At 62.4% G+C, this 55,998-nt stretch carries 67 protein-coding genes (1 of these 67 only partly in view); 9 read left to right on the top strand and 58 right to left on the bottom strand.

The annotated features are described in order from the left end of the window. The 9 genes from ACFWJB_RS26145 to ACFWJB_RS26105 all read left to right on the top strand — a co-directional run. Window positions 1-2,585: the 3' portion of a phage tail tape measure protein gene (locus ACFWJB_RS26145; RefSeq protein ID WP_386925199.1), read on the top strand. 3,829 nt of this gene lie to the left of the window's left edge; the window shows 2,585 of its 6,414 coding nt (coding positions 3,830-6,414); its start codon lies off the left edge, out of view; its stop codon occupies window positions 2,583-2,585. A 3-nt stretch (window positions 2,586-2,588) separates the two neighbouring features. Then, window positions 2,589-5,681 (top strand): Ig-like domain-containing protein, encoded by a 3,093-nt coding sequence (locus tag ACFWJB_RS26140; RefSeq protein WP_383146386.1) that lies wholly within the window; start codon window positions 2,589-2,591, stop codon window positions 5,679-5,681. 61 nt (window positions 5,682-5,742) lie between these two features. Further along, entirely contained in the window at window positions 5,743-7,530 is a 1,788-nt protein-coding gene (locus ACFWJB_RS26135) for a LamG-like jellyroll fold domain-containing protein (protein WP_386925197.1), read from the top strand. Then, window positions 7,527-8,273 (top strand): hypothetical protein, encoded by a 747-nt coding sequence (locus tag ACFWJB_RS26130; protein WP_383146389.1) that lies wholly within the window; start codon window positions 7,527-7,529, stop codon window positions 8,271-8,273. The genes ACFWJB_RS26135 and ACFWJB_RS26130 overlap by 4 nt, the downstream gene beginning before the upstream one ends. 81 nt (window positions 8,274-8,354) lie before the next feature. Next, window positions 8,355-8,639 (top strand): hypothetical protein, encoded by a 285-nt coding sequence (locus ACFWJB_RS26125; protein WP_383146391.1) that lies wholly within the window; start codon window positions 8,355-8,357, stop codon window positions 8,637-8,639. A gap of 1 nt (window position 8,640) precedes the next feature. After that, complete coding sequence (locus ACFWJB_RS26120) at window positions 8,641-9,492, top strand: N-acetylmuramoyl-L-alanine amidase (RefSeq protein WP_386925194.1); 852 nt, start codon at window positions 8,641-8,643, stop codon at window positions 9,490-9,492. 10 nt (window positions 9,493-9,502) lie between these two features. Next, a complete protein-coding gene (locus tag ACFWJB_RS26115) occupies window positions 9,503-9,952 on the top strand; it encodes a hypothetical protein (protein WP_383146395.1) in 450 nt (149 codons plus the stop codon). Between the two features lie 41 nt (window positions 9,953-9,993). After that, entirely contained in the window at window positions 9,994-11,475 is a 1,482-nt protein-coding gene (locus ACFWJB_RS26110) for a hypothetical protein (RefSeq protein WP_386925192.1), read from the top strand. 283 nt (window positions 11,476-11,758) lie between these two features. Then, the gene (locus tag ACFWJB_RS26105) at window positions 11,759-12,112 is read left to right on the top strand and encodes a hypothetical protein (RefSeq protein WP_386925190.1); all 354 of its coding nucleotides are present in this window, start codon (window positions 11,759-11,761) and stop codon (window positions 12,110-12,112) included. Window positions 12,113-13,036: 924 nt separating this feature from the next. Here ACFWJB_RS26105 and ACFWJB_RS26100 read toward each other — a convergent pair. The 58 genes from ACFWJB_RS26100 to ACFWJB_RS25815 form a co-directional block, all read right to left on the bottom strand. Continuing rightward, a complete protein-coding gene (locus ACFWJB_RS26100; protein WP_383146437.1) occupies window positions 13,037-13,333 on the bottom strand; it encodes a hypothetical protein in 297 nt (98 codons plus the stop codon). A 16-nt stretch (window positions 13,334-13,349) separates the two neighbouring features. Continuing rightward, the gene (locus ACFWJB_RS26095) at window positions 13,350-13,883 is read right to left on the bottom strand and encodes a hypothetical protein (RefSeq protein ID WP_383146434.1); all 534 of its coding nucleotides are present in this window, start codon (window positions 13,881-13,883) and stop codon (window positions 13,350-13,352) included. Between the two features lie 28 nt (window positions 13,884-13,911). Beyond that, a complete protein-coding gene (locus ACFWJB_RS26090; RefSeq protein ID WP_386925188.1) occupies window positions 13,912-14,082 on the bottom strand; it encodes a hypothetical protein in 171 nt (56 codons plus the stop codon). A 1-nt stretch (window position 14,083) separates the two neighbouring features. Beyond that, window positions 14,084-14,398 (bottom strand): hypothetical protein, encoded by a 315-nt coding sequence (locus tag ACFWJB_RS26085; protein ID WP_386925186.1) that lies wholly within the window; start codon window positions 14,396-14,398, stop codon window positions 14,084-14,086. Continuing rightward, window positions 14,398-14,589, bottom strand: coding sequence for a hypothetical protein (locus tag ACFWJB_RS26080; RefSeq protein ID WP_383146427.1), 192 nt, complete (start codon window positions 14,587-14,589; stop codon window positions 14,398-14,400). The genes ACFWJB_RS26085 and ACFWJB_RS26080 overlap by 1 nt, the downstream gene beginning before the upstream one ends. A gap of 512 nt (window positions 14,590-15,101) precedes the next feature. After that, window positions 15,102-15,473, bottom strand: coding sequence for a hypothetical protein (locus ACFWJB_RS26075; protein WP_383146426.1), 372 nt, complete (start codon window positions 15,471-15,473; stop codon window positions 15,102-15,104). After that, window positions 15,466-15,810 carry a hypothetical protein gene (locus ACFWJB_RS26070; RefSeq protein ID WP_383146425.1) on the bottom strand — a complete coding sequence of 115 codons (345 nt, stop codon included), beginning with the start codon at window positions 15,808-15,810 and terminating at the stop codon, window positions 15,466-15,468. Before ACFWJB_RS26070 ends, ACFWJB_RS26075 begins: the two co-directional genes overlap by 8 nt. 582 nt (window positions 15,811-16,392) lie before the next feature. Next, the gene (locus ACFWJB_RS26065; RefSeq protein ID WP_383146419.1) at window positions 16,393-17,595 is read right to left on the bottom strand and encodes a PD-(D/E)XK nuclease family protein; all 1,203 of its coding nucleotides are present in this window, start codon (window positions 17,593-17,595) and stop codon (window positions 16,393-16,395) included. Between the two features lie 17 nt (window positions 17,596-17,612). Next, window positions 17,613-17,819 carry a WhiB family transcriptional regulator gene (locus ACFWJB_RS26060; RefSeq protein WP_383146416.1) on the bottom strand — a complete coding sequence of 69 codons (207 nt, stop codon included), beginning with the start codon at window positions 17,817-17,819 and terminating at the stop codon, window positions 17,613-17,615. A gap of 17 nt (window positions 17,820-17,836) precedes the next feature. Next, complete coding sequence (locus ACFWJB_RS26055) at window positions 17,837-18,181, bottom strand: hypothetical protein (RefSeq protein WP_383146413.1); 345 nt, start codon at window positions 18,179-18,181, stop codon at window positions 17,837-17,839. 154 nt (window positions 18,182-18,335) lie between these two features. Next, on the bottom strand, window positions 18,336-19,115 hold the full coding sequence (locus ACFWJB_RS26050) for a DNA-methyltransferase (protein ID WP_383146410.1): 780 nt from the start codon (window positions 19,113-19,115) through the stop codon (window positions 18,336-18,338). Beyond that, a complete protein-coding gene (locus tag ACFWJB_RS26045; RefSeq protein WP_386925182.1) occupies window positions 19,112-19,705 on the bottom strand; it encodes a hypothetical protein in 594 nt (197 codons plus the stop codon). The genes ACFWJB_RS26050 and ACFWJB_RS26045 overlap by 4 nt, the downstream gene beginning before the upstream one ends. After that, a complete protein-coding gene (locus ACFWJB_RS26040; RefSeq protein ID WP_383146699.1) occupies window positions 19,702-19,998 on the bottom strand; it encodes a hypothetical protein in 297 nt (98 codons plus the stop codon). The genes ACFWJB_RS26045 and ACFWJB_RS26040 overlap by 4 nt, the downstream gene beginning before the upstream one ends. Window positions 19,999-20,018: 20 nt before the next feature. Further along, on the bottom strand, window positions 20,019-20,201 hold the full coding sequence (locus ACFWJB_RS26035) for a hypothetical protein (RefSeq protein ID WP_383146696.1): 183 nt from the start codon (window positions 20,199-20,201) through the stop codon (window positions 20,019-20,021). After that, the gene (locus tag ACFWJB_RS26030; RefSeq protein ID WP_386925179.1) at window positions 20,185-20,730 is read right to left on the bottom strand and encodes a RusA family crossover junction endodeoxyribonuclease; all 546 of its coding nucleotides are present in this window, start codon (window positions 20,728-20,730) and stop codon (window positions 20,185-20,187) included. The genes ACFWJB_RS26035 and ACFWJB_RS26030 overlap by 17 nt, the downstream gene beginning before the upstream one ends. A gap of 32 nt (window positions 20,731-20,762) precedes the next feature. Beyond that, entirely contained in the window at window positions 20,763-20,888 is a 126-nt protein-coding gene (locus ACFWJB_RS26025; RefSeq protein ID WP_383146690.1) for a hypothetical protein, read from the bottom strand. A 190-nt stretch (window positions 20,889-21,078) separates the two neighbouring features. Further along, window positions 21,079-22,170, bottom strand: a complete 1,092-nt coding sequence (locus ACFWJB_RS26020) for a DNA polymerase III subunit beta (protein WP_386925177.1) — start codon at window positions 22,168-22,170, stop codon at window positions 21,079-21,081. 64 nt (window positions 22,171-22,234) lie between these two features. After that, window positions 22,235-22,867: a hypothetical protein gene (locus tag ACFWJB_RS26015; RefSeq protein ID WP_386925175.1), complete on the bottom strand. Its 633-nt coding sequence runs from the start codon at window positions 22,865-22,867 to the stop codon at window positions 22,235-22,237. A 222-nt stretch (window positions 22,868-23,089) separates the two neighbouring features. Next, on the bottom strand, window positions 23,090-23,389 hold the full coding sequence (locus ACFWJB_RS26010) for a hypothetical protein (protein WP_386925173.1): 300 nt from the start codon (window positions 23,387-23,389) through the stop codon (window positions 23,090-23,092). 186 nt (window positions 23,390-23,575) lie between these two features. Beyond that, window positions 23,576-25,102, bottom strand: coding sequence for a DEAD/DEAH box helicase (locus tag ACFWJB_RS26005; protein ID WP_386925171.1), 1,527 nt, complete (start codon window positions 25,100-25,102; stop codon window positions 23,576-23,578). Window positions 25,103-25,192: 90 nt separating this feature from the next. Continuing rightward, complete coding sequence (locus ACFWJB_RS26000) at window positions 25,193-25,657, bottom strand: SLOG family protein (RefSeq protein ID WP_383146656.1); 465 nt, start codon at window positions 25,655-25,657, stop codon at window positions 25,193-25,195. Then, window positions 25,657-26,106: a hypothetical protein gene (locus ACFWJB_RS25995; protein WP_386925169.1), complete on the bottom strand. Its 450-nt coding sequence runs from the start codon at window positions 26,104-26,106 to the stop codon at window positions 25,657-25,659. Before ACFWJB_RS25995 ends, ACFWJB_RS26000 begins: the two co-directional genes overlap by 1 nt. Window positions 26,107-26,120: 14 nt before the next feature. Then, the gene (locus ACFWJB_RS25990) at window positions 26,121-26,645 is read right to left on the bottom strand and encodes a hypothetical protein (RefSeq protein ID WP_386925167.1); all 525 of its coding nucleotides are present in this window, start codon (window positions 26,643-26,645) and stop codon (window positions 26,121-26,123) included. A gap of 124 nt (window positions 26,646-26,769) precedes the next feature. Further along, window positions 26,770-28,020: a hypothetical protein gene (locus ACFWJB_RS25985; protein WP_386925165.1), complete on the bottom strand. Its 1,251-nt coding sequence runs from the start codon at window positions 28,018-28,020 to the stop codon at window positions 26,770-26,772. 262 nt (window positions 28,021-28,282) lie between these two features. Then, window positions 28,283-28,603, bottom strand: a complete 321-nt coding sequence (locus tag ACFWJB_RS25980) for a hypothetical protein (RefSeq protein ID WP_383146708.1) — start codon at window positions 28,601-28,603, stop codon at window positions 28,283-28,285. A gap of 148 nt (window positions 28,604-28,751) precedes the next feature. After that, window positions 28,752-29,021 (bottom strand): hypothetical protein, encoded by a 270-nt coding sequence (locus tag ACFWJB_RS25975; RefSeq protein ID WP_386925163.1) that lies wholly within the window; start codon window positions 29,019-29,021, stop codon window positions 28,752-28,754. 38 nt (window positions 29,022-29,059) lie between these two features. Further along, window positions 29,060-29,902, bottom strand: coding sequence for a hypothetical protein (locus ACFWJB_RS25970; RefSeq protein ID WP_383146617.1), 843 nt, complete (start codon window positions 29,900-29,902; stop codon window positions 29,060-29,062). A gap of 9 nt (window positions 29,903-29,911) precedes the next feature. Continuing rightward, the gene (locus ACFWJB_RS25965) at window positions 29,912-30,748 is read right to left on the bottom strand and encodes a tyrosine-type recombinase/integrase (RefSeq protein ID WP_383146615.1); all 837 of its coding nucleotides are present in this window, start codon (window positions 30,746-30,748) and stop codon (window positions 29,912-29,914) included. Between the two features lie 1,093 nt (window positions 30,749-31,841). Further along, window positions 31,842-32,624, bottom strand: coding sequence for a hypothetical protein (locus ACFWJB_RS25960; protein WP_386925160.1), 783 nt, complete (start codon window positions 32,622-32,624; stop codon window positions 31,842-31,844). Window positions 32,625-32,705: 81 nt separating this feature from the next. Continuing rightward, window positions 32,706-33,170 carry a hypothetical protein gene (locus tag ACFWJB_RS25955; protein ID WP_386925158.1) on the bottom strand — a complete coding sequence of 155 codons (465 nt, stop codon included), beginning with the start codon at window positions 33,168-33,170 and terminating at the stop codon, window positions 32,706-32,708. A 221-nt stretch (window positions 33,171-33,391) separates the two neighbouring features. After that, window positions 33,392-36,145 carry a hypothetical protein gene (locus ACFWJB_RS25950; RefSeq protein WP_386925156.1) on the bottom strand — a complete coding sequence of 918 codons (2,754 nt, stop codon included), beginning with the start codon at window positions 36,143-36,145 and terminating at the stop codon, window positions 33,392-33,394. A gap of 79 nt (window positions 36,146-36,224) precedes the next feature. Further along, window positions 36,225-36,440 carry a hypothetical protein gene (locus ACFWJB_RS25945; RefSeq protein ID WP_383146450.1) on the bottom strand — a complete coding sequence of 72 codons (216 nt, stop codon included), beginning with the start codon at window positions 36,438-36,440 and terminating at the stop codon, window positions 36,225-36,227. 48 nt (window positions 36,441-36,488) lie between these two features. Beyond that, window positions 36,489-36,863, bottom strand: coding sequence for an HNH endonuclease (locus ACFWJB_RS25940; RefSeq protein ID WP_383146447.1), 375 nt, complete (start codon window positions 36,861-36,863; stop codon window positions 36,489-36,491). A 96-nt stretch (window positions 36,864-36,959) separates the two neighbouring features. Further along, entirely contained in the window at window positions 36,960-37,277 is a 318-nt protein-coding gene (locus ACFWJB_RS25935) for a GNAT family N-acetyltransferase (protein WP_383146444.1), read from the bottom strand. Continuing rightward, window positions 37,277-38,782 carry an AAA family ATPase gene (locus tag ACFWJB_RS25930; protein WP_383146442.1) on the bottom strand — a complete coding sequence of 502 codons (1,506 nt, stop codon included), beginning with the start codon at window positions 38,780-38,782 and terminating at the stop codon, window positions 37,277-37,279. Before ACFWJB_RS25930 ends, ACFWJB_RS25935 begins: the two co-directional genes overlap by 1 nt. Window positions 38,783-38,957: 175 nt before the next feature. Continuing rightward, the gene (locus ACFWJB_RS25925) at window positions 38,958-39,374 is read right to left on the bottom strand and encodes a hypothetical protein (RefSeq protein WP_386925153.1); all 417 of its coding nucleotides are present in this window, start codon (window positions 39,372-39,374) and stop codon (window positions 38,958-38,960) included. Then, window positions 39,371-39,811, bottom strand: a complete 441-nt coding sequence (locus ACFWJB_RS25920; RefSeq protein WP_386925151.1) for a hypothetical protein — start codon at window positions 39,809-39,811, stop codon at window positions 39,371-39,373. Before ACFWJB_RS25920 ends, ACFWJB_RS25925 begins: the two co-directional genes overlap by 4 nt. Then, on the bottom strand, window positions 39,808-40,323 hold the full coding sequence (locus ACFWJB_RS25915) for a hypothetical protein (RefSeq protein ID WP_383146648.1): 516 nt from the start codon (window positions 40,321-40,323) through the stop codon (window positions 39,808-39,810). The genes ACFWJB_RS25920 and ACFWJB_RS25915 overlap by 4 nt, the downstream gene beginning before the upstream one ends. Then, on the bottom strand, window positions 40,307-40,807 hold the full coding sequence (locus ACFWJB_RS25910) for a DUF6011 domain-containing protein (protein ID WP_383146645.1): 501 nt from the start codon (window positions 40,805-40,807) through the stop codon (window positions 40,307-40,309). Before ACFWJB_RS25910 ends, ACFWJB_RS25915 begins: the two co-directional genes overlap by 17 nt. 144 nt (window positions 40,808-40,951) lie before the next feature. Beyond that, window positions 40,952-41,362 carry a hypothetical protein gene (locus tag ACFWJB_RS25905; protein WP_383146644.1) on the bottom strand — a complete coding sequence of 137 codons (411 nt, stop codon included), beginning with the start codon at window positions 41,360-41,362 and terminating at the stop codon, window positions 40,952-40,954. 592 nt (window positions 41,363-41,954) lie between these two features. Continuing rightward, the gene (locus tag ACFWJB_RS25900; RefSeq protein WP_383146468.1) at window positions 41,955-43,079 is read right to left on the bottom strand and encodes a hypothetical protein; all 1,125 of its coding nucleotides are present in this window, start codon (window positions 43,077-43,079) and stop codon (window positions 41,955-41,957) included. Window positions 43,080-43,599: 520 nt separating this feature from the next. Further along, window positions 43,600-44,145: a hypothetical protein gene (locus ACFWJB_RS25895; RefSeq protein WP_386925148.1), complete on the bottom strand. Its 546-nt coding sequence runs from the start codon at window positions 44,143-44,145 to the stop codon at window positions 43,600-43,602. Window positions 44,146-44,315: 170 nt separating this feature from the next. Continuing rightward, window positions 44,316-45,251, bottom strand: coding sequence for a hypothetical protein (locus tag ACFWJB_RS25890; RefSeq protein ID WP_386925146.1), 936 nt, complete (start codon window positions 45,249-45,251; stop codon window positions 44,316-44,318). Between the two features lie 403 nt (window positions 45,252-45,654). Beyond that, on the bottom strand, window positions 45,655-46,206 hold the full coding sequence (locus ACFWJB_RS25885; protein ID WP_383146475.1) for a hypothetical protein: 552 nt from the start codon (window positions 46,204-46,206) through the stop codon (window positions 45,655-45,657). Further along, the gene (locus ACFWJB_RS25880; RefSeq protein WP_383146478.1) at window positions 46,172-46,543 is read right to left on the bottom strand and encodes a hypothetical protein; all 372 of its coding nucleotides are present in this window, start codon (window positions 46,541-46,543) and stop codon (window positions 46,172-46,174) included. Before ACFWJB_RS25880 ends, ACFWJB_RS25885 begins: the two co-directional genes overlap by 35 nt. An 88-nt stretch (window positions 46,544-46,631) precedes the next feature. Continuing rightward, a complete protein-coding gene (locus ACFWJB_RS25875; protein ID WP_383146481.1) occupies window positions 46,632-47,108 on the bottom strand; it encodes a hypothetical protein in 477 nt (158 codons plus the stop codon). Continuing rightward, window positions 47,105-47,362, bottom strand: a complete 258-nt coding sequence (locus ACFWJB_RS25870; protein WP_383146484.1) for a hypothetical protein — start codon at window positions 47,360-47,362, stop codon at window positions 47,105-47,107. The genes ACFWJB_RS25875 and ACFWJB_RS25870 overlap by 4 nt, the downstream gene beginning before the upstream one ends. 374 nt (window positions 47,363-47,736) lie before the next feature. After that, the gene (locus ACFWJB_RS25865; RefSeq protein ID WP_386925143.1) at window positions 47,737-48,432 is read right to left on the bottom strand and encodes a hypothetical protein; all 696 of its coding nucleotides are present in this window, start codon (window positions 48,430-48,432) and stop codon (window positions 47,737-47,739) included. A gap of 4 nt (window positions 48,433-48,436) precedes the next feature. Next, on the bottom strand, window positions 48,437-49,498 hold the full coding sequence (locus ACFWJB_RS25860) for a hypothetical protein (protein ID WP_383146549.1): 1,062 nt from the start codon (window positions 49,496-49,498) through the stop codon (window positions 48,437-48,439). A gap of 87 nt (window positions 49,499-49,585) precedes the next feature. After that, window positions 49,586-49,864: a hypothetical protein gene (locus tag ACFWJB_RS25855; RefSeq protein ID WP_383146546.1), complete on the bottom strand. Its 279-nt coding sequence runs from the start codon at window positions 49,862-49,864 to the stop codon at window positions 49,586-49,588. A gap of 108 nt (window positions 49,865-49,972) precedes the next feature. Next, window positions 49,973-50,401, bottom strand: coding sequence for a hypothetical protein (locus ACFWJB_RS25850; RefSeq protein ID WP_383146543.1), 429 nt, complete (start codon window positions 50,399-50,401; stop codon window positions 49,973-49,975). Next, window positions 50,401-50,889, bottom strand: coding sequence for a hypothetical protein (locus tag ACFWJB_RS25845; protein WP_386925140.1), 489 nt, complete (start codon window positions 50,887-50,889; stop codon window positions 50,401-50,403). The genes ACFWJB_RS25850 and ACFWJB_RS25845 overlap by 1 nt, the downstream gene beginning before the upstream one ends. Further along, window positions 50,882-51,283: a hypothetical protein gene (locus ACFWJB_RS25840; RefSeq protein WP_383146537.1), complete on the bottom strand. Its 402-nt coding sequence runs from the start codon at window positions 51,281-51,283 to the stop codon at window positions 50,882-50,884. Before ACFWJB_RS25840 ends, ACFWJB_RS25845 begins: the two co-directional genes overlap by 8 nt. 140 nt (window positions 51,284-51,423) lie before the next feature. Then, on the bottom strand, window positions 51,424-51,849 hold the full coding sequence (locus ACFWJB_RS25835; RefSeq protein ID WP_383146534.1) for a hypothetical protein: 426 nt from the start codon (window positions 51,847-51,849) through the stop codon (window positions 51,424-51,426). A gap of 129 nt (window positions 51,850-51,978) precedes the next feature. After that, the gene (locus ACFWJB_RS25830; protein ID WP_383146531.1) at window positions 51,979-52,119 is read right to left on the bottom strand and encodes a hypothetical protein; all 141 of its coding nucleotides are present in this window, start codon (window positions 52,117-52,119) and stop codon (window positions 51,979-51,981) included. Continuing rightward, window positions 52,119-52,496, bottom strand: coding sequence for a hypothetical protein (locus ACFWJB_RS25825; protein ID WP_383146530.1), 378 nt, complete (start codon window positions 52,494-52,496; stop codon window positions 52,119-52,121). Before ACFWJB_RS25825 ends, ACFWJB_RS25830 begins: the two co-directional genes overlap by 1 nt. Before the next feature lie 2 nt (window positions 52,497-52,498). Then, entirely contained in the window at window positions 52,499-53,563 is a 1,065-nt protein-coding gene (locus tag ACFWJB_RS25820) for a hypothetical protein (RefSeq protein WP_386925137.1), read from the bottom strand. A 153-nt stretch (window positions 53,564-53,716) separates the two neighbouring features. Next, entirely contained in the window at window positions 53,717-54,460 is a 744-nt protein-coding gene (locus ACFWJB_RS25815) for a hypothetical protein (RefSeq protein WP_386925135.1), read from the bottom strand. Between the last annotated feature and the right edge of the window lie 1,538 nt (window positions 54,461-55,998).

The raw sequence follows: 55,998 nt of genomic DNA, 5'->3' as shown, positions 1-55,998 counted from the left end.
ACGACAGCTTGCAGAAGATGTCGAGTGCGGCCGACGACGCGATCCAGCGCGCCAAGGATGCTGCAGATAAGAAAAAGAAGAAGAAGGCAAAGAAGGGCGACGCCCTCTCCCCCGGAGCGCAGAACTTCAAGGACGCAGCAGGCGGCAACTTCCCTGACGTCGGCGGCACCGATCAGATCGGTCGCGAGGGCGGCCTGGGTGACCAGTCTAGTCAGATCGATGCCTTCACGAAGGACCTGGCTAAGCAGTCGTCCGACATGTTCGCGGGCCTCAATCCGCTCGGCCCGCTCAAGAAGTGGTGGGATCGCGCCTGGAGCTGGCTGAAGAAGTACATCGGCCCACTGTTCACTGGCCTGGGCGACTTCCTTGGTGCAGCGTTCGACAACATCCCGAACCCGTTTAAGGGCATGAGCAAGTGGGGTGGCGGCGCAAAGAGCGCATTCGGCGGGATCGCAGACCTCGCGAAGAATATGCTGGACACGGTCGTTGACGTCTTCACGACAATCTGGGGCTGGATTCAGGCCTTCTGGGACTTCGCACAGCCGATCTTCGAGATGGTCTGGGATGCGCTTGTCGACGGTCTCAAGAAGATGTGGGCCAAGATCTGGCCCGAGATCCAGAAGTTTGGCGAACTGCTGGGTCCGATCGGTGAAGCATTCAGTAACCTGTGGACCATCCTCAAGCCGATCATCGCGATCATCGCAGTCGAGGTAGCGGCGGCCTTCACGCTACTCATGGACATCATCGCCCATGTGCTGGGTCCGGTCTTGGAGATGATCGGCAGCGTCATCGGTGGTGTGATTCGAGTCCTGCGTGGCATCATCGAGTTTATTGTCGGCGTGTTCACCCTCGACTGGAAGATGGTCTGGACTGGCATTAAGGACATCTTCGGCGGCGCATGGGATGTCATCAAGGGTATCGTCAAGGGTGCCTGGGGTGTCGTCCTGGGCGTCCTCAAGGGTGCTATTGACTGGCTCGGTAAGGTCTTCGCCCTCATCTGGGACAAGGCAGTTAAGCCTGCCTGGAATGCAACGTGGGGATGGATCACCAAGACCGCAACCAACTGGGGCAACAACACCAAGAACTTCTTCGGCGGCATCAAGGACTGGATCGGTAGCAAGTTCGCGGCAGCCTTCGACGGCGTCAGCAAGTGGTGGAGTAGCACCTGGTCCACCATCTCGAAGCACGCAAGCAGCTACTGGGCATCCATCACCAAGCCGTTCAAGGATGCGTACAACTGGATCAGCAGTAAGCTGACCGGCATCTTTAGTACCGTCAGCAGCCACTGGCAGAGCGCATGGAAGGGCCTGGTTAACTGGTTCAAGGATGCCGCAGGTTGGATCGTAAAGCCGCTCAAGGATGGCATCAATGGTGCCATCGGTGCAGTCAACAAGCTGATCAGCGGACTTAACAAGGTTGCGGACATCCTGCCCGGCCTCGACTGGCACATCGAGGCTATCCCGAAGCTGGCCACCGGCGGCGGGATGCCGACCAAGCGAGTCGGTAGTGGCTTCCGTACGACCGGCGCTCGCGCCATCGTTGGCGAGGGTAATCCGAATCACCCTGAGTATGTCATCCCGACAGACCCACAGTACAAGCACCGCGCTTCGGCACTGTTCGCGATGCTCGCACGCGACCTGGGGTACGCCAAGAACGTCATCAACGGCAGCCCTGGAGCGTTCGCTGCGGGCGGCAGCCTGCCGATGCTTGCGGGAGGCGGCATCCTCGGTAAGATCAAGGACAAGCTGGGCGACGCTAGTAAGTTCTTCCTGGATCTCAACGGTGACATCATGTCGCACATCGCAAGTGGTGCGGCCACGTACATCATGAAGCCGTTCTCTCACCTCGCGGACGGGATGATCAACAAGATCGGGTGGAAGTTCGCCAGGGGCGCGATGAAGGGCTTCAAGGGTAAGGTGATGGATTGGATCGGCCTCGCGGATGATGCAGTTCGCCAGAAGGCCGACGAGGGCGGCTCGGCGAGTGTGCCGTCGGGTAAGATCAAAGACTGGATCATGAAGGCGCTCGGGATTATCCACAAGCCCGGCAGTCTGTCCAAGGGTATCTATAACATCATCATGCACGAGTCTGGCGGAAACCCGAAGGCGATCAACCTGTGGGACAGCAACGCCAAGGCCGGTCACCCGTCCAAGGGCCTCATGCAGACGATTGACTCGACGTTCAATCACTACTCGATCGCGGGACACCGAGACATCTGGAACCCGATCGACAACATCATCGCCGGTACTCGATACGCCATCTCGCGTTACGGCGAGGGATGGCTGAAGCGGGGCGGCAACAAGGACAAGAACGGCAACTACATCGGTTACGAGATCGGCGGCGTTTTGGGTCGCGTTCCGAACCTCGCCGAGGGTGCTTACATTCGCCGGAAGGTCGGCGGTACGCTCGTCCGCGTTGGCGAGGGCCGGACCGACGAAGCTGTCGTGCCGCTGCCGAACGGCATGGATGGCTTGGGCGGGAAGAAGGAGTACCACTTCCACGGAGACCTGGTATTCCCGAACATCTCGACCGGCGAAGACGCTCAGCGGTTCCTGGAGAACCTGGAAGACTTGGCGGCAGGATAAGGCATGGTTGCGCGAACCATTATCGGAAATTCGAAGTTCCTCACTCGGTTCACCGGCCAGAACGCATCGATCATCAAGAGGCCGGTCCACGACCTTCCCGACGGACGCTGCCTTGTCCTGTACGTGGACGAGAACGACGCGGCCTCGAACTACGGCACCAAGAACAACCAGCCGGTCATCAGGCTGTACATGGGTGACGTAGGTCGAACCGTCTGGACGCAGGTGGCAAGTTATACGCTGCCTGCGGGCCTGTTCCCGACCGGCGCGGCGGCCCTGCACTGCGGCTCTACAGTACTCAACGACGGCGGTCTCTTCTTTGCCTGGCGTGGCAACACGACCGGGACAAACAAGTACGGCCTGTACGGGGTCTTTTTCAACAGGCTGACCTCGACCACCTGGGCGAACCCGACCAGCTACGAGACCATCTTCATTCCACAGAGCCGCTACCCGTACCGCCTCGACCTGGACGTAACGAAGTCCAACCAGGTCGTCGTCGGCTGGATGTACAGTGCTGTTGACTCGACATCCAGTCCGATGGGCTTCGATATCTTCGTGCGTCTAGGCACGAACAACTATAAGGCTCTGACCGGCGGGTACGGCCTGGGAAGTACAGGCAACATTCACCCGCTGACCGGCTCCGAAGACTTCACGCTCGCGGTCGACCAAAGCTCTGACACGAACACGACGCGACTCATGTTCATGACTGCGGTCGTGTCTAGCAAGAAGGATTACGGAGATACCATCGGGTATCGCACGTTCCGCAACTCGGATGGCGTGACCCTCCAGGCCGGTTACGTAAAGACTGGCTTCAATGCTGGCCGAGGCGGAGGGCGTCGCAACGGCTGGATGTGGTCGACTGGTCCTGGCGAGTTCACCATCGTGGGCGGTATGGGCACAACGGCTCTAGAAGCCTACGTTGTGCGGTACAAGACCACGTCTGCGCTGACGGCGGCGGCCACGTTCTCGAACACCATCCCGGTGACGTATAACCCGCGCAAGCCGACCATGAACCGAGACGGCTCGCTTTACCTGGATGTCTCGGCCGCCTATGCCAACGGCAACTTCTCCGTGATCTATCACGACACCTCGGCATTCCGCGACCTGTACGGAAACATCAGGAGTGGCAACAAGGTCTGGTGGGACCAGGGCGTCTATGCCTGGGCGAACGGCGGCAAGTGGGTTGACTTGACCACCTCGTACGCGGATGCGCCAGCCGCAGCCGTCTACGGTGGATCTCGATACCCGAACGTCGATGGCGTGAGTGCTAGCACTCTGCTCATCTACTTCTCGCGCACCAAGCTGACGACAACAGATGCTGTCGCCGCGTACCACATCAACTGGACGCACCGGGCACCCAATAGCACTGTTCCGGGTGCTGGCTCCATCGTCAACAGTGGCACGCCAGTGCTTGGCGTGTACGCAGACATCGACCAGCCGACACCTCGGACGCCCGTCGTTATCCGCTGGCAGATCGCTAAGGACTCCGGGTTTACGCAGTCCCTCAAGGACTACTACTCGCGTTACTGGTATAGCGTTTCTGGTACAGACGTCGATGGCACGTACGTCTACTTGTCCGAGCCACTCCCCCAGGAGCTGGCCCTGTCTACCGGCACCTGGTACATCCGAGCTGCGCAAATTGACGGTTTCCAGCGACTGGGACTGTGGACCTCTCCGGCGCAATTCACCGTGTCCCACGCCCCATGGGCGAGCGGATTGTCGCCGTCTGGTGGTTCGATCTTCGCGTACGGCGCGGGTAACGTAACCTTCACATGGAGGTTCAACGACCCGTACACTGCCGACCATCAGAGCGCCTACCGCGTACTGGTGGAGACGAACGACGAAGCGCCGACGGTTGTGGTCGACACTGGCAAGATCACTGGCGCGGACAGCTATGCGACTGTCGCCATCCCGGACACGGCCAAGAACACCGAACTGCGCTGGTCGGTGCAGCTCTGGGACATGGACGACAATCCTGGCAACCTGAGCGCGTACGAACTTATCACAGTTGCAGATCCCCCGACCATCACGCCTGTCGACCCGGTGGACGGCGGAGTAGTCGACAACGCCAGGCCAAACATCCAGTGGCAGTTTGCCAGCGCACTGGACGCGACACAGGTAGCTTACCGCGTCTACTTCCTGAGCGATGGAGTCATGGTTCATGACTCCAATTGGATCAACAGTGACACCCAGTCGTACCAGGCGCCTGACATCATCCTGAAGAACGAGACATCGTACAGTATGGTGATCTCGGTCCGGGATAGTGCTGGCCTGGAGAACCAGGTGTCGGTCTCCTTCACCACCCAGTGGGATCTGCCTGCCGATCCAGACATCAACAGCCTGATCATCGATACGACGTTCTACGACAAGCTCGGCGCGGGCTACGTTAAGGTCACCTGGGCCAACCAGGCGACGGACCCGGACTTCCTGTCGTGGCGTTTGTATCGCAGGTACAACCTGGCCAACTCGGCGAAGGACGGCGACAAGGGTTTGGACTGGGAACTCATGCACGAGGAGTTCTCAGTGTCACCTCCCGACGGCGGCGACACGTACGAGTATCTCGACTACTCGGCTCCATCGGGTTACGAGGTTCACTACATGCTGACCCAGACCGCCGTGCGCTTCGGGTCCATCGTGGAGTCGAACAGGCCGGACTTGACCGACCCGGGCAAGATCGTCAATCTGTACTCGTCACACTACTGGCTGATCCTGCCGGACGCCGACGGCGACGTGGAAGACGTAATTCGGATCGAGCACGCCACCTCGGATTCGTACACGGATGAGTACGAGGAAGAGGTCATGACGCTCATTGGCCGAGGACGCCATGTCGAGAAGGGTGACCGGCTCGGCTACAGCGGCTCGCTCAATATGGAGCTGCGCTTCATCGAAGGTGTCTACAACACCGACGATCCGCGCCGCCAGAAGATCGACCTGGAACGCTTCGCGGCGATGCGCACCAACGTCTGGATCAGGTCCCCGTTTGGTGACCTATTCATGGCGTCGACTGGTGATATGCAGTTCGACCGCATTGCTGGTGTTGGTCAGAGCGAGTTTACGAACGTGACGTTGCCGTACAGGGAGGTGTATGTCAATGGCTAATACTCCCTCCCAAGATGTCATCGAGGCGATGATGGCTCCGGTCACTAAGGTGACCCGGAGTATGCAGATCTTCGAGGCCGATGGCGTAACTCCGTGGCGGCCTGACGACACGCCGGACACACTGCTTGACGGCACGGTCACGGTGGACTCTACTCGAGCCGAGCGACGGTCCTTTGACCTGACGATTGACAACTCGTCCGGCCTGTACACACGCGACCCGAACAAGGGGTTCTGGTACGACAAGGTTATCAAGCTGCGTCGGGGTGTGGAGTATGAGGCAACTCCACGGTATTCAGACTTCGTGCAGGCTCAGCGACCGGCTCTCTACTACCGTTTGGATGCGTCCACGACGGCGCTAGACCTCTCTAGCTACGGGGTCCACGCTACCCGGCACGGGTGGCCTGTCACGGTGCAGCCCCTCACCCGCAGCCCGGACGCCATAGGGAGTGTTCGGTTCGCAGACGACGGTACTTTTATGTCGTCTGGTCCGCTTCCGAGTAACCATCCAGCGGTGACGTCCGGCATCTTTACGATGGAGGCATGGGTTCGCCCCATCGGGTATGGGGGGCCTTGGGGAGGCGTCGTCTTCGGCCGCGATGGTATGGATGTGAGAATCCAGATCGCTGCCGACAGGAAGCTGCAGGCACTGATCAGAGACGCCAATGGAGACCTCGTCGTGTGTACGACGAGCTGGCAGGCCGTGGCGGGCAGTATCTACCACCTGGCCGCGACCTCAGATGGTGCGTATCTGCGTCTGTACGTCAACGGCCACCTGGAGGACACAAAGACATGGTCTGGATTGTACGTCTCGTCTACAAGCGGATTCTCGCTTGGTGGCGACGCGTCCAGTCCTAACTTTCAGGCGCGTGCTGACATTGACGAGGTTGCGTACTACGGTCGAGTACTCAGCGAGAACGAGCTGGCACAGCATTACACCCTGGGCCGGGGTCGCGAGAAGGTCACGCTCAAGTGGGACACGCAGATCGGCGAATTCCTTATCGACAAGATCGACGAGGGTCGGTTCCCGCGCCAGACGAAGGTAACCGGGCGCGACTTCGCCAAGAAGTGCCTCACGGCCAAGCTGCCGGTCGCAATGACCTTCGACAAGGACACGCCGATCGAGACTCTGATCCGCTCGATGGCTGCCAATGCGGGCATCAGGAAGTTCCTGCTGCCGACAACAGGCGTCGTCGTTGGCGAGGGTGCCGACTTCGACCAGGGTACCGAGCGCTGGAACGTCATGAGCAAGATCTGCGAGACCAGCGCATACGAGCTGTTCTTCAACGCGGACGGCTACCTCGTCATGCGCAAGCAGCTCGACCCGACCACGTCGCCCATCTCGCTGACGCTGCAGACCGGACAGCTCGGAAACCTGGTCGACTGGAGTAAGTCCACCACGGACACCGAGGTTTACAACCGCGTCATCTGTATGAGCGAGTCCAGTGACTCCACGGTGCTGCCGTTCTATGGCGAGGCCAGTAATACGGATGCAACCTCACCGACGAGCATTCAGCGCCTAGGCGAGCGCACCTGGATCTACACCAGCTCGTTCTTTACGAGCAACGCACAGTGTGCCGAAACGGCGCAACAGTTCCTGAGCGTGAAGGGCCTGGAAAGCTACGAGGTATCTTTTGAGCACCTCGTCTTCCCGTGGCTCGAAGCTGGCGAGATCCTGGAGTTCCTCGACCCGGACGCTGCGGCGTACGACCCGACGAGGTTTCTGTTGAGCACGTTCTCGATTCCGCTGAAGCTGGGTTCGATGAGTAGCTCGGCCAAGCGCATCATCATCGTATCCGACCTGGCCGGTGTTACCTTGGCCGAGGCGGTAGAGGAGGCGGCTTCCACATGACGCTCGATCGGTACGATTCCGCACTGAAGATGCGCGACATCATCCGTCGACTCTCACGTCAGGTCGTCAACACCGAGCGGCCCCCGGACAAGATCGGTCGCGTTGTCGACGTGGACCGAGGCGGCGGCACAGCCAAGGTGGTCTTTGCCGGTGACGAGGCCAACCCCGTCCGCGTTGCAGTCTTCCCCGGTATGCAGCCGCCGAAGACTGACCGCATCAACGGAGACGGCATGGGCTCCATCGTGCGAGTGTCCGGCCCGGTAGGCGGACGCTTCATCTCCGAGGTGCGCAGCGAGGCCGCGTACAGCAACAACCCGAAGCTGTTCAACCCGGCCTTCATGGCTGGCGGTGACGCCAATGACTCGCTGGTGAGCGAGGTTGCCGTACAGGTCGACGCACCTGCGGCAAGCAGTAGTGTCGACGTAGCAACGCTTACGGTGCCGAATCGCGCCGCCAACATCTCGATCAGTTGCGAGCTAGTAGGCTCAGGCGACTCCTTTGTGCAGACCGGCCGGATCATCTTCGACTGGTCTGCAGCTCAGGCCACAGTATTGACCGGCACTGTGGACGCCAGCTCGTCTACTGGCATGAACCTCACCTTCACCTACACAGTCAACGCGGATCAGGTCACTGTCACACTGACTCGCGGTACCGGCACGCGCACCTTCACGACGGCGAACGTCATGATGAGGTGCTTCGGGACCAACATCAGTATGAATGCTGAACCGGATAGCGGTGCGTGATGCACCCCGGCTCAATGGTTGATTGACCAAAGAGCCTCGGTCTACTATCCGCTCCGTATCCCCTGAAGGGAGTGAAGCCCAATGGCCACAGGTAGCACTCGCGAAGGCTGGGTGACTCGAATCACGAAGCTCGAGCCTCTCGTCACGCGCGGAACGATCGTGGCAGTGCTCGGCGTCGTCGGGATGATCCTGAACATCCAGTTCGCTGACGGCACGGTCGAGAACGTGATCAACATCATCCTGGCCGCCTTCGGCTTGCTGACTGCCGTGGTGTCGAGGGGCGCAGTCACCCCGAACACTAAGGTCATCAGCTACGACCCCGACCCGGCGCTGACCACGCCCAAGACGATCTACGGCGAGGAGTGACGTGAGTCTCAAGTTCGTCAGCAGGTCTGCTTGGGGGGCGAAGCCCTCCAAGTATGCCCTCACATACATATCCAGCACCAAGGGCGTCAAGATCCACTACGAGGGCTCGGTCGTCGGTGACCTGACCAGCCACTCCAAGTGTGACGACCACATGCGCGCGATTCAGGCTAGCCACCTGGCCAACGCCAAGGAGAACTACTCCGACATCGCGTACAACCTGGTCGTCTGCCCGCACGGGTACGTCTACGAGGGCCGAGGCGCGCACCGCAAGACCGGCGCGAACGGCAATCAGACCCTGAACATCGCGCACTACGCTGTCTGTGCGATGCTGTTCAAGGAGACGCCGACCGACGAGATGCTCAGCGGTCTGCGTGACGCGATCGAGTACCTGCAGAGCAAGGGCGACGCGGGCACCGAGATCCGAGGTCACAGGGACGGCTACGCGACGGAGTGCCCCGGTGAAAAGCTTTACGCCTGGGTCAAGAAGGGTGCGCCGCGACCGGCTGGCAGCACCAGCGGCGGCGGAACCACGAACACTTCCACCAACCCGCCTTCCACGACTCCATCTTCGGGCGCTCGTGGCTCGCTGGGTACGTGGCCCGGCGAGTCCGTGGTTGCCGTCGGCAAGAGCAACTCCCACGTGCTCAAGCTCCAGAAGCGGCTGCGGAACGCGCTTGGGGCATCCAAGGCCAAGCAGCTGAACCCGAACGGCGCGACCGGCTACTACGGCAGCGAGACCAAGGCCATGGTCACCTACGCCCTGCGCAACCACCCCGAGACGTGGAGCAAGGGCGCGACCAAGCACGACGGTCGGGTCGGCAAGCTGAGCTGGACCACCATCGACAAGCTCTAGGAGCTTCCGCATGACCCTCCCCATGAACCTCGTGCCGTTCTACGAACTGACGGCATATCGACCTTCCGATGGTGCGTCGTGCACCATCGACTTCCAGCTCGGCGGCGAGCTGATGCCGGACTCTCAGGGGTTCGCGAAGAAGATCCAAGACCTGATCAACACGGAGCTGGGCGAGGACGCCATCTCGACCCTCACCTACTACAACACCGTGGTGCAGACCGTGCGCCAGGTCGACAACAACCCGCCGGTGCCTGACCCGGTGCCCGAGGAGCCTCCGACGGACCCCGGCTCGGGCGACCAGGCGACTCCCGAGGACCCGGTGCCTGTACCGGACCCGACTCCCGAGCACCCGGTGGACCCGACGCCGACTGACCCGGCGACGGACACCTCGACGGACACGGACCCAGCGACGGACACGACGACCGAGCCGCCTGCGACGGACACCAGCACCACCCAGTAGCTAGGAGATGAGCGGTGCCGCTGCCTGATAACGTAACCCTCGTGACCGTCGAGGGCACGTATGTGGACTTTGCGGGCAACCCCAAGGTCGGTAAGGTTTCGTTCTCCAGGAGCGGCACCGTCGTCGACCCAGCAGCCAAGGTCATCATCACTGCAGGGACAGTCGAGGCGGAGCTGAAGAACGGCAAGTTCTCTATCCAGCTTCCCGCCACCGACGACCCCGACATCTCGCCGAACGGTGAGATGTATACGGTTACGGAGCAGCTTCAGAACGGCGGCGGTCGGCCGCCGTTCAAGCTGTCTCTACCGAGTTCGCTCACGCAGCCGGTAGACCTGACCACGGTTGATCTCGGTCAGCCGTCCGGGACGCCCATCACGAACTATGTGACGCTAGAGGCTCTCAATGCCGAAGCGGGGTTCCGGGCGTCCGGCGATCAAGCGATTCTCAACTCCAAGGGGCAGCCGAACGGCATCGTTCCGCTCGGGGCGGATCAGAAGATCGCGGTCCTGTACCTGCCTGACCAGTCTGGCACTTACGTGCCGGTCGTCCAGAAGGGCGCTGCAAATGGCGTCGCGACTCTGGACGCCAACGGCCGCATTCCGGCTGCACAGTACGATGCCGCCGTGGTCGTGCTGATCTCGACCAAGGGCGCGGCGAATGGCGTAGCCAGTCTCGACGCGTCAGCGCAAATCCCGCAGGCGCAAATCCCGACTGCCCGAGTGGGTGCAAGCGCTGCGGTACTGTTCGGCGCACAGGTCACAGGCGACACGCAGCAGCGCTTCCAGATTAACTCGGCTGGCACACTGCTGTTCGGCTCTGGGTCGGCCGCGCCGGACGTGCAGCTTCTGCGCGTCTCGTCGTCTATGCTGCGCACAATGGGCGGCATGGAGAGTCAGCAGGTCGGCGCGGGCCAGGTAGCGTTTGCTGCCAACCTGGTCAACGAAGGCTTCGACCGGTTCCGCATCTACCCCACTGGCACGATGGAGTGGGGTCCAGGCAACGCAGCGCGAGACGTCAACCTGTATCGAGGCGGCGCGGACCTTCTCAAGACGCAGGACAACTTCGAAGCGGCAAACTTCCCGTCCGGCGCATGGACGGACTGGACACCCACATGGACGACCTCGGGCACTACTGTACCGAGCTACGGCAACGCCACCATCAAGTGCAGGTACACCCAGATCGGCAAGACTGTGTTTGCTAACGTGTCGATTATCTTCGGCTCAACGACGAACTTCGGCACGGCTGGAAACGTCGACAACTGGCGGTTCAGTTTGCCAGTCCCTGCCGCCGCCATCACGGACGCGGCAGGTGTCATTGAGATTAACGGCTCGTCGGTCCTGAAGCGCATCACCTGTCGCGCCCGCTTGACTGCCACCACCTGGTGGGAGAATGAGATCATGTCCGGCGAGCCTGACGCCGTAGCGTTGACGAGTGCACAGGCGGGCATCGTGGACACCACGACTCCGTGGGCCTGGGCGAGCGGTCACTCGGTAAAGGGCTTCCTGATTTACGAGGCGGCGTGACACATGAATGGTCTCGCGAGGGAGGTGGCGATGCGTCGACCACGTCAAGGTTGGAAGGAGACCCTAGTGGGTGATCGCGCAAGAACTGCGGTCATCCTCGTGATTACTGCAGTGTGGGCTCTGAACTTCGGCGCGACGGTATTTGTCTCGACGTACAAAGCTCCTCCAGAAATCAACTCCATCTTCATGGGTACGGTCGGTGCTCTCTTGGCGACGGCACCCATCGGGAACCGGCGACGCGAAGAGCGAAGCGAGGAAAGTCGTTCCGCGACCCGGCGCGGCGATGAGTCAGGAGATCAAAGTGAGTAGGACGGCACAGAAGGTCTTCGGCGCGATCATCGCGATCATGGCCGTTGCGACCTTGGTGACTGGATTGTACTCGATCCACAACCAGGAACGCATCACGCGCTGCCAGGCCGACATCAACCACCAGTTCATCGTCCAGCTCCGGGCCCGAAACGAGATCTCGACGTCTGACCGAGAGTCGCTGGCTAGGACAATCCAGGGCTTCCTCCAGCCCGGCACGCGCGAGAGCCGGAAGAAGCTTCTTGAGGACTACCTCAAGACCAAGGAGGAGAACGATGCCAAGCGACAGAAGCACCCGCTCCCAGCACTCCCGAGCGATGCATCCTGCTAGGCCAGTTGTCAAGATTGCCGACCGCGCGTTCGTTCGCGTGGTTGGCGTAATCTTTGTGCTCGTGGCCCTGGCCACCTGGGTTCAAGTGCGGGATTGGCAAGAGTCATCTGCGACGCAGGGTGACCAGATCACCGCCTTGACGCAGGCGCTGATCGCAGAACAGCGCAACATCAAAAACGCTGGCGAAACGCCTGTCGCTCCCCCGCCGAGTCAGATCGTCAAAAACCCCGAAGTCGTAACCGGGAAGGATGGCGTCGATGGGCTACCAGGCCTCCCCGGCCGAGACGGCAAGGACGGCCGGGACGGAAAGAATGGCCGAGATGGCGCTAACGCAAGTCCTGGTCCATCTGGCGCGCCGGGCTCTCCGGGGGCCGTGGGCCCATCGGGGCCGCCCGGTCAAGAGGGAGCGCCCGGCGTCAACGGAGCCACCGTCACGGGTCCGTCCGGCCCGGAAGGGCAGCGTGGGGAGAAGGGGGACACCGGCGATCGGGGGGCGCAAGGTCCGCCTCCGTCGGGATGGACTTTCACCTACGGCGGCGTCACCTACAAGTGCAAGCCTGACGTCGAAGGCGGCACCAGCTATAACTGTGAGCCAGAGCAGAGCCCTGGTCCGAGTCCGAGCGCGCCGGACACATCATCGACGCTTCCGTTGAGTGTGCTCCAGGTGGCGCTACCGGGAGCCACCTTGCCTGTCTTGGCGCGACGGCGACAGAGGTTGTGCCCTGTTACGAAATTGTGACACACTACTCTCCGTGCACAAAACCCGGATGTGCACGAAGGGTGATGATGCATAGACAGGGGCCTAGGGGAAGGTCTAGAATTGGCCATGTTGCAAGGCTTCTGCTAATGGGGCGGCAGAAACCACGTGCCCCCGTGCGAGCTTGACCTTGAGTCGCTCGCACGGGGGCATTGTGGTGTCTGGAGTCAGTTCACCTTGTAGTCGGACCGCAAGTTGCCCGGCGTCATCGGTGCGACGTACCTCTCGGAGATCAGTCGCTCGTAGATGACGTTGGCGGCATGTCGAGAAATGCTGTACTCCGCCATGAGGCGCGGCTTCGAGATGAACCTTTGGCCCTTCTTGAAGCCCTCGTCTCCCGCCTCGATCTTCCCCTTTAGGGCCTCGAACAGATCGTTCGCGTCTCGCAGGGCCTGAGTTGCCCTGCGGCCCCCCGGAAAGCGTCCGTTATAGCCGCTGTCCCGGTATGCCCCTTGCTCGTGCATCTTCCCCCCCTCTCGGTTATCCGGCCCCGCCGGTACGCAGGAATGCCGGGAGCCAGGCCCGCTTCGGCTTGCGGGGCTCCGTCGCCTTCTTGTGCGCATACAGAAGGAATGCGAACTGGGCCAGTACGATGCACCCGCCCATGAAGTTCGTGTTGCCCAGCTTGAAGTCATGCGCCTCTTGGCCAGCCCGACTGGGGTCAGAGACCACATGAGTGACAGCCTGACCGATCATCAAGACAAGCACGATGTCGCAGGCGATTGCGATGTTGGCCCAGCCCTTACGGACCTCCAAAACGCGCCAGCCGGTGGACCGGTACTTGAGGTCTTCGGCTTCAAGTTCCATCGGCGTCTTGCCGTTGTGGATGATTCCCGTAACCGCCACGATCCCGAGCATTCCGCCAAAGATCAGCACCAGGTACAGCCACTGATGCCACATCTGGAATGCCATGACCGCGAGGCCGAAAGGTGCCGGGATCGAGTGGAGTGGCCTGCACCAGCGGTGCGGGCACATCCGGGTGGGCTTATAAGGCGGTTTCTTTTCGTCGGTCACTTTCGTGTCCCCCCTTGCGCTGTGTTGGTCACTCGTCGGGCTCGGAGACGGTGATGTGAATGGAGCCGCCATTGAGGCCGGAGTAGCTCACGCTGGCGATGTCGAGGATGTCGCCCTCGTGGTTGACCACCTGCACCGGCAGGTCATCGTTGCGGGACTGGGCATCCTGCACCTTTTCAACGAGTTCATCTCCGCGCATACTACTTCTCCTTCTTGAGGGGCAGGTCGGCGCCAATCCTCGCCGCCCCGCGATTGTCGGACCTGTGGATGGTGAGGCTGCCGACCGGCAGGTCGATGATTGCGACGCCGCCAGTGCTAGTAATCTCGTTCGCCTCCTTGACCGTGTCGTTCGAGAGGAAGTAGTCCATCTCGCCGATGGCCCAGAGAATGGCCTGCCTAAAGCTCGGGAACGTCTCGCAGGTGGCGTAGTTCTTCTTGCCCTCCTGGACCTGCTCCAGAAAGATGAAGTACTGGCCGTCGTTGGCCCTGATGATCTGCTCTTCGTCGGTTGCCATTACCCCTCATAGTTCTTTGGTTCCACGCAGATCCGAACCTCGCCGCCATGCTGCGTAGAGGCGATGACCTGAGAAACGTCGTACTCGTTGCCGTCCATGTCGACAACGCGGACCGGACGGTCGGCGCGAGTCTCGAACCCCGTCGCCTCCCGAAGCTGCTCCAGTACCGTCTCCGCGCTCAGAGTTGCCACGATTCAGCATCCTTTCCGCAATCATGCCGACTATGTAGCCAGCAAGGCACATTGCTACTGCCGTACCCAGTCCGGACCAATAACCGATCCAGAATGCGTGTCGGCTCTCCGTTGTGGCGTCGGCGAACCATGCCACTACGACTAGAGAGGACGCTAGCGCGGCGACTATCCACCACGGGCTGGTAAGCCCGGATAGGACGACTAGCGCTCCTCGGGCTGCCTTTCTCGCCGTCTCGGCGGAGGGCAGATGCGACATGCCTGACCTTCCGTGTGGCACAGTTCGTACCAGGTCCGGAAGGTGTCTCGCGACAGGGACATGACGTCCGACTTTCCGGAGAGCTGGAACTTGACGCCGAGGCCGTCCACGCCCGTGCGGGACCGTGTGACCTCGCGTACCTTGACGACTGCCCCGTAGACCCTGATCACGTCGTTAGTGAAGGGCCTGTCGCGCCTCACTCGCCAGATCGAGTTTACCGGGACGGTGCTGATCGCTTTGTCGAGCGCAGATGTCATCAGTAGGTCTCCCGCCTGCTGATCTGTGGTGCTGGTGTGTCGCTGATGTCGTAGTTCCCACCGGCGTAGTCTTGCGACTCGCGGCGCCACTGCCTCCTTTCTTCCTTGTCGGCCTCGGTCAGTGGCGGCTGGCCGTGGTCCTCCAGCCAGCGGTCCTCGGAGGCCGGATCGTCGGCCCACTCGCATCCGAGACACGCGCTACACGTAGGCCAGATTCCCCTTGCGGCGGTGAATTCACCGCGTGCTACTGCGGCATCAAGCTTCTCGTTGACGCCAGCGCAGTAAGTCCTGATCTCGTCGCCGTCGTCACTTTGGTTGAGGGTGTGGACGCCCTCGAAACCTGCGACGCGGATTCGACTGAGACTAGACATCGCCGTCCTCCTCCTCGACTGCACGCAGGTCAGACGCGCGCTGCCGCATGGCTGCCTCGTGAAGCGCTTCCGGCTGCTGGGCGCTCTCGCGGAACGCCTCCTCGTCGAGTGATCCCCAACCGTCCTGGAAGGCGAACCCGTTGCGCCCCGGCTCGGTGCTACGCGACCAGTCCCGGAAGTCTCCGGTGGCCTTCTTGTCGCGGTAGTACCTGTCCAGCAAGTCCTGGACTTCGGCGTCATCCGTCTGGGTGAGCTTGAGTACGCTCTCGTTGCCGAGCGTCAAGTCCAGCCAGCTGATGAATGCGTTCAGCTCACCGGCGTCGAGCTTATCAGACACTACTTCCCCCCTCGCGTTCTCGCTGTGTGACGACCCGGTCAACCCATTCTGGGATCGTCCCACCGTACCTGTCCTTGCGAGACCCGGTCTCGCCAAGCAGAAGAGCAGCCAGCTTGTCGAAACGATTCATGACTCGATTGGTAGCTTCCTCGATCGCATCCTTGGTCGTGTCATGCAGCTCGCTGAGCGACGTAGTGACAGCCTCGTTGAGTTGCGCGCGAACGAGTTCCGGGCCGTACTCCTTAACCTCTCGGAGAACTGCTCTGAGGTCAGCAGTTGCCTCGTTCGCTTCCCGAGTATGTCGCTTAAGTCGCTCAATTGCATCCTCCGCCTTTTCGATCTGAGTACGTTTATCGGGCATTTATCGCTCCATGCTAGTGCGATCGATCCGCCACGCGTGCGGGAAGAGGAAAAATGTCACCCATAGCAGTGACATCAAATAAACTCGGTGAACGGCAGCGCCTCGCAACATACGCCGAACCTCGCAGCGCAGGAGGAACTGCTCCTGGGGGGAGTAGTTCAACGAGATCATGCGCTGAAAGGCTGCGTCGATGTAGCAGTCGTAGAGGTCGCCGTCGTCCACTACTCTTCTTCCTTCTTCTTTTTGCGCTTGACCACGACCTGACGCCTGCCGGGCGAAGTCCACATGGCGTTCTCGATAGCCGCCCACTGCTCCGGAGTGACGCGCGGGTCATGCTCCAAGGCGTCGATCTTCTTGATGCCGTAGTCGGCCAGCTCGGTGGCGATCTGTGGGCCAACGATGGCGGCAAACAGATCGGGCTTGACGTGGCGACGCCCGCCGCGCACTCCCCCGGTGTTCAGCTCGAACTCGCCATCGAGGGTCTCGAGGTTCGTCAGACCGATGTCGTCCATGTGGCCGTTGATCAGCTTCTCGACACTCTCGAGCAAGTCGTTGCGTGCCTTGTTCGCCGACTTAATCTCGTAATGCAGCGCGATGAGCTGGTCGAGGCTCATGTCCAGCTCGCCGCCCACGGCGTCATGCTTGCGCAGGGCCTTGCAGGCGGCCTTACGAACGCACCAGCCGCACTCGTCGTTGATGGTTTCGCGAGCCTTCTCGACGGGCGTGTCGATGATGCTCTGCAGCTTCGCCTTGAACGTACGGAACGTCAAGATGTCATCGTCGCGCGTAAAGCACGCACCTACTTCTTCGCCGCGCAACTGGTCGAGGATTACCCAGATGCGCTTCGCGTGGGGGAACCTGATTCGGTAGGCGAGGGAGTAGATCTTGGGCTGGATCTCGCCCTTAACCTCGTCCGGCGCGAGCTGGTTGCGCCAAGTCTTGTAGTCCACCACCCTGACCTCTTCCGGGCACGGACTGGAACACTGGCACTCCACCGTGCCGCCGATCCTGTCGACGCGGTCGCAGATGTAATTGACTCGCATCTTGCGTGCGGTGCCGTCGGGGAGAGTGTAGGGCAGCTCGAAGTGATCCTTCACCTCGCAGGACAGAACCTCGATGCCATCGAAGTTGTTGCGAGCGTGCCACTTGCGCACCATCTGCTCGCCGTCCTTGAAGACGTCCGACTGGAGGTCGTAGTCGCTCATCGTCTCCAGGTACGCCATCATGTAGCAGCTCAATAGAACGTTGAGTTCCTGCGGCTGCACCTTCTCGATGACTGTAGCCTGGACGTACTTCTCCAGTGCGAGGTGAACCGTACTGCCAAGGTCAGCCGCCGATGTTCCGGGCGTACGGCCACCCTTGACGTACTCGGCATCGAACCGCTTCAAGCAGCCGCTAGCACACTTGAAGGCCGATGCACTCATAGAAAATGGAAGCACTTCTAGTCATCCTGTCGTCTCTGCATGACGCCTGCCCAGACGCCATACTCCGCCCCAATGCGCTGCCGGTACTCCGTACACTGCGGTCGGACTCCGCAGTTGAAACAGACCTTAACGGCGGACCGGTAGGACTCGCCACGCTCAGGGAAGAACGGGTCGGGCTGACCCCGCCGAGGCGGAGGCAGCTTACGACACGCAGCGTGCTCCATCCAGGACTCCGGACGGCTCAGGAACTTGGCGTTGAGCCCTTGCCCTGCTTTGACCGTGAGCCGTCCGTGCCCGCATCCGCAGGCTTCTCCGTTGCGACCGGTGCTGGCGCCGTCGGGAAGCCTTCCGTCGTTTTCGAGGAGGCGGCAGACTCCGTTACAGTATCGCCTTTTGGGTCGACCTCCTCGACGATCTCCCCGTCAGGCGTTACGTTTTCAACAGTGAGACCTCCGTACTGCTCCGAATCCTCTTCGGATTCGACGGCCGGGTCCTCGTACCGGGGGCGGAAGTCCTTGATGTAGGACGTAGGCCGATCCGGTGCGACAGCCGAGTACGGGAAGATCTCCTGAGGTTCGTCGGACATAACCTCTCCTAGCTCTACCGATCTAGGCGGTGATCGTAGCACCGATACCCGTCTCTGTAGAAGCGTGTCGGCGTGGCGGCGCAGGTCTTCCCTATAGCGCCGTCGTACGCCGAGCAGGGGTTGCGTCCGTTATGCCCTACGAAGTCTGCCCAGTCTAGAAAAGTCCGTGACCCACCTCGGCAAGACGCTTAGCTGCCTTCTCGTAGCGCACCTGGTCGTACTCGATGCACAGCGCCGAACGACGGTTCTTGCGAGCCTGCAGGGCCAGGCTGCCCGAGCCGCCGAACGGGTCCACGATCAAGTCGCCCGGATTGGTGGACCACTTGATGAAATGCTCCAGCAGGCCGCCTGGCTTCTCGTGCGGGTGGATGTTCGTACCCGGCCTGACCTGAGGTACGTGCAGTACGCCGTTGCGTCGCTGGACGCCCTCACTCGGCTTGCGTCGACCCTTCTTGAGGTACAGGATCATCTCGTGACCCATGCCCCAGCCGTCCAGGTCGCCCATGCCGGGGCCGTCCTTCTCCCAGATGAGCAGGGCGTTGAACTTGTAGCCGTGCCTGGACTCCAGCCATCGAGCCACGTCGTACCACTTGTCGAGCACCTGCCACGCCGTGAAGACGTACATGTCGCCTTCCGGTGTGGTCAGCGGGCAGAGCGCGTCCATCACGCCCTTGAAGGCCTCGATGGCCTTCTCGGGCGTTTCGTCGTTCGCGATCTTGGTGGTGTACTCCTTGCCGTGCTGGGTCACCGCCATGTTCGACTGGTTGTCGACCCCGAAGGGCGGGTCGGTGATGATGCAGTCGACGCGCCCCTGCAGCTTGGCGATCACGGCAGGATCGGAGAAGCGCTCGATGCTGTCACCTTGCCAGATCTGCTGGAACAACGGCTTGCCGTTGACCATCTCAACTTCGGGGCGCGCGGGGGCGTCCGTCACTTTCCTGCTCCGATCTTCTGGATGGCCTCATTAGCCTTGGTGATGGCCTCGTACATGCGCGTCTTGGTGAGGTTCACATTGGAGTACCTGCCGTACGCGTCTCGCCGGTGAATGTCGAAGCTCTTCTCCAGGACGCGAGTCTGGTCGTGCGGCTGCATGGCCATGATGATGGTGCCGTCAGTCGTCACGCCATACATCTGGATGGCCTCGAACTTGTCGGGCTCGTACTTCACCTTTCCCGCGACGCGCTGCATCTCCTTGTACGCCTTGTCCTGGTCCTTCTCGTTGATGATTTTGACCCACGCCTGACACAGGAAGACCCAGCCGAAGAAGCGAGGCGGCATCTGCCTTCGGACGATCTCGTGTTGGACCAAAAGGGCCATCGGGAGCAGCTCCAGCACATCCGTCGGAGTACCGCCCCCAGCCTCGACCGCGTGCCACATGGGCTGCGGCAGTCCAGCGTCCTGGAGGTACACCTCGCCGGTCAGGGTCTCGTGCATGCTCATGATCGCCGCCCCGCGCTGCCACACCTTGGGGTCGCGCACGATGTCCTCGAAGTGGCCGCGCAGTCGCTCCGCGTTGTCCTTCACAGCTCCACCCACAGCTTTCCAGAATAGTCGATACGTCCACGCTGGACCTCGAACAGTGTCCTGAGCCCGATCCACTCACCAGGGCAGTGAGTCGTCAGCGTAAGCTCCATGCCGCCGCACATCGAGCACATCTCGACGCCGTGGACGCAGAACGCGCACTCGTCGTCCCGGCAATCGCGTTCGTCGTCCTCGTGCGGATTGGCCATGTCGTGCGGCAGCGGACCCGAGAAGTCGAGCCGCGCCCTGCGCAGCAGTCCCTCTAAGCGCTCAGACGCGCCGTCGTTCGAGTCCATATTGTCCCCCCCAGTAGCCATCAGCGTACCCTCTTGCCCTTCTTGATGACGTGTCCGCAGATCTCGCACCAGTAGTCGTAGCAGTCGAGCAGGTTGTTCAGCGCAACCGGCTCGGCTTCCGGAATGTTCACCCCGTGCGCCGTACAGAACCAGATCGATCCGACGGTGTACGCGACGATGACCGACTCAGAACGGGAGGTCATCGGGGAAGCCTCCCTGCGGAAGATCGACCATCGGAAGCTCCTCACCATCCTCCTCCCAGGCCATGCCCAACTCTTCTAGTAGCGCACGACCGAGCTTGACGACCGGGTCCTCGCGCGCGCCGACCGGCGAGACGCCCACGATGACTCGCTCGCGCACGTTCGGCCCCTGCTCGAACAGGTAGTTCTCGATTCCGACACAGTCTCGGTCGTTGCCGAACAGTACGCCCTGACAGGCATCCTCGGTTGCCTTTGTCAGGTTCGTCAGGTCGGCCTCGTGCTTACGGTGCTCAACCTGTCGCTGCGTCGTGTAACTGTCCTGGCGCCGCCAGAAGTAGTACCTAGCCTCGAACAGGCCCGGCACCATGAAGGTGTCGTACAGGCTCAACTGCTCCTTGACGGCCTGCTTGTACGCGTGGAGCTGCTGGTCGCGGCCAACCTGGGCGAACATGCCGCCGCTCTTCTTGTTGCGGCCTACGCTCAACGGCCCGATCCGCCAGGGCTCGGGGTTGATGTCCAGGTTGTAGTACATGTATCCATCACCAGTGATGATGGACTTCTTCCTTACAGGTTCCACGCCCACTCGATTCCCTTGATCAGCAGTACCACGAGGAAGATCAGGAACAGGAAGAAGATGACACCGCAGCTGACCTTGACCCAGCGAGGCGGTTCGTTCGATCCGTTCGTCAACTCAGTCTCCCACTCAAAGAAGTCCTCCGCGCGAGGCGGCCCAGCAGGTGGCATGTCCCTCTCCATCATTCGGAGGGGTCCATGGGCCCCTCATCATGAAGAGCCTCGTGGTGCCCCGTCCCTGTGTCGGCACGGGGCACCCTGCAGGCCCCTCCCCCGGTGGCACTCTATCGCGCCGCTAGGGTCAACATCACCCAGTAATCGGCATAACCCAGGCGGTGTACCCACCGGGCTTCTCGAACTTCAACGTCTTCTTGAGTGGTCCGCCGCTGGCACTGCTGTCGTACGCCTGTGCCGACGAGTAGTGAATCGTACACAGGCCCTCGCCGTTCGTGAGGGCGTCACTGAGGTACTTCGGGTTGATGCGGATCTCGACGCGATGGTCGTGAGTCGCCTGGCCGGGCACGCTCATGATGTCACGCGCGCGGTCGGTCTCGCTAGCCACCATGGCGGCGATCTGCTGTCGACCGATCCAGAAGGTGAGCTTCTTGCTGACGCGGTCATTGGTGTTGATGGCAGACGTCAGGTCGATCATGTCGGCAAACTCGTCGGCGTTGACCTGGACCTTATCGGTGTACTCGACTTCGGCGAGCTTATCCAGTACCGCTACCGGATACTCGGTGCCGAGTGCGATGACCTTGATCTGCGTGTCGTCGTCCGGCATCACGAGCGCATTGAAGCCGTCGAAGCCGAACTTGACGTCACCCTTCAGAGTCGATAGAAACTTGATAGCCGAAAGTGGCAAGGTGATACCACCCTCGGCTACCTTCAGGGGGTAGCGAGCGAACTTGTACCGATCGGTAGCGACGACATGCTCGCCGGTAAAGTGCACCGAGTTGAGCTGCGCTTCGCTTGGACCGGCTGCCGCCCAACTCACGTTATTGAGGGCAGCCGCCAGGCCGGACACGTCAGTGAGGTCATCCGAGTCGAAGATATCCCACTCGGGATAGGAAGCCATGTCGAGTAGCTGGAAGCCAGCTCGCATCATGCCAGAGGTGACGATCAGCTCGACGCCGCCCTCCTTGGTCTTCTCGGGCTTGAGCGTGACCTGGCGGCCGTTCTTCAGTTTGCTGACCATGCCGCCGAAGGCGTTCGCCGACAGACGCCACTGGACATCCTCGCCCTCGCACTCGACGGCAGGAATCCACGTCGTGATGTAGGTGTCCAGGTCCGTCGCGCGGATCGACACCTGCTTGTCACTGGGCATCACCTCGATGACGATGCCGTGCGCCTTATCGAAGGCCGCGCCCTTACTGGGTGCAATGCCTACCGCTCTGCTCACAGCCTCAACGAAGATCGTGGTGTCAAAAGTTACGCTTGTCACTACCGCCCCTTGGCCTGTCGGACTAGACCCTGGCGACGAGGTTACTCATCGCCCACTTGTGCACCGTGATCTCGTCCTCGATGTCCGGGATCGCTCGGTGGATGTCTCGCTTCCTGACCGTGTCGTCAGGGTGGTGGCCGCTCATGGTGGCCAGGCCCAGAATCGTGCTCACGTCGTACTGGCGGTAATGGAACCAGTTGTGCAGCCTGGGCATCTGCACTCGCAGGGCGGCACGGTCGAACTGGACCGATGCGCCAGCCATCGGGAAGCGGTGGTCGGGCATCCCGCCGAAGACCTCCATGAGGAACTCCAGTGCGCGGGTCTCGACGTCCGGGCGGGCACGTCCGCAGCGCGGGTTGTTGGCGACCCTGGCCGAGTGAGCGAGCACCTCGTCGATCAGTCCGTTCTTGGTGTGCATCGCGTGGACCACCGGGCCGAGCGCCTTGTCGCTCAGCCAGTGGCCGCTCACCATGGCGTCGCTGTAGCCGACGACGCAGGCGAACCTGCCCGCCTCGTCCCCCCAGCGATTGGTGACCTTGAGACCGACCTCCAGGATGCGATCTTCAGGACGCAGGCCAGTGGTCTCCAGGTCGATCCACACCATTTCCGGAGTCACGTCCGGCTGGATCGTGAACTCGTCTGCCATCGCTGTCACCCGATGCCTCCAGGTTGCCGTAACATTGGTTGGCGAACTCCGCCACGTACTCGCGTGGGACGATCCAGCGTCCATTGTCCAGCCTCTGACCCTTGAGTACGTGGTCGGGGTCGCGGACCCAGCGTCGCACAGTCATCTCGTTCTGGTCAAACATCGCTGCGATGCGCGCGATGGACAGGAACGGAGGAAGCTTCTCCAGCCAGCTCTTGTCTATGGTGACGCTCACTTGCTGAACCTTCCGTCCTCGCGGTGCTGGCAGTCGCACGTCTTGCCGCCCTTGCATCCCGCAGCGACGTGGTTCTCCTTGCCGCGCAGGCCAGCCTCGGCAGCGATCTGACACGGCCTGCAGACGAAGTGTGTCTCGGCGGCGGCCGAGATCTTCGCGGCCATTGCCTCACGTCGAGCCATGTAGAACTCCTCCTGTTCGGGGGTAAGTACCCGAACCCAATGATCACTGGACTTGCCGCGAAACTGTGGCGACCAGACCCAGATGCGCTTCTTGGAGCCGTCGAGGTGATTCACGCGTGCGTTCTTGAGCGGGAACCACTCGGGGCACCACATCCTATACCCGCGAGGCTTGTCCGCACAAGCCTCGCAGTAGACGTGATTACCCCTCCCGCTACGGAGCGTCATCTGCTCGTTGTGCCTCATGCAGATGACGACGCGTGTGTCGTCTCGTCTTACTAATACAACGCGCATAAGTCCCCCCTAGCGCGGAAGTGCGTGTGCGATGTCTGGAATGGTCAACTGCCCCCGAGGGACGGGTGGCTTGAGTTCGTACGCTCCCTTGACTTCAACGTCGAGCTTGCTCTTCCCGTCCACGACTGCCTCCTCTACAAGTTCGTGCGCCGCCTCGTCCTTGATGGCGCAGAGTTCCTCCACGCGCACCTCGACCGTATCCTGGGTGATGTACTCGATGATAGTCACGGCCCTGGTTACGTCCTGGCCGATACGATTGAGTCGCGCGATTGCCTGACGGTTAACAGCCGGGGTGACGTGCTTGTCAAGAAACATCCCGTGACTGCCAGCCGTCATATTAAGACCAAATGCAGTGACCTGCACCATACAAACGATGACGCCAGGCTTAGTAGACTTTTCCCACCTATCCACGATATCGAAGCGCTCTGACGGATCGATGTCTCCGTGCAGCTCCCAGATCGGAATGTCCGGGGCCGCCTGCTGGAGGCGCGCTACGTAGCGGCCAACCATCGGCCTAAACTGCGTGAACACTACCAGTCGATGGCCGTTGCCGACGATCTCGATCGTGTCCTCGATGGCCGCTGTCAGCTTGTTACTGTGATCCTCCCCGTTGAACTCGAAGGTCGTTCCGCACAACTGACGCAGGCGGAGGTTCTTGAACAGATGGTTATCGTACTCCTCGGGAGGCTCGTTGGGGTCGATAGTGAGCTGCATCTCCTTCTCGACCTCGTCGTACAGCTTGCGCTGCAAGTCGGTCAGCTCCACCCATCGCTGCATGATGTTGGGAGCCTGAAGGTCGAGTACATCCTCCTGTAGGCGTCGGATCATGATGCGGCCGAGAACCTCGTGGATCTCATCCTTCCGCTTCAGTCCGACAATCTCGCGCTTCTTGAAGCCGCCGTAGACGGCGTGCCTGTTCATGAAAGTATCAAACATCGGCGTGCCCGGCCAGGTCATCCGGAGCAGCGCCCAAAGGTTCTGCACATTCTTGGTGACGGGCGTACCAGTCATTGGGATCTTCCGCCTAGCAAGCAATGCCAGGCAAGCCATCGTTCGCTGGGACTCGCTATTGCCGAGGTAGTGAGCCTCGTCAAACACGACCATATGGAGGCCGACCGCGTTGAGCATCTCGAGATGGCCGACGACCTGCTCATAATTCGCGATCAACACTCGCGGCCCGTCACCACTAGCGAAGAACACGATCTGCATGTCACGCTCGTTCTTGTCGAGCTTGCGACGCCTTCCGTCCCTCACCTCCTCGCCGAGGATCGTGTACGGGATGCGAGTAAACTTCCTCAGTTCATTGGCCCAGTTGGCCTTGAGGGTGACCGGGGCGACCACCAGCATCGTGTTACCCCAGCCCATCTTTACATCAGTGGCAAAGGTGGCAATAGCCTGGAGCGATTTACCCAGGCCCATCTCGTCTGCCTGCAGAGGGCGCTGTCGCTGGATCATGAACCGGACGCCGTCGACTTGGTAGTCCCTAAAGACAACCTCATCCTTAAGCCACGGCTCTAGCGACTTCCGCTCTGCCATCGTCTCCTCTTCTCTCCGTCGTGTGGGGTTACCGGGGCGCGCGCATCGTGGAGAGGACTGCGACGCGCCCCCGTAGATAGCGCCACGGGGCTAGTCTGCGTCGACTAGCTCCGGGTGCCGTTCCTTGAGTTCCCCCTCAACCCAATGCTCTATCGAACCGTCACTGCGAAAGATGAACGTCTCGAACTTGTTCTGGATGGCGTACCTCGTGCAGTGCGTCGTGCCGCCCGAGTTGTTGTGGTTGAACGCCAGCACGATGTCTGGCTGTACGGTGTCAACCATCAGCTCGTTGCGCTCAAAACCAGCCGAACGCTTAAAGATGCCGTTCGGTCGCCAGTTGGCCGGGAAGGTCTTGAGCTTGACCAGGCGACGGTCTCTCGATGCAGTCTTCACCACCCACAGGTGGACCATCCTGTCAGCGCCGGGCGCAGCTCCGTGTGCAACGAAGATGCGCCCCTTCGCTAGCAGTAGCTCGTCTAGGACTCGGTGAATGGCCGCGACGTTATCCGTCGGCCACTCGCGCGAGCCCGTACAGACGACCTTGAGGTATCGCATCAGAACATCGGCTTCGTCTCGGCGTCGCCGCCGTCACGGAGACGCTTGACGCACCTGTCGTGCGCGTCCTCACCGGTCGGCTCTCCGTGCATCTTCCTGCCGTCCTCGCCGTACCAGTCGACCCGCTGCTCCACCCGCACGTCACCCTCTTCGTAAGGGCTGTGACAGATGGCGCAGGTGTTCTTAGAGCGGATGGACTCGACGGCGTCGAGGGCACCCGACAGGAAGTCCTGCCAGGAGTCTTCAAGCTCCGCCCGGTCGACCCTGAAGCCGTCGACCACCATGGCGGTAGGCGCGGCGACGAGTGCCTCCGCCAGGCGTGCGCGAGCTGCAGGCGACAGCGCCTCGAATCGCGTACGGTTGGTCATCAGCAGGCTGGTCGACTCGAAGTCGGCCTCGCCCTCGAACGGCAGCATGTCACCCTCGGGCTGCATGTTCTTCTTTCCCACGCTGTTCTCCAGTGTTAGTCGCTGCTGTCGACGCAGCCGTTGTGAGTCGACCCGACCGCGTCTTCCTTGCGGGCCTCGACGGAGTCGAAGATGGTGCCGCACTCGGTGCAGTGGAACTTGCCGTGATCGCTCGGAGGCACCATCGGGTGATGCGGGACGCGCGCGAGCTTCAGCGCCGCCAGCTCCTCGTCGGCGGCGTTCTTCTCGCGCGTCATGTCGACCAGTTCCTGCATGAACTCGTCCGGGTCGCGATGCTTCTCGCCGCAGGCACAGGACTTGAAGCGCATCATCAGGTACGCGCTGGCCGTGCCGAGGTGACGCGAAGCGGCGTTGCCGTCCTCGTCGTCCTCGATGTTCGAGAGCATCCGCGCCAGGTAGAGCATCTGCTCGAACGTCAGGCTGTCCCAGAACTGGGCCTCCTGGCGCTTCGTCATCTCGTGCCGGATCTTGCGAGCCTCGCCGTCGCTGCCGTCCACCAGCATCTGCTTCAGCTGCTCGGGGAGTTCATCGAACCCGATCACGTGAAAGTGCTTTCCCATTAAGGCTTCCCCGCCCTTCTTGTCGTCTACACAAAGTGAAGCCCGATAGGAGGGCATCCTACCGGGCTTCACTTCTACAATCTACCGCCCCCAGTGGGCAGGTTGTCGCCGGACCGGCCCTGAACTAGAAGGGCAAGTCGTTGGGGTCTCCCCCAGGCGACGACGCCTGCCCCGGCGGCTGCTGCCACGTAGGCGCAGGCGGCGCGGGAGGCGCAGCCGGTGCCGGTGCCGTGGGAGCGGGAGGCGCCTGCGAGGCAGGTGCCTGAGCCGCCGGGGCGGGCGCGGGAGCCGGTGCAGTCGCTGGAGGGGGACTGACCGGCGGTGCCGCCGCAGGTGCCGGGGTCTGGGGCACCGACGGCGGAGCCTGAGCTGCGGCGGGCGGCGGCGTCGGAGCTGCAGGGGCCGCAGGCGGAGGCGTCGGAGCGGGCGGCGGAGTCGGTGCCGCCTGCTGCTGGTTGAACTGCGAGAAGTCCATGGTGGACGCGGCTGGCGGCTGCGTCCAGTTCGACGCCGACTCCTCGAACTCCTGCTGGAGACCCTGCTGGCCACCCTCGTCGACCACGCGGATGCGCTGCGAAAACTCGCGCAGCGTAGCGTAGTTTTCCGAGAACGCCTGCCAATGCTGCGGGTCGGTCGGACCCAGAGCCGAGATGACCGGAACCGAGTAGTCGTTCTGGCCACGCTTGAGGCTCTGCAGGCTGAACCGCGCGAACTCGCTGTACGCGGGCGTCCTGTTCTGGACGAACCTTGCGAGGTACGTCTTGAGGGGCTTCATCCCGGAGCGCTTCACGGAGAAGAACGCGGGCTGAAGGTTGCCCGTCCCGTACGGGTCGAACAGCACGATGAGGTTGAACACCTCGCTACAGCGAGGCGGCGTCCTCTTCCCCTTGCCCGTCCAGTCCTTGAACACGCAGTTCGAGCAGGGCAGGATCACCCTCCCGTACTCCGGATCGACCGGCACCTCGTTCGGCTTGAACGAGGAATCCTGCCACGGGAACGCGGTCTCGCTCGTCGGGTCCACGTTCGGAAGGCCACGGTCCGAGTCGTTGGACTTGCACATCGGCATAGCCCCGGACTCGGGCAGCTCCTTCGGCCACATGATCCGCTGGCGAACGAAGCCGAGCGGGATGCCGACGAACTCGGGGTACTCCTGCCCCGTCTGGTTGTCGGTGTAGACCGCTCGCGCGTGGTTGATCGAGATACGAGGGGTGGGGATCTCGTCCAGGGAGAGATCCTCAAGGCCGGTGTTCAGGCCCTGAAGATCCTCCGGACGAGCCGGAAGGTTGTCGGTCTTGGCGTACTCAGGATACGCCTGGACAACCTCCCCCTGGATGACTTGGCCCTGCGGGGCCTCTGTCCCATGCTCAACAGTCACGCTTGTCTGCTTTCGGCAATGCAACGAACTCTACGAGTGTCGGTGCTGTCGGACTCGCCATGCGTTTAGCGTTATGCTTGGCGCTCTGGATTCGCTGGTTACTGCTGGTTTTGCTGGAGTTGCGCCCATCTGTAATGGGCCACAGCCGTCAACGAGACCGGCCATGATCACCCGCGCGGGTGGTGGGACCACCCTACCGATTTGGGTCAGCCTTGTCAACCCGATCGGGAATATTCGCCGTGACGGAACTGTGAAAAACTGCTCACGTCACCCATCCGCGCAGATGAATCTTAATGCCCCGACGCTTGCAGTATCGGATGACCTCGGCCTCCGAGATGCGCCACTCGGGCTTCTTGGTCGGGGGTGCGATATTGTACGCCTTGAGCTGATCCGGCTTCGGCGTGCCGGTGCTGCGACCGAAGTAGTACACCATGCCGGTAGACGCGAGGTACGTCTCGGACAGGGAGAGCTGCATGGCGACCTGGTCGAAGGTCATCAGCATGAAGCGGACAGGCAGACCAACCGACTCCGGGTCGGGGTCCTGCGGTCCGCCTTTCACCTTGTCAGGCTTCGGGGTACTCACGATAACCTCCTCAAGTAGAAGATGCGGACAGCCCCTCCCGGACTGCCCGCATCTTCCGCATCGTGTCCACTGGTGATCCGATCCAAAGTACACGACGTGTGACTACCGTACCATGTCGCATCCGGCGCTGTCCAGCGCCCTAGCCGCGTCAGCCCTCGTGCGCTCGATTGTCGGCCAGTTGGAATCGCAGCTCGTCAACGAACGCGCCATCGAGGCCCATACTCGGCGTGATGTGGCGGTAGGCGATCTCGGCAAGCTTCTCGACCACCGAGACCGGGAGGCGCAGGAGCATCGAGGGGCCGTCTTCCTCCTCGTTATAGATGGCCATGCACGGGATGCGCTTATCTGCGGCTGGCTGGTTCCGCTTCAGTGGGTTCTTGCAGTCATGCTGGAAGATGTTTTCGTTGGGCAGGAACACGTGCCCACACTTGCGACACTCTTCGTCATCCATCGGAGTCACTTCATTCCGTGCCGCAGGGCCGTCTTGTGTGCGCGTTCCAGTGCGGCAGCCTGGCTGGCCGCCGTCGCCTTATAGCTCGCCTCCAGCGCATCGAAGCCCTGCTCGACGCCCACCTTTGTGTACGACAAGAACCGTAGCGGCTTCTCTCCGATGTTGGCGAACCCGACCCGCTCCCACCGGCGGAGAATGTTCGTGATCGCACCGGTCGACGGCGGCATCTTCTCGTTGACCAGTGACGCGATGGCCGACGTGTTGAGCACCTCGATCTCGGGGAAGCCTCCGATGACCCACATGTCGACTGCGATCTTCACGTCGTACAGCAACTGATTCCTCGGCCGGTAACCCGCCTCGCGCTTCCTTGGGTCCTCGACGTGCGGGTGAGGCGGAAGCACTCCCCCGACCGGCTGAGGCTCGGCACGCTCAGCCAGTGTCGGCGCGGGCGTCATGGCGTCCTCGTCCAGGACGAGAATCGACCGGCGACGAGACGCGTCGATGCACTCCTCCAGAATCTTGGGGTCGTAGATCTCGCCGGACTCGCGACGCAACTTCTCGTCGCCCGCGGTCCACTGCGAAGTCGGCCACTCGCGCGGCAGGCCAGCCGTGTCGTACATCTCGGTGATGGCCTTGTGGCAGTCGTGGTCGCAGATCGTCTCGCGCCTCGTGCCGCCCGAGTTTGTTTCGTACAAGCCCTTGCATCGAGGTGTCGGCTTGCCTTCCCGGCCAGGAATGACCGCCACGCCTTCGCACCAGCCGTTTTGACACCACCCCGTGATATACGGGACCTTCTTCCCCCTTGGCGCTGCGGGAGTCTGCTGCTTCGCCTGCTTCTTGGGTGCCAACTTGAATCCTTAAACGGTAAGGTCGAACTCGACGGCCGAACGCTTCTTCTCGAGTTCGATGGCGATGTAGTTCTGAGTGGTGATCGGACTGGAGTGGCCGAGCAGCTCCTGAACGAGGCGGATGTCCTTGGTCCTGTCGTACACATCAGTGCCGTAGGTCATACGCAGGTCATGGCTTGCGCCGTCACCCTGCAGGCCAGCCTCGTCGTGGATCTGATGCAGCCACCTCCTGGCGGTGCTGTCGGACATCGCGAATAGGGTTTGCCGACCCATGTTCTGCGCAAGGACCATCCATGTCAAGATGTAACCCATGGCGTCCTTCCCCATCGGCACCCAACGCCACTTGTCTCGCTTGCCTCCCAGCATTACGAGACGGTTCTGGATGTCGATCTCGTGTATCGACAGCTCGCGCGCCTCTGATACACGAGCACCGCACAGTCCGGTAAGTGCCACCAGGGCCTTCTCCTCGGCGTTCCGGGCTGCTTCGAGCATCCGCTGGACGCCGTCCATCCCTTCTGCCAGCGGGTGCGGGATGCCCGGCGCAGGCTTCGGCGTAGCATACCTCGGCAGGAAGGTCGGAATGTTGTGGGCGTACCACGCGAAACCGCGCAGCCCGGAGACTCGTCGCGCCGTGGTGGACTTCTTCTTGTCGATGAACTTGCAATAGTTGAGGTGCTCGGCAGCCTTCGACTGGAAGTCCTCAATCGGCAGGGTGTCACTACCCAACCAATCGAAGAAGGTGTGCGCGTCCCCCGTGTAGCCGCGCTGAGTGTTCTTACTCTTGCCTTCTTCGGACAACCTTTGTCGGAGGACTTCGATAGACTCGCGCGTGACTGTCGTCGCCATTCTCGAACGCTTCCTGTGCTAGGCGATCACGCTCCAGCACAGTAGGCTCGGCAAGATCGCACGCCAAATTGAAAATCTCACGCACGGCCTTCAGTTCGGCGTGCGTCATGTTTGTAAGAATCCACTTGAGTCCAGCACGCTGGTGCGAACTCGCCATCATAAGGCTGATGGACGTTCCGGGCCTCAGTTCGTTCGGCCTTTCACCTCCCTCCTCATCAACGACGACCTCTTGATACTCCGAGGCCGTGATTGCACCGGCGTAGAAGTTCGCCCAGGCAAAACGACCTTCGGGGATCGTGTCGCCTGGGCGAGTACGCTTATTGGCTCCCGAGCGGCCGGGGTTAGCGGCCATCGGTCGCCGCCTTCCGCTCTTCTAGCTTCTTGTCGAGGTCCGGAGTCCGATCCTCCAGGTGGCGCTCCGCTGTGCGGAGGCCGGGAGAGTCGTACTCTGGGATGTTCCAGGTCTCGTCCTGCTTCAGGCAAGGGAAGCACAACCAGTCAGGGGTGCGTGACCTGATGGTCTTTCCTTCCGAGCCGAGCGTCACGAACGAAACCTTTACTGCCACAAGGTCTTCGCGGCGCACGTTCGTGTTCCTGCACCTTGTGCACATATACTCGGGCTGATGGCCCATCGCTAGCTCCCGCCTACGCGTCGCTTCCAGTCTGCGATGCGATCTTCGGGTGGCTTCCGATCAGACGGCAGGATGTCATCGCCAAATTGCGCGAGATCTTCCGGCCTGACCATATGAGCGAGCAACCTGACGGCATAAATGAGCCCCGCATCGTCGTCTTGACGATCCGGTTCTTCGTCCGCAGGTTGCTCTACTTTTTGGTTCTGTTCAGCATCCACCGAAGTGCCTCGCCCGATGACCCTACGGATCACCTTGCGAGACTCGCCCTGGGGTGCCGGTGGACGCGAGGTGCGAGGCGCACGCTTTTTAGGTGACGAAGCCTTCCTGCATTCACAGGGAGACTTTTCACAGATAATGCAGATCTCACTGTTGGTCGGCATGTCGCCTGCCCCTCGCTTCCGGAGGCACTAGGAGGATGGTACCACCACCATGCCCCATCGCGCAATAGGTCACACCTTCGGTCAGGAAATCCGGGACAGCTCGACCTTGAAGGCCTTCAACATTGCAGGCGAGATCCGGGGGAACATGTTACAGATCGTCTGGTCGTCCACGCCGATTGCGAGTGCATTCTTGATGCCCTCGATCTCCTCGGCGGGAATCTGTCCGTTGATGTCGCCCATCGTGATCTGGGCGGGCATCTTTCGGGGCGTCGGCCGAGGCGTTACGCTGGCGAGCGGCTTCTTGGCGTTCTCGGGCTGGCGGCGCAGCTCGGCAACCTTGGTCACCCAGCGAGGTGACGGCTCGCCGCGCAGTGGGTCGTAGCCCTCGCAGCCGACGGTCGGCTCGTGCTCGCGAAGGCCCGTGCGCATCCGGTAGCGCTCCAGCGCCCAGGCCGACACGTCCTTGACGGAGTCGAAGTACGGCGTCGACAGCATCATGACCATCGAGGCGATGCCGCTGGCGCGACCCTTCATCTCCAGGAACTTCATCCCCGAGTCTTCGATAGCCGCCATCTCTTCGGCATTCAGGGACTTGAAGTACATGAGGGCGTCGGTGGCCGAGTCCAGCATCGTCCACGCAGCCTCGAACAGGTTGCTGCCCTTCTGGACGAGCCCGTGTTCATAGGCGCGCTCGTCGCCACCGTACGGGCACTTATGCTTATCGAGCGCGTCCTGGCCCTGCTTGTCGGAACGCGCCGAGATAGCGAAGTAGCAGCCGGGTTCATCGCATACCGCCACCCAGGGGAACTTCGCCTCCTCGCTCGCCCACATGCCGCCGCGCAGAACTCGATTCGTGACTCCCATAACCTCTCCTAGCTGTCTATACAAGCAGGCGAGCACGCGCCCTCCATACAAGGCGCGTGCTCGCAGTCTTTGGTTGTCGGATCAGGCAGCGCTGATCCGTCGGAGGATGTCCTCGCGCGACTCGCGCGGCGCAGCCTGGCTGGCGCTCGCGACCTCGTCGCTGTGCTCGTGGCCGAGGTCGCTGTGGTCGATCTCGTCGTGGCGACGCAGGGCCTCGCCCTCCGACATGCCGTTCAGCTCGGTCAGCGTCAGCCCGTGGTAGTCGGCAAGGTGCCGCTTGATCGTCGGCTCGCTGACGGCGCGAAGCTTCTTCTTGGTGACCAGGCGCAGGCGCGGGCTGACGGCCTCCTCGATGCTGAGGATGTCGTCGGCGCTCGCGATCTGGGGGACGCGCTGGTTCTTCTCCTTGTACATGATGCCCATGTCGTTGCCCTCAACGACACGAGCCGCGAAGGGCTCGTCCCTCCCCTGCAGGGTGAGGGTGACCATCTTGTCCTTGTACTTCGAGTAGTCGACCGCCTGGTCGACGCTCGTCTCTTCGCTCATCGTCGCACTTCTTCCCGACCGGCGCGCCGGTCTCGTCGAGTCGGGTGGTGGCCAGCTCCAGACGCACACCCGCAATACTTGATCGCACTGTGCTTGTCGAGTCTTACTCATGCCCCCGCACATACCGTCATCCGGGATGATGGTACCCCCAAAAATGCGGGCGTGCAACCTGGCCAGGCCCATTTTTTGGGGGTAACCACCATGATTTTTCCGGAGAGGAGTCAGCCCTGCAGGCGGCGACCGAGGTGCTGTACCACCTTAGCGACGTCACCGACCTCATCAATTCGCACAGTGTCGAAGCCGTGCGACTGAGGACTGTCGGTGCCGCAGCCCACAGCCATCAGGTGATAGCCGCGATCCTTGCAGATCTTGATATTGCTCTGAAGAACAGCCAGCTCCTCGTCGAAGTTCTCTAGAGGCATCGCGCCGTCGGTGTAGTACTGGATGACCCGGTCGGTCTCGCGTCGCTCGTCCAGGATCTTGCGGTAGAACTCGAGTGTGTGACCGTCCAGGTTGCAGTTGTCGGGACCGAGTTCAGTGAGGCGATGGCGCGTGGTGTTGTTCCACGGCTCATCGGCCGACTTGACCTCATAGATGTCGAGGCCCAGGTCACTGTGTCCCCACCTGCCCACATACTTCCCGGAGTGACCGTAGACCGCGAACTTCACCCCCAGGCGCTGGAGAACCTCGGCCTCCGCCATGACGCACTTCTTCATCAGGCGGATCTCGTGCCCCATCGAGGAGCCCGACACGTCCATACCGAGCAGGACAAAGTAATCACGCTTCTCGGGTCGTAGCTTCCTGTGGAAAAGGCGAGGGTCACCGATCGGCGCGCGCTTGCCGAGCACGTTTCGGTCGACCTTGCCAGCCTTCAGGTTGCGCATGTTGGCGGTCCGACGGTTCGCCGAGAACGCGAGGCGGGCCTGGAGTAGCGACGAGCCGATAACAGACTCGGGCGGGTCGAAGGTGTCACCCTCTAGCGGGTCAATACCCCAGTCTCGCCGCGAGAGCCTGCTGTCGTAGGCGTGCGTCCAGGCCAAGGCCTGGTCGATCCCGTCACGAGTCCCGTGCGCATCCTCGCGGTGTACGCGAACCGAGGTGATGGCCTGCGGAATGGTGTCGAACTGCGATCCAGAGATCACAGCCTCCATGATCCGCGCCATCTCCTCGGCAGTCGTGCCCTCGGGAAGGGCGTCTGACTCGTCGCCGTGATGGTGCCCGAGCACGTCATTGAGTGCACTGTCGGCACCCTCCTCCGTGCCCCAATCGCGCTCGTCGGTGCCGTCGCCCTGCCCATCGGTGCCGTCGCCCGCGCCCTCTTCGTCCCCATCGGGGTCCGACAACCGGTCACCCTCGGAGACGTTCTCAGTACCCGAGGCGAGCGCACCGTCGTCCTCCTCCTCCTCGTCACCTTCGCCCTCGGTGCCGTCGTCGCCGTCGGCAGAACCGTTACCCTCGCCCGACTCGGAACCGTCACCTTCGTCGGTCAGACCTTCGGGCTCATCGCCAGAAGGTTCACCGTCATCAGCAAGGTCACCATCGCCAGAAGGCTCATCGTCGCCCTCCTCCGGTTCCGTCGAGTCCTCGTTGCCCGGAGTGATGCCAGGCTCGGGGTCCAGGTTCGTCCGGTCCGAGTCGTTACGTGACTCATCGAGGTCCGACTCCGTGTCGGACGGCGGCTCGCCTTCGCCGCCCTCGTCTTCGTAGTCGCCCTCGAAGTCGTCCGTACGCTCGCCGCCCTCGTCGTACTCATCTTCGGGCTCCTCTGGACTGCCCTCGTCGCCTTGTCCCCAGCCGTTCTCGTTGGGAATGTCGAAGTCGTCGACGTCCAGCTCGGGCTCGCCATCGTCGCCGCCGTCGCCCTCATCGTCCTCGGACTCGCCGTCGCCCTCATCGTCCTCGGACTCGCCGTCGCCCTCATCGTCCTCGGACTCGCCGTCGCCCTCATCGTCCTCGGACTCGTCATCCTCGTCCGGCTCGTCGGGCAGGTCGTCCCACGGCTCCTCGTCCTCGTCCGGCTCTGCCTCGTCGTCTTCCTCGTCCGCCTCCCTGGTCGGGGCGGGCGGCGGAGGCGGAGGCGGCTCGACGAACTCGTCAGTCGGGTGATGGAAAAATCCCGACTCACGCAGGATCGCGAAGGCCTTCAGTGCGTTCAGGTATGGTGCTCGGATGGACAGATCCGCGCGCGCCTCGTCACAGATCTCGATGATCCGCTGATCCTCCAGCGCGTCCATGACCTCGGGCTTGAACAGGTCATTCGGGACCGCGTGGCCGACGGCTGCGAAGTACAGGGCCACCGCCATCTGGTGGTTCAGTTCCATGTCCCTGTAGTGCGTCTGGGTGGGTTCGCCAGTGACCGGGTCGGAGCCCTTGACCCCATCGCGGTAGTTCCGGATCTCGCTCGAGATCCTCATCATCCGTACACCCGGCTTCGCCAGGCCGATCTTGTGATTGATGCGGCCATCTTCGAAGGCGTTGTGGATGGTCGGCATGAACGGCGAGATAGCACCCGCTGCTGCCATCCAGCTGGATCGGTTCTTCTTGACCACGGCCTCGATGTGCTCGGACAGGCCACGCGTGCGAGGGTTGTCGCCCAGCACTTCGGCGGCCTGTATGACGAGCCAGGTCTTGTCGTAGTCCGTCAGCTTGGTGAACGAGCCCTCGGCGATGTGACCGATCTCGTGATAGGTACTCCAGAGCACGTCGTGCCTGATCATGCACGCGGCACACTCCTGGAGGCCCTCCCAGTCCCACTCGCCGCAGCGCATCTTGTCGTGCGGCGTCCTGTCGGCCAGGGCGAGTGGCGGCTGCATGTAGATGTTCTTGCCGTCAGTTCGTGGACTGCCAGCCGACGGAATCACTCGAACCGTCTTGATGCCGGTGAAGGCGCGTGCGTAACCGGAAAGCGTCGGGACCATCTTCTGGAACTCCCGAAGGGCCGCAAGCGCTCGCTCCTTCGGCGTGGGTTCAGTCATCTCAATTCTCCAGGGTAGTAACACCATCGCCGAGCGGGTAGACTCGCATTCCTGCGAGCCTCCCGCACACCCGATGGTATCAGGCGTTCTGGGCCTGCTTGGCGTGGAGCATGTGCACGTTGTTGCCGAGGTACTCGGGCTCCTCGATGACGTCTGCCTCGTCACCCTCGGCCTCGCCGTCCCACTTGAACGGCGGGAACTGCTCGCGCAGCCAGGCGTCCGTATCGGCGGGCTTCCAGTCCTCAAACAGGACTTCGGCGATGCCTTCCGTGTCCGAGACTATGGCTGCGAACATCGGCGTCTCTCCCACCGCACAGCCGTCGAGCTTGACCATTGCCGCCCCTCAATCCTTGGAATACTGATTGCGCCGCCTCCACGGGCGACGCTCGCTAGCCAGTTGCAAGTTACGCACGTTACTCACCTGCGTGAGATGCTCCGGTCGGACACAGCTCTTGTGGCTGCACTCGTGATCCACGATGAAGCCAGGTCGGATTACCTCACGCTTGAAGTGCTCGAACGAAACACGGTGGGCGAGTCGCGTGTCCTTCTTTCCGTCTGCCTTCTTTCCGATGTAGAACTTGCCATAACCCTTGTCGGTCGTGGCTCCCGTCCAGACCCAGCACTCTCCGTACTCCTCGCGAATGACCGCCTTTTCGATCTTCGCCATGAAGCGCTGGAGCTGCTGGAGATCCAGTTGCAACAGCTCGACACCCGACATAAGACACTCCAGTGGTAGAACCGAAGTGCTTGTCGAGCGACTTGAGTAGCATCGTAGCCTAGTGCACCCCGTTTGGAAAGTGTCTACGGTGGTGCACTAGGTCACGATTTTAGATCGGGGCTGCCTGACAAAGAAGTTCTCGTCTTCTTCCTCGAAGCCGCACCTCTCGTACCACTCGCGCAGTTGCGTATACGTGAGGGCATCTCTAGTGCCATCCGGCTCAATGCCGAGATATAGCGCCACGCCCTCGCGGTCCGCGTCCTCTAGGACCTTAGCCATGAGGGCTCGCGCGTATCCGTTACCCCTCTTAGCTTCGAGTACGCGGACCGATGAGACGATGGCCATCTTCTCGCCCTCTGTGAAGAAGAGGTTGACGATGGCCGACGTCTCAAGGTCGTAGTATGTGTGCCTCACTACTGCTTGCCCTGCGCCCCGTCGAGTGCGTCCATGATCTGCTTACGCTGCTCGGGGTCGAGGAAGTTGCCGACTGCCATCATCACAGCGTCGTCGGGCGCGAGGTGCCGCAACAGCCTCGCCCACTTGATCGAGTTACGCGTTCCCCACGTGCCGGGGAAGACGTTGTCGTTACTCAGCGAACGGATCGTCTCGCCGACCGACAAGACCAATCGCAGCTCATCGTCGCTGATCTCGAAGCCATCCTCCAGGCAGCGGTCCTGGATGATGCGCCGCTCGACAGCCTCGGGCGGCATGTCGATCTCCAGGTGCATGAGACGCGACACGTCGGCGTCAGCCAGTGGCTCGGCTCCGATGTTGCGCGCGTCCCAGGCGGGGTTGGCCGCGAAGCCCAGGTAGCACTCACTGTGGCGCTCGATCTTCTGGCCGTTGGCCTGATCGATGAACAGCTGCTTGACGTTGTCGGTCAGCGGGCGAAGCCACTGCCACACATCGGACTGGCCGGTGTTCGGCTCGTCGACGCAGATGATGCCGGGCGACTGCCAAGCCTTGACCACGCGCCCCGGCTGGTAGTACGTACCCTTCTCGGGACTGAACTCCGTCTTGCCAGCCAGGTCGTCCACCTGGGTGGACGCCGTGATGCTGATGCGGTGGAACGGCAGGCACATGAGCCACGCGAGGTGCCTGTACAGCTCGGTCTTGCCGGTACCCGGCGGGCCCCACACCATCGGCGTCTCGTCCAGCTCTCGCCACGCGACAACCAGGCGATAAATCGCATTGGTGTAATCCATGTACAGCTCGGGGTGACCTTCGTCACCCGTCGTCGGAATCAGCTCCCGCAGCTCGGGCTCGAAGAACTCGGGATCGTAGACCGGCAGCAAGACGACGTTGCCCGTCTTGGGGTCCTCGATCTCCCGGAAGGCCTTGATGCCGACAGCCTTCTCCTCGTCGGTAACTTCGATGTCCGAGGTGAAGTCCCACGGGTCAACGAAGTTCGACTGTCGCTCCTCGAAGGCAGCCACCGGGTCCAGCTTCGGGGCGAAGCCGTCGTCCAGGTGAACGATAAGCATCAAGTCCCCAACCGGCGTCCTGGGGCTTGCGCCGTAGGTCGACGTAGCCTTTCTGGTGGCACAGTCCTTCGCCTCCAGCGGGGCGCGACCGTCTCCGATCAGCTTTCCCTTCGCCTGGCAAATGCCGCCCTTCCATCCGAAGGCGGCCTCCACCTCGGCCGACGGCGTGAACCAGTGACAGTCGATGCACGACGCGACGCGCTCGTCGTAATACGTCGGCGTGTGCGTGATCGCCTCGGGGTTCGGCATGGTGACCGCGAAGCCCATCTTGCTGGGCATCGGACGCACCGGCCTGTCCTCGCCGTACTCGGAGCACTTCTCCGCGAACGACTTCAGGATACGCTTCTTGTGGCCCGGCTCGATTCCCTTCTTCTCGAAGACGTGACCGAACCGTGCACAGATCGCCGAGCCGGGGTCGGCGTTCAGGAAGTCCATCGCCTGCTTCCGCGTCAGGTACGACGGGCACCCGAGGCAGCTCTTCCGCTCCCCCACCTTTTCAGACACTTTGTGACCCCTCCCGGCCAAAAACCAAGAACCGTTAACCAAAAGATGGTACCACGTCGCGCCGAAAAACGCAACGTGGTACCACCATGAACTTCAGAGGCCCGCGCTACTTCTGGCGGGTGATGTCGATGAGCTGCTGGAACTTGCCGTCGTTGGTGGCAGTGAAGACCACCTGCGTGCCGGACTTGGCGATGGTCGCGATGATCACGCGCAGACCGCCGACGCTCGTCTCGATCTTGTCGACCTCGCCGAGGCCCTCGATGGCATCGCCTTCCCGCAGGTCGGGCGGCTCCACCTCCAGGCTGACGCGCCCGATGGCCTCCATGAAGGCCTCGCGGGCGTGCACGGCCAGTATGCCGAGGTCCTCGATCTGCAGGCGCAGCGACGCCTTCGACTTCTCGAATCCCTCACGGGACAACTTGGCACACTCCGTCCCCGTCTCGTTCTTGAGGGACGCGGTGAACGGCGTCAGGCTGTACCTGACGCCATCCCCCGCCTTCCAGGTGCGGGCGGTGAAGCTCACTTGCTCTCCTTGTATGCGGACGTAGCCTTGCACTTGCGTAAGGCAGTGTTCATCTGTGGCACCGTAGTCAGTGCTGCATCCTGGAAGGCGTCATCGTTCTTCGCCTTCAACTTGTACAGCTTATCTCGTTGGGTGTTGATCTCGGTACCATTGTGCATGGTGATGGCCTCGTGCCCGGCGGTGAGTATATCACCAGCCGTCGACGCGACGCCGATCATCTTGTCCATGTCCTTGTTGAGCCGCTCCGCCTTCACTAGGGCGTCCAGGCAGCTCGATGGTACCGAATACGCCTTGACCGTGACCTTCTTCTCGACCGGTCGGTCGACGTACTTCGTCTTGATGATGGGTGGATCTTGCGCTGGCTGATCTTGTGCCACGCATGACCCGATGCCGCACCCGACGCCGAGTAGCGCGAGTGCGGCAATCCAACGTTTCACCGTTGCCTCCCCATGACCTCGACCACATGGCGCATCTCGGCGATGAGATGGCACATGAAGTGCATCGCGGCCGGGTCCGGCCGACGACGACTGGGAATGAGTCCCAGCTGGTACGACTGCGAGTTGGCCTGGAACTGCAGATCACTCGCGAAGCCGTCGATGCCGTCCATCGAGTGCTCACACTCTTCGTACCGCAAGTTGATGCTCGGAAGAGTGCGGCCGTCCGCGCGGTCGACCTGGGTGGCGACGTCGAGCACCTTCTGGATGCAGTTGTACGCCGAGGTAAGCGCCAGACTTATTGCCCGGAGGGTGTCTGCATCAGGCGGACGGACCACGTACTCGGCCAGGCGGCGCTCGGCTGCCGCCATGTAGGCAATGCGCTGCGCGAGCTGGTCGATGGCGTTCAGTTCGGACTGCATGGCCACCTTGTACTTGCGCGCCTCCCACTGGCGTTTCGACTCGCCGTTGTCGGCCTCATCGATGGCGCGCTGCTCATCAGAAGTACGGCTCATGCTCTTCCTCGTCGTCCTCGCGAAGCTTCGCCAGCTCCTCGTCCTCGTCGACGAGTTCGATGATGTCGGGCCAGTACTTCTCGCACTCCGGTCCGATGCCGTAGTGGCGAGACCGGTTGTCGGTCAGCGGCTTGCCACAACGGCAGCACTGACCGACCTCGCGACCGTACTGGACGGCAGCCATCTTGGGGTTGACCACCAGCGTGATGATCAGGTCCTTGACCTGGCCGTTGATGACCGAGTAGCCCACGCTACTTTCCGGCGGCAGCACGAGACAGACGAGCTTCAGTCTCTCGCCGTGTTGCGACTGGATCTTGATGTGATCCTTGTGCTGCCCGCTGTCCGGGCGCGAGACGCGCAGGAACACCCAGTCGGAGTGCTCGGCCTCGCGGACAGCGTAGTAGCCATTCTCAACCAGATCAACCATGGCTCGGGGCACGCCGAACTGGGCATCTGTGTATCGCCCGAAGGGCACTGTACTCACCTCGTAAGAATCGCGCTGGCATAGGTGACGCTACCGCATAGGCGCGTGACTATCCAGCCGCTGTGCATAGATCGCGCGATGCGAGGCGCATATGCGCGGGCGGTCGTCAAACATACCACCACGATACACGCCTCGCCCGAGCGACTACTTGCGGTAGCCCTGCCGCTGCCGAGGGATGTTGTCCATCGGGCAGCTAGGCGTGCCAGGCCGGTAACACATCTCCTCCCAGTTACGCTTGGCCTCGTGCTCGTCGGCCGGGGTGACACCGTAGCTCATGTGTCGCTCCGGTTCCGGCAGTTTGTTCTCGATCTCGACCGGCTCGTCCATCACCCAGGTGCCGTCGACCAGGTTAATGGTGTACCACCTGAGTCCCTTGTGGGTGATCTCCATACCGCCGCGCACGTCACGCATACGCATCGTAGAGAGGACCACCACGATCCGGTCAGGGGACACCTCGACCACGTCCGGCGTGTCCCCGTAGCGGGGTGCCAGGGTCTGGTAGTAGTCCCGAAGCTCGGCACGAACTCGCGCCAGCTTCTGCCAGTTGGTCAGCACTACTTGCACCTCTGTTCCGCAGTGGCACAAGTGATGATGTACTGTCCACCCTCAACCTTCACGCCAGTCACAGCCACCTCGACGCCATCGATGATGAGTCGAGTGTGCTCGCTGACGCAGCCGAGGGGGAGCGATGCACTGACCAGTAGGCCATGCATAGCGCCGCCCCTTGTGGTAGACCTTGCGGCCTCCCACAACTCACGCCTTGTCATTCGTTGCTCCCTTTCGGGGGTCGGACACAACGAGTTGAGTTGTCGCCGGTTCATGATCACCGACGTAATCCCTAGGGTATCACCACCCTACGAAATACGTCAACCTTCGAACGAAGTGCGAGTACCCCCGACATGTGATGTCGGGGGTACTCGCTGGGGGCGGCAGTGGTTTGTAAAGTCGGCGTGCCACCAGAGGGCTGCACCGGACTCGGAAGTCGGATGACTAGTCCGAGACCTCGTCGCTATGGCCACTTGCGAACCAGTACCAACCCGGACTGGCTCCGGTGCAACCTTCTGACGCCACGCCTGGCGTGACACCAGGCAGGGAGTCCGTCACTCCCTACCCCCCCTGCCTGGTGTCGTCCATGGGGGCGGACCGATCAGATCTTGCGGATCTTGCGGGTGCCGCCGTCGGTGACCTGCTCGAAGCCCTCGACCGTGCTCGGCTTGCCCTCGCCGGGGAACAGGCGGGCCGCCACGGCGCCCGGCGAGGCGTCGCCCTCGGGGTACTCGGACGACTTGAAGTTGGCGATGGCGCTGATCGGGTGCTCGGTGCCGGACTCGACCGTGTCGAGGAACTCCTCGATGTGCTTCTTCACGTCGCGCCGGACACCGCCGCCGCCGCCCGAGCTGCGCCGGGCACCGCCCGAGGCGCGGCGACCGCCGACCGCCTTGCCCTGTCCGAGCTTGGCCGCGTCCTTGAGCACCTGGCTGACGTCCTCGGGCTCCTTCGGCTCGTCGCCGCGCTCGGCCTCGGGCTTCGCCGCCCAGGCGGCGTGCTCGGTGAGGTACGCCTTGTACGCGTCGACCTGCGCGCCCTCCTTCTCCATCAGGGCGTTGAACTGCTCGACCCAGTTCTCGTCGAGGCCCTCGGGCTGCGGCGTGAACTTGTTCGCCAGGGCCAGGGCCGCGATGCGACCGATGTACGACTCGGTCGGCGAGACCTGCGTACGAGCCGGGGCCGCCGTCGCGCGCCGGGTGCCGACCTCGTTGACCGCCTTGTTGATGTTGGCGTAGGCCGTGGCCTCGCCCATCTTGCGGTTCATGAGGCTGTCGCGCATGACGTCGGCGATCCAGGCCTTGGCCTCGGACTTCTTCGCCGTGTTCGGCAGTGCGCGGTAGCTGTCCAGGACCTTGGCCATGTTGGCCTCGGGCACCACGCCGGTACCGGGGGCCTCGACCGTGCCGACGTCCGAGACCTCGATCGCGTCCGCGACGATGCTCTTGAACTCGCCGAAGTACTCGTCCGGCGTCTTCTGCTTCTCGGGCTGCGCGGCCTCGGGCTGCGCGGCGGGCGTCGCCTCGGCCTGCGCGGCCTCGGACTCGACGGCCTCGGTGCTGGTGGTGTCCTCGGCGACGGTCGTCACGTCGGCCTCCTCGTTCGTCTCGGGGGCCTCGGTGTCGGCCTCCTCCTGCGGGATGTCGGTCCCCTCGACCTCGGCCACCTCGGGCTCGGCGGCCTCGGTGGTGGCGGGCTTGCTGGGGCGTCGCGTACGTCCGGCCATGATCTTTATGTCCCTATCTTCTGCTGACTGGTTGGATCGGATCAACCCGTGGGGCGGGCAGTGGTGATGCTAAGTCGTGCGATGCGCCGAAACGCTGTGCGGCCGTTTCGACATGCTCCACAGTAGCTGGTCGGTGTTGCCACCGTCAAGCCTGGAGGGCATATCGTACATAGTCGCCTGCGTCAACGATACGTTGAAGATGCATTTATGCAGCCTGTGCGCTCACAACCGGACGAAGAGTGAAAAGTATCTTGCTTCGTCCGCGAGTCAGCGCACTAACTACTTAGACATCTCGTCAGTAGCATACGGTCCGATGATCATGAATCACGCACCGTGTGCACCTGCGTCCGTCGACATGAGGAGCATAGCACAAAGTGCCTCGGCGTGGGCAATTTCGCGGAACCCGGTTTACCAATTTCTCACCGAGATAACTGGAGTGTCCGGACACCCGTTCGATTCCCGGAGGCGCGCAGCCTCGCCGGTTTCGACCAGCGAGGCTGCACTCGGGGGTGGGACTAGATCAGGCGTCGCCCTCGTCGGTGGCGAGGTGCGTCACCTCGATCTTGTCGGACTCGTCCCGCTCCTCGTTCTCCTCGACCGAGGTGAGGTCGTCGGCCTCGTCGTCCTGCTCGTACGGCGTGGCCCAGCTGTAGTTGTAGGCCAGGTCACCGGCGATGTGGCCGAGGAGGTAGCTGAAGTGCCCCGCCTCGAAGTCGCCGCTGGTCGACTCCAGCTCGAGCGCCTCGGACTCGACACCCGCGAGCCAGCCTCGCGCGAACGCCTCGTACGCGTCGTGCTGAACCGGGTCGGTGGCCCTGAAGGTGCTCTTGTAGTAGCCCTTGATCAGGGCAAGCGCAGTCGGCGACTCGAGGCCGTCCTCGTTGATCGCCTTCTCGATGGCCTCGACCAGTTCCGGGGCCATCGGACAGTGCCGCTTGTCCAGCATGTACCAGGCCAGCACGACCGGCGCGGCGGGCAGTACGTCGTCCGCGATGCCGGGCGAGCCTCCGCCGGTGATGTGGCTGTCGAGATCCGCGCGCTCGCGCATACTCATTCCGTCGCCCATGAGGCAACCTTTCGTAGTTCCGATTCGGTGTTACCACCCTACCATGCCGGGGTTTGTCTTGCAACCCAAGCACGGCAGGAGTTAACTGAGCGATTCCAGTGCCGGAAAGCCCACAGTCCCCGCCTCGGTACGGGGGAGATCCGAGAACGGGGACTGCGCACTCGCCGGAATCAGGCTGCGGCGAGGTACTCGCGGAAGTCGCGCACGGCGCGCGCCTTCCGCAGATTGGTGGGCATCTGGTCCACGAACATCTGTGCGCGTCCGCGTACCGGCTGCGTGGCGGCGTCCTCGGGGTCGAGGCTGTCGATGCACTGCTGCACCATCTCGACTGCGCCGTCCGGCTCGCCCTCGTGGACGAGGCACACGGCCTCGCTGGTCTTGTGAAGCATGTGGTTGATGCCACTCACGAACGGGGCCTCGGCCATGACGGCGAGGTTAGCTCGTGCATGGTGCACGTCGCCCAGCATCGAGTACGTGTTGGCAGCATACGCCGCGTGCTGCCACCTGCTGAACCCGTCCAGGCTCGGCGAGGTGTTCTTGCCATAGTACCCGTACCGATGGAAGGACTTGTCGGCGCTGATCAGCGCCTCCAGCGCACGGTCGTGGTCACCTCGGATGGCGTGACCACGGGCGAGCTGGTTGAAGGCGAACGCCTCCTGCATCGGATTGGAGATCGTGGCGAACTCCAGCGCCTTCTGCGCCGCGCGCACGACTCCCTCTCCGTTCCCGTTGAACATCGGCACCCATGCGCTGCACGAGTGAATCCACGCGCGCTGGTCGCTGATCGGCGCAACGGCCAGCGCGCGTGCGTACCAGCGTACGGCCAGGTCGTCCTGGCCCAGGTCGCCGTGGAACTGGGCGACCAGACAGGCGGCCTTGGCCTCCATCTCGGCGGCGCGCAGGAAGCGCGGCCCCGTGACGTTGACCTTCGCCGCCAGTGCGTCACGCCAGCACGATAGCGCACGTTCCTGGGAACGCACAACTGGCGCACCGGCCATGTGGGCGATGCAGATCTCGTGCAGCGTGCGCGTGAGCGTGGCGAGTGCCTCGCCCGAGCCCGCCGTGGCCTCCTGGGTGGTGGCCTGTGCTGAAGTCGCACTGATCATGGCGTCTGTCATATACAGCCCCGTTGCGCCGAGCATGGTCTGAAGCAGCCGTCGCCTCTGCAAGGCCAGCTCCTCTCGGTTATGATGCGCCCGCATGAACAAGCGCATCCCCTGTCTGACCGACTCTACCACGCCAGGCGTGGGGTCGTCGGCTGGACGATCGTACATCCCGCTCTCACCCTCTGTCCATCTCGGAGTCTAGTCGTTCCGTGCTGTCGAGTCAAGTGACGACAGGCGAGGAAGGTCGAAACCTTCCCCGCCTGTCCGCTCACCTAGAACGAGACGCCGTCATCCGCAACAGGCGAGCCTGGGATCAGGGTTTCCCCTAGGAACACCATAGCGCGGAAATCCGGGTATGACTACCCTCCGAAATCGGCCAATCACCCGAACTGACGAACGGGTATCAGCGCATCGACTTGGCTACCATACCTCGGCGACGCAGTTCATCTGTTATGTCAACGACTTTCTGCATGGACGCCATGTGCATCGTCAGCAGATCCATGGCGGCCTCGGGTCTCACCGGCTCGCCATTACGGTTGTTCTGGTGCAGCACGCGCAGTCGACCCTTCAGGGCGTCGACTGCCCCGAGTGCGTCCGTCAAGAGGTCGTTCATGACCTTGTCCATGCCAGGCGCTGCAGGCACCGGAACGTCGGACGCCTCCCGCTCCTGCAACTCCCGGAGGGCTTCGGCTTCAACCCCGGCTGACCGTTCGAGTCTAGCAGATCGGCGTTTCTCCTGCCAACCTTCGTACAGGTCGAATGTCCAGCCGATCTCGCGGAGCTTCTTGACAGCGTTGTCGTACTCCCTACCCGCGTCGAGCAGGTTGACAGTACGCTGCTTGCGTGTCGCGAGACTCTGGACGATCACCTTGCTGCCCGCACCGGGCCGCAAGGTGAATCCAGGGGTGTCCCCGACCTTGTCAAGAAGCGTCTTCCCCGTTCTCTTCTCGGTCACCCGAAGTACCCTTTCGCTCTATGCCCTCGTACGTGAAGAGCTTGCCGTCCGGGGTGCGATGGATGTCGAACTTCTTCAGGTCGACCTCCACCATGCCCAGCAGCATCTCGCCACGCGCGGACATGCCTCGACCGTCGGCGCGGCCCTCGTACACGTCGAGCGTCGAGTTGATGCGCTCACACAGCACGCGCCGCACCGACTTGCACTTCGCGTCCCAGGTCCGCCACTCTTCAGTGTCGGTCTCGCCGTCGAAGTACGAGTCGAATACCCGCGTGAGGAAGCCAGTCACGACGCTCAAGTCGTGCAACGAGCCTTCCAACGTTCTCTCCTCGGTCATGATCCCTTATTTCCGGGTGGAGCACAACGGGTGACGAACACGAAGCCGCGACGGCCTGCGCATTCGTCACCCATTGCACGACGGACGCCTAACGGTGACGCGCGGTCAGTTCCTCGACCGACTTGCCGACGAGGTCCGCGATCTCGGCCAGGCGCTCGTCACTGCCGCCGATGATGAACAGGTCCCAGTGAGGCTGATCGGTCGTCGAGAGCTTGAACGTGTGCTCCCAGTCGGCGCGGTTGACGGTCGGCTTGAAGCTCAGTACCGACTCGCCCTCGTCCTCCTCGGAGCCCGGAACAGGCGTGAGGATGTGGTCGAGGCCCATCGAGTACCAGCCCGCTTCGAGCGTGATCTCTGCCTCGAACATCGCGCCGAACTTGCCGACTCCCTCGCGCATGGCGAGGTACTTGACCTTCCCGGCCACGTCCTGACCGAGGGCGGGCTGATTGTGATGCCACTCGATCGAGATGATGTCGCCCTCCTTCAGGGGGCGCAAGCCGGACTGGATGCGCGTGACCGCCCCAGGGAAGGGCGCAGGCTCCAGTTTGACGAACGGTTTGCTCACTTGATCACCTCGATGTGCCCGCAGCGCCTGTTCTGACAGATCCACTGCGAGCCGCCTTTGTCGACGGTCTTGTACATACTGCCCTGACACTTCGGGCAGCCCTTGGTCTGGATGTTCGGCAAGTTCTCGGGCCTGATGAACAGGCCGAGCGCCTGACGGTTCGCAGCCTCGCGTTCAGCCTGAACGATAGCCGGATCACGCGGACCCAACAACTCGTCCAGCATGGCGATGACATCAGTCGGTGTCGGTGCCACTGAACAACCTTTCGCTGTGCCATTTGGTGTTACCACCCTACCCGATCAATCAGGCTTTGTCAAGCTGGCTGATCGGACTAGACTCGCACGTTGCGTGCGCAACAGGTGGCCTGGTGCCGTTCCGGTGCCGCGCGTGACGTGCGCAGAACCGGCCCGGCAACGGGTTACCCGTGCGGTGTGGCGGCCTCTCTAGGCGTCCCCCGACGGTTGCGTGTCGGGCCCACGAAGAGCCGCTCGAACAACCTTGTCGAGCTTATCCCACTCATCCAGGTCGCACAAGTGGATTGCATCTCCCGTCTGGAGGACGTTGATGCACCCCTCAGGGGTGATGTGAACCTGGACGGGGCCATTCGAGTCCGGAACCTCGATCAGGCTCACGGCGCATCCTCGCGCACCTCGACGCCGGACTCGCTCGGGCGAATCCAGCATACCTCGTCGTCGAAGGTTCCGCGACCCTCGCGCGTGACCTGGACCCAGCCGTCCTCGAAGTTGCCGGTCAGCTTGAACAGCGGGAAATTGAAGTCCGGGCCGGACTCGGGCGAGCCGTCGGTGGCGTCCGCCTCGAACGCCTCGCTGTTGAACTTGTCCAGGAGGTCGACGTAGTGCTGCGAGTACACGGGCACGAGATCGGTGATCGGGCACTTGCACTCGCCCGTGTCGCTGCGCTCGAAGTCGTCCCCATCGGGCAGCCTTCTGATGTGAATGCTACGATCGAACGGGTTCTTTGTCAAGTACCGCGCCGTCGGGTGGTTCTGACAGGTCATCGTTCGCATGAACGAGTAGTCGTTCGTCCAGGCGAACTTGTCCGGCCCGAGAAGGACCGGGTCGTTGGGCCTGGGGATCGTGCGGATTTTGCGCACTCCAGCCGGGGTGCGCACCTCCTGGAAGCCCTCGGGCATGGGGCGAGCCCCCGGCGGATACAGCCGGGCAACGAGTGCCCCCACGGCGGCGTCACCTTCGGGATACTGCGAGGACTTGAAGAAGGCGATCTTGGCGATCGACTCCTCCGTCCCCAGCGGCACCGAGTCGCGCCACTCCAGTAGATGCTTCAGCAGGTCGGGTCGATTCATGGTACTACCTCCTGAGCATGTTGACTTTGGGGCCCACGACTAGCGGCGCGCCCTCGGGGCCTCGGATGTGTTCCGAGACCCACACCTTCTGGCCGCGCTTCTCCTTGTAGAAGTCGGAGCGCAGCGTGCGCCAGTGGCCGGACTGAATCCAGCGTACCTGGTAGTTGCGCGTACCGGGCTCGTCGGCAACCTCGCGCTCGGGGTAGCTGACCTTACGCAGATCAGCATACCGTACCGAGTTGAGTGTGCGCAACTCGTCCTCGATACGCGAGATACGCTTCTGGGCCTTGCGGTCCGGGTCGACGTGCGACACGCGCACGATGTTCTGCCCCATCAGCAACCAGGTTGCCACGACGACCTTCAGCGCCTCCAGCTCGCGCTTCTCGTTCGTCCAGGTGGGGAGATCCAGACCGCCCGCCATGTTGAGGTCATTGAACAGCGGCTCGCCGAAGGTGAACTCCAGCTGACGCGTGAACGTGTACCCACAGGCGGGCCTGATGTGGATGGGAGCCCGGCGGTTGCGCGCATACTCAGGCAACGCGTTACTGATCGCCTGGAGTACGTCGACCGCGTCGCCACCGCTCTGGGTGGAGTCGACCGCCGCATCCAGTGCGGGGCCGTACTGCGCGCCGATGGTGAGGCCCGGCCCGTTCGGCGCGAAGAAGTCCAGGAAGACTCTATCACCGATCACGGACCATGTCACCAGACCGAAGCCCTTGCCGGTCACCTCGGTGTACTGCTCGCCCACGAGGGGCGTTTCCAGGTACACCATGAAACCGAAGTCGCTCGGCACCTCGTCGGGCAACAGTACCACGTCGTTGTCCAACTTGGAAGCCGAATGCCGCGCCAGGTACGTCATGTCCTTGGACACGCAGTACAGGTCTGCCGCGCGCAGTCGCATGGCGAACCGCTCGACGTACCACTCGAGCGTGTAGCCTGCGGCCTCGAAGGTCTCCGGTCGCACCATGATGCCGAGCCAGTTCGCGAATCCGTCACGCGACGGATCACGAGCCCACTGTAGCATCTCGGCGCGAAGTTCGGGAACCTCGCGTGCGCTGCTGATCAACGCTCCCCCTCTCGTGTATCTAAGTCTATCACACTGGCGGCGTATGCGCAAGCCTCATCGGTTTGCACACACACCACCACCCTCGCACTAACCCTCGCGACGGCGCGCTGCCTTACGGCGACGCATGGCGTCGGCGCACAGTAGGTTGACGCGAGTCAACTTCGTTGCGTCTTCCAGCTGCAGACCTAGGAGCAGGTCGCGCATGTGGTCCATGACGAACGCTCGGTACTCGATGAACTGCGCCGGTTCCGCCTCCATGAGCATATCAGCCATTCGGTCGATGTGCTCACGGGGCAGCCCCGGATGCCCGGCGCTCAACTTCAGCGCCTCCTTGACAACGTCCTCGAAGGACGCGTCGGCGTCCAAATCCACCACCTTTCCAGATCTCGTCGTTTGGTGTTACCACCCTACCACGTACGACCTCGGTGAGTCAACTCGATGACTCGCCGAGGTCGAACGTGACGAGAGGTCTCACTAGGATGTCAGACCCTTGCTGCCCGCCAGCCATACGGGGCACGTCCCGTCGTGCCGTGCGGCCGCCTTGATCTGCGGTTTCCCACAGTTACATGCCGGGCCCACAGGCCTGGCGACCGGCTCATCACTGTACTCGCCCACCAGGTTCTCGCGCACGGCGGCGAGCGTGGTGTCCAGCTCGGACGTGCCCATGAATAGGCGGGAGACCTCGTGCGTCTCCAGCAGGGCGTCGAGCGAGACGTCGTGACCACGGCGAACCTTCAGCGCCTGCCTGATGCGCTCCACCTCGCCCATGCTCACGTACACGTCGGCGACCTCGACCAGTAGCGCGAAGACCTGCGATCTCGCGTCGGGCCCGTCGAACTGGATCTCGTCGCCGTGATGCTCGGCGGCGATCTTGCCGACTCTCTGCCAGGTCTCCTGGTTCATTACCGCCGGTGCCCTTCCTCGCCGATCATCTGGTTCAGGTCCGCGAGGATGACGGCGCGCTCCATCTCCTCGCCCCGCAGGGCCTCCTTGATCTTGTCGCCCAGGTACAGGCGGTTCTTGCGCTTCTCGGCGGTGTCGCCACGACGGTACGCCGCAAGGAGCTGCTCGCGCAAGTTGGGGATCGTGACCGGGCCCGCCTCGGCGACCTTGTCCACGATCATCGTAAAGGACTCGTTGCCGTCCAGCAAGTCGACGATCTCCTTGATCGTCGACTCCTTGGTGGCCTGGCTGCGCTCCACGTTCAGGCTGGTCAACGCGTCGCCGACCGCGTGCGTGACCTGGGCGATGCGCGACCAGTCCTCCGTGGACAGGTCACCCTCCCGGTCGATCAGCACACAGCCGCGCTCCACCTCACCGAGCGCGTCACGCAGCGTACGCTCCAGGTTGATGAGCGCCAGCTCCGTGCAGGACTTGGTCGTGTCAGTCATTGTTCCCCTTCTTGTGCCTGATCTTGTGGGCCATGGCGTCGCGCTTGCAGCCCTGCTCCGCGAGCGACTCGCCGATCTTCTCGATGAGCAGCTCGAACTCGTGCTCGGTCAGCTCGCGCAGGTTGCACTGCACGATCTCACCGGAGGTGAGGCCGGACTGCGGACAGTACTCCACCCAGGTGTCCGTCGAGTCGTTGTAGAACGACTCGGTGATGCACGCCAGGACGCTGTCGTTGCCGTCCGGCGTGCCCCAGTCGACGGAGTTCACGCCGAGGACGATGATGTCAACACCCTCGCGCAGGTCCGGGCGCTCCCAGTCGTCCACGTCGCTGAACTGCGACAGTCGACCCGGCGCGCTGAGTGGCAGCGGCTGCGTCAATTTGATGCACAGCATCTGACCAAACCTTTCATTCCGTCGTTTGGTGTTACCACCCTACCATGAACGACCAGGTGCGTCAAGCTGACTAGGCTCGGCACCTGATCGAACACGACTGGTCATGGGAACACAGTCGTCACCCGCCTACGAGATCAGCCCTACTCGTAGTGCGGGCGCGTCTCCGGGAACGCCTTGGCGGGGTGCGTCTGCACCTTCACCTCGTAGCATCCCCCGTGGTAGTTGATCTTGGACAGGAGGAGCCCGTCGTACAGGTACTTCTCCGCCGCCAGCTTGCGCGCGCGGAACCAGGCGAAGGCCTCGGTGAAGCATACCTCGTAGTAGTCCACGGGCGTACCCGTGTCGTACCACCAGTCGCCCTCCTCGCGCCCACCGAAGGCGCGGTCCAGCTCGTACACGTTGACGTACCAGCGGCGCGGCTTGGTGGGGTCGAGGTAGATGCCCTCGCAGTCGATGAACTCGCACCGCGAGCCGTTGCTGAATTTGCCCTCCCCGACCTGATCCGGGTCCGGCACCATGCTGTCACAGTCGGTGCACTTGAGCTTACCCACGAGCATGCTGTTCATTCGATCTCCCCAACGAACTGACTAAAGTCTATCATGCGGCGGTGCGATGCGTCAAGACGACGCCGTACGCGCGCACAGATTACGCGCGCATGGCAATCGGCACACATCGCACCACCCTCGCAGGAATGGCTACCTGCCGCGCCTGTCGGTGTAGTCACCGAAGACGAACCCGATGATCAGGACGACTATCGCGACCGTGCACATGATGGCTGACGCGTCATGCGTCAGCATCCACCACAGGTGCGCCCATCCGTGACGTACCGCGCCCATCAGGCGCGGCCTCGTTCGCGGCGGGGCCTGGTGTCACCCGGTCCCTGCAAGACTACATCAGGCCTGCCGTGCAAGTCAACCGGGTAGTGCCAGGCGGTCATGTGAGACCTGTCGCGCACGTCGTCACCATCGTACTCGGTGATCTCGTACGACACGGCCGCCGGGACCATGCGCCCGCCGCGCAGGCGGATGCGCCCGACCTTGACGCGCACGGCCGTGACCGTGTTGACGGTACCCCAGTACCCGGACCGGTAGACCGTACCGACGCGCCTCGGGCCAATGGCGGCCCAAACCCACGCCGGGATACGGAGACCCTGCCAGTCGGCCTCGTCTAGCGTCAACCATACCGCAGGCGTCTGACCGTTCGTGACCGTCATGATCAGTTACCCCCGGTCATAGCGGCGACCTGGTCGCGACGAATCATGATCTCACGGGCGAGGTTCATCTGGCGCGCGGTGGGGTTAGAGATCCCCTGTCCGGCCAGGAACGTACGCGCACGCTCATCGCGCTCACGACGGTCGGCAACCGTCGCACCACGCCCGGAGGCCCGGTCGATCTTGCGCTGCGCCCGTGCCGTTTCGCGTGCCTCGCGTTCGGCCTGTCGCGCCGCCGCACGGTCACCCTTGGCGCGCGCCTCCGCCGACGCACGCTGGGTCGCGTTGCGCTGGATCGGCACGCCGTGCATCTGGGCGTAGTCCGTGGTGGTCATGACACCCTCGGTGCCGTACACGACCACCTTACCACGCGGCTGGCGTTCGCCTGTCCGGCCGTTCACCACCATGATACGCACCCGGCCGGTGTCCGTCAACTCACACGTCAGGTGTGTGGGGTCGGATTCCCGCCAGTCATGGGTGGCACGAACCGCACCATCGGTCGACTCGTCCATGTCCGCCGTGCGCATGATGCGCCCCAGGCCGTCGCGGTAGAGCCCCGCCTGGGAGTCGTCCTCGTGACGCTGGGCGTACGTGTGGAATTTCTCCGCACCCGACGGGCGATCGGTGGCCATCATCGTCGACTCGTGCGAGGGACGGGTGGCCATCTTGATCCGCTCAAAGTCCATGGCCTGCCTGTCGGGGATGGTGTTCTCCCACACCCGGCCGATGATGCATTTGTCCCCGTGGTTAGCGAGACACTTCTCCTCGGACGCCGTGCACTTTTTGCGGGTGTCCGCGTCGATGCGCGCCCAGACCATTGTGTCCTGCGTGACGTGATCCGCCCGAACCGTCGCGTAGTCGCGAGGCGTCGACGGGATCACGTCGGAGAACGGCTGCAGTTTGATGCCCTTGGGGCGCGTGTACCGCACCTGTGCCGGGGCAGCCTGGATCGAACCGGTCGGCATGACACGCGAGGTCGGTCCCGTGCGGGGGGTGTTGGGTTTGGCCTGCTGCGCGCGGTGTTCGGCAGCGCGCGCCTGGAATTTGTTGCGAGACGTACGGCGTCCCATGATGATCTCCCGATAGTCAGTCGGATGTGGGCTGGTGTGGAACAGTCTAGCGGATGCGGTGCGGCATCTCAACCCCACCCCCCGCCGTGTGCTAGCGGTGGTACTACCCTAGCACACGGCGTAGGCTGGTTTCAAGACGGGGGGACCTAGCGGTCAGGCCTTGTCGAGGGTGACACCCGCCGCGATACGGTCGATCACGTCCAGGCGTCCGTCGATCTCATACGCCGGGATTTCACCCGCCGCCAGTCCTGCCCGGAATTCCGCCGTGCGACGGGCGACCTCGCGGTCCGCCCGGCGACGGATCAGGCGTGACAGCTCCCGGCACACGGCGGCGGCGTGCCCGGCGGGCCTGGTGCCGTTGCGCTCCTGGCGTTCCGCCCACCTCACGTTAGAGTCCTGGCGTCGCGTCCAGTTCGGGGCCATGTCCGAGCCTACCGGCACCGGGTCCACGATGTCACCGATCGCACGGGCCGCGATCTCGTGGCAATCGGCGCACACCGAGTCTACACCAATCTCGTCGGTCACGCGATTCGTGCACCCCCGGTCGTAGATGTCGGCGCAGGTCATCTTGTCCAACGACGGGCCGGACAGGTCACCCATTGCGCCCATGAGGGTTTCGATCTTGTAGTCGTATTCGATCTCGGAGATGTCCCCGTAGCGCCGGTCGGTTTCGACCTTGTTGATCGCCAGGCCCGCCGCGCCCAGGGGCACGCCGTAGTCGGAGTCGTTTTCGATCGGCCAGATGCCCCACGCGCCGGACCGCATGGCGTGGTACTCGCAGAACAGGCGTTTGGCCTGGATGCCGGTGGGGTGTTCGTCGGACGGATTGGCGATCTGCATGAGGGCAACGTGCGTCGCCGCGTCGGTGCAGGGGATGCTGGAGGTGCAGGTGTTCATGGTTGTCTCCCGTAGTCATCGGGTGTGGGCTGATGGATACCAGACTATCGCGTGCCGCCTAGTTAGTCAAACCAGGCCGCGCCCCATAGTCCGGGGGCAATGCTACCAGGCTATGCGTTACCCGCGCTCGCCCATTTCTGGGGTCTACGGCATGGACCTAAAGTCCTACCATTCGCGTCACACCTACGGGCAGGTTCCCGCAGGCCGGTTCGCCTGGTGGTCGGTACGGACCCCGACCGGGTCTGGCGCGGTTTACAGCCCGAAGGCAGTCATCCCGTGCCGGTGGTGCACCGTCGGTTTACAGGCGACGGCAGCCTATCCGTACTCACGCCACGGGGGCGATCCTACGTAGGTGGTGCAGGTCTAGCTGGTGTTGCGATCCTACCACGGGTTAGCCGCCCAGGCGGGAATGTCGCCTGGAAACCCGTGTCCTACACAACCCCGTGAGCCCTAGGTGCAAGGCGGGCATTGAGGCTACCCAGGCCCTAGCGTTATAGTCGGCCGCCGACTGTCACCGCGTTTGGTGCGGTGGTACCACCCTACCATGTTCCCGCCTGGTTCGGAACCAGACGGCCCGCCCTCTATCCGGCGGCATACCGCGAGGCGATAGCTAAACGGTCTAGGACCGTGAATCGCCGACGCCTCGCATGTGGCATGCGCCCGGAACAGTTAGGCCGTTCCGAACCGCGTGAACGCGGTGTGTGGTGAGACCACCCTACCACGTCCCGCCTGGTCCCGCCTGTCGTAGCGCGGTGCCCGGCGGTGCGGTTTGTTGCGTTCGCATCCTATCACGCCTGGTTGCCCAGGCGTTCCGATCGGTGTGGGTCGAAGGCGTGTAGGCCGTTCGGTCCGTGTCGTTCGGTCGGTGCGCTTTCCATTGTACACACCTGGTGTAAAGGCTAGGTAATGGTGATCTTACGTAAAGTCCGTTTTGGCCCACAACAAGGCGGTATAGACTGTCCGTTTTGGTGCGTTTTCTACGTACTTTTTGTTTACGATTCCTTGACCTACGGCGCGTCCGTGGCCGATAATCCCCATTATCGCCTATCAGTCGGATGCGACGAGATGCCCCGGTATGTCTTGCATGTCCGGTTTCAGTCGGTTTGGCTCCTAAGAAAATGTCCTAGTTTGGGTGGGTTTGAGTAAATTGCGACGGGGGGACGCGCGCGCGCTCTTTATGGCCTTTTCGCACGTATGAAATTTTCCAAAGGTCGACTCAAACAAGTATATTCTCGCAAATTACACCCGAAGGCTAAACTGAAGTGCTCCGATTGGCCCCAAAACTCGCCATACTTGAAAAAAACGCCAGGATTTGGTGAAAGGCGTCTACGGAAATAACCGCAGGTCAGAGGGGGTGCGACCCCTATTCTTTGGACCCCCCGAAACGAAAATAACCGCAGGTCAGGGGCGGTTTTTATGGGGTTTCTATATACACCCCCCTACCCCCCCCCCTCTTCTTTAGACTTTTATTTCTTTTCGCTTTCACGCGTGAGCATCTGAACGACTGGATGGATGAGGCCTCAGGAGAACCAACGACT

It is taken from the genome of Streptomyces sp. NPDC127100, from assembly GCF_042724095.1.
Taxonomy (GTDB): Bacteria; Actinomycetota; Actinomycetes; order Streptomycetales; family Streptomycetaceae; genus Streptomyces.
This window is presented reverse-complemented; position numbering and strand designations above follow the sequence as displayed.

Excerpts from the sequence above, each read along its gene's own strand:
- ACFWJB_RS26140 (WP_383146386.1), top strand. The coding sequence starts at position 2,589 with ATGGTTGCGCGAACCATTATCGGAAATTCGAAGTTCCTCACTCGGTTC.
- ACFWJB_RS26135 (WP_386925197.1), top strand. The coding sequence starts at position 5,743 with ATGCAGATCTTCGAGGCCGATGGCGTAACTCCGTGGCGGCCTGACGAC.
- ACFWJB_RS26130 (WP_383146389.1), top strand. The coding sequence starts at position 7,527 with ATGACGCTCGATCGGTACGATTCCGCACTGAAGATGCGCGACATCATC.
- ACFWJB_RS26125 (WP_383146391.1), top strand. The coding sequence starts at position 8,355 with ATGGCCACAGGTAGCACTCGCGAAGGCTGGGTGACTCGAATCACGAAG.
- ACFWJB_RS26115 (WP_383146395.1), top strand. The coding sequence starts at position 9,503 with ATGACCCTCCCCATGAACCTCGTGCCGTTCTACGAACTGACGGCATAT.
- ACFWJB_RS26105 (WP_386925190.1), top strand. The coding sequence starts at position 11,759 with ATGAGTCAGGAGATCAAAGTGAGTAGGACGGCACAGAAGGTCTTCGGC.
- ACFWJB_RS26100 (WP_383146437.1), bottom strand. The coding sequence starts at position 13,333 with ATGCACGAGCAAGGGGCATACCGGGACAGCGGCTATAACGGACGCTTT.
- ACFWJB_RS26090 (WP_386925188.1), bottom strand. The coding sequence starts at position 14,082 with ATGCGCGGAGATGAACTCGTTGAAAAGGTGCAGGATGCCCAGTCCCGC.
- ACFWJB_RS26085 (WP_386925186.1), bottom strand. The coding sequence starts at position 14,398 with ATGGCAACCGACGAAGAGCAGATCATCAGGGCCAACGACGGCCAGTAC.
- ACFWJB_RS26075 (WP_383146426.1), bottom strand. The coding sequence starts at position 15,473 with ATGTCTAGTCTCAGTCGAATCCGCGTCGCAGGTTTCGAGGGCGTCCAC.
- ACFWJB_RS26065 (WP_383146419.1), bottom strand. The coding sequence starts at position 17,595 with ATGAGTGCATCGGCCTTCAAGTGTGCTAGCGGCTGCTTGAAGCGGTTC.
- ACFWJB_RS26060 (WP_383146416.1), bottom strand. The coding sequence starts at position 17,819 with ATGGAGCACGCTGCGTGTCGTAAGCTGCCTCCGCCTCGGCGGGGTCAG.
- ACFWJB_RS26055 (WP_383146413.1), bottom strand. The coding sequence starts at position 18,181 with ATGTCCGACGAACCTCAGGAGATCTTCCCGTACTCGGCTGTCGCACCG.
- ACFWJB_RS26040 (WP_383146699.1), bottom strand. The coding sequence starts at position 19,998 with ATGGACTCGAACGACGGCGCGTCTGAGCGCTTAGAGGGACTGCTGCGC.
- ACFWJB_RS26035 (WP_383146696.1), bottom strand. The coding sequence starts at position 20,201 with ATGACCTCCCGTTCTGAGTCGGTCATCGTCGCGTACACCGTCGGATCG.
- ACFWJB_RS26030 (WP_386925179.1), bottom strand. The coding sequence starts at position 20,730 with ATGTACTACAACCTGGACATCAACCCCGAGCCCTGGCGGATCGGGCCG.
- ACFWJB_RS26005 (WP_386925171.1), bottom strand. The coding sequence starts at position 25,102 with ATGGCAGAGCGGAAGTCGCTAGAGCCGTGGCTTAAGGATGAGGTTGTC.
- ACFWJB_RS26000 (WP_383146656.1), bottom strand. The coding sequence starts at position 25,657 with ATGCGATACCTCAAGGTCGTCTGTACGGGCTCGCGCGAGTGGCCGACG.
- ACFWJB_RS25990 (WP_386925167.1), bottom strand. The coding sequence starts at position 26,645 with ATGGGAAAGCACTTTCACGTGATCGGGTTCGATGAACTCCCCGAGCAG.
- ACFWJB_RS25965 (WP_383146615.1), bottom strand. The coding sequence starts at position 30,748 with ATGGCGACGACAGTCACGCGCGAGTCTATCGAAGTCCTCCGACAAAGG.
- ACFWJB_RS25960 (WP_386925160.1), bottom strand. The coding sequence starts at position 32,624 with ATGGGAGTCACGAATCGAGTTCTGCGCGGCGGCATGTGGGCGAGCGAG.
- ACFWJB_RS25955 (WP_386925158.1), bottom strand. The coding sequence starts at position 33,170 with ATGAGCGAAGAGACGAGCGTCGACCAGGCGGTCGACTACTCGAAGTAC.
- ACFWJB_RS25950 (WP_386925156.1), bottom strand. The coding sequence starts at position 36,145 with ATGACTGAACCCACGCCGAAGGAGCGAGCGCTTGCGGCCCTTCGGGAG.
- ACFWJB_RS25945 (WP_383146450.1), bottom strand. The coding sequence starts at position 36,440 with ATGTTCGCAGCCATAGTCTCGGACACGGAAGGCATCGCCGAAGTCCTG.
- ACFWJB_RS25940 (WP_383146447.1), bottom strand. The coding sequence starts at position 36,863 with ATGTCGGGTGTCGAGCTGTTGCAACTGGATCTCCAGCAGCTCCAGCGC.
- ACFWJB_RS25930 (WP_383146442.1), bottom strand. The coding sequence starts at position 38,782 with ATGGACTTCCTGAACGCCGACCCCGGCTCGGCGATCTGTGCACGGTTC.
- ACFWJB_RS25915 (WP_383146648.1), bottom strand. The coding sequence starts at position 40,323 with ATGAGCCGTACTTCTGATGAGCAGCGCGCCATCGATGAGGCCGACAAC.
- ACFWJB_RS25900 (WP_383146468.1), bottom strand. The coding sequence starts at position 43,079 with ATGGCCGGACGTACGCGACGCCCCAGCAAGCCCGCCACCACCGAGGCC.
- ACFWJB_RS25895 (WP_386925148.1), bottom strand. The coding sequence starts at position 44,145 with ATGGGCGACGGAATGAGTATGCGCGAGCGCGCGGATCTCGACAGCCAC.
- ACFWJB_RS25890 (WP_386925146.1), bottom strand. The coding sequence starts at position 45,251 with ATGATCAGTGCGACTTCAGCACAGGCCACCACCCAGGAGGCCACGGCG.
- ACFWJB_RS25880 (WP_383146478.1), bottom strand. The coding sequence starts at position 46,543 with ATGACCGAGGAGAGAACGTTGGAAGGCTCGTTGCACGACTTGAGCGTC.
- ACFWJB_RS25865 (WP_386925143.1), bottom strand. The coding sequence starts at position 48,432 with ATGAATCGACCCGACCTGCTGAAGCATCTACTGGAGTGGCGCGACTCG.
- ACFWJB_RS25850 (WP_383146543.1), bottom strand. The coding sequence starts at position 50,401 with ATGAACCAGGAGACCTGGCAGAGAGTCGGCAAGATCGCCGCCGAGCAT.
- ACFWJB_RS25845 (WP_386925140.1), bottom strand. The coding sequence starts at position 50,889 with ATGACTGACACGACCAAGTCCTGCACGGAGCTGGCGCTCATCAACCTG.
- ACFWJB_RS25840 (WP_383146537.1), bottom strand. The coding sequence starts at position 51,283 with ATGCTGTGCATCAAATTGACGCAGCCGCTGCCACTCAGCGCGCCGGGT.
- ACFWJB_RS25835 (WP_383146534.1), bottom strand. The coding sequence starts at position 51,849 with ATGAACAGCATGCTCGTGGGTAAGCTCAAGTGCACCGACTGTGACAGC.
- ACFWJB_RS25830 (WP_383146531.1), bottom strand. The coding sequence starts at position 52,119 with ATGGGCGCGGTACGTCACGGATGGGCGCACCTGTGGTGGATGCTGACG.
- ACFWJB_RS25825 (WP_383146530.1), bottom strand. The coding sequence starts at position 52,496 with ATGACGGTCACGAACGGTCAGACGCCTGCGGTATGGTTGACGCTAGAC.
- ACFWJB_RS25820 (WP_386925137.1), bottom strand. The coding sequence starts at position 53,563 with ATGGGACGCCGTACGTCTCGCAACAAATTCCAGGCGCGCGCTGCCGAA.
- ACFWJB_RS25815 (WP_386925135.1), bottom strand. The coding sequence starts at position 54,460 with ATGAACACCTGCACCTCCAGCATCCCCTGCACCGACGCGGCGACGCAC.